Raw genomic sequence first — 56363 nt, 5'->3', positions numbered from 1 at the left:
TCCGAGGTGCCGCACGGAGTGCGGCGGCGCCGGCCGGACGCCGCCGCGCTTGCCCCTCCATGTCTACGCCAGCGGGGCCGCACGTCGTCGCCCGCCCGCGCCCACAAGGGGCGAAAAGACCAGGCCGGGGGTGGGGACGGTCGGCTCCACGGCTTTACCCACCTCCCCGATTCGGGTCCCGCGTCGAGCAAGACCAGGGGGCCACTCGGACACATTGCGGGCAGGGGTGAAACCTGCCCGAGTTGCCAGCAAGCGTACGGCCCCCTGATCATGCACGACCCCAAACCGGGCAGGACACCGGCCAAAGCCGCTCCACCGACCTGGGTGATTTCGCTTCAGGGGCGATGAGGCTGGTGAAGGGATGCCAGCCGCAGCCCTAGCCGTCTGCCAAGCAATCCTGGGGCGGCGTGTGGCCCTGACCCCTGGTTGGGATCAGGGCGATGGTCGTGCGTAGGGGGCGACGTGTTGTGGTGGGGAGTCGCTCGTGCGGTGTGCCTGTGGAGTGGCTCAGCCGCCGGTGCGTGGGAGGCGGCGTGAAGTCGCCGGGGCTCGGTCGGGCAGGCTCACGCTCATGGCATGGTCGGCAGCAGTGCCTGGATGCGGACGTCGCTCTGGTCGAGCAGTGCTGACCAGGGGTCGGGCTTGTCGTCGTCGTGCCTCTTGCAGACCCTGGCGGTGGAGGGCTCGTAGGTGTCGTCGCCGGCGAAGGCAGCGGTGTAGCAGGTGTCCTTGCCCTGCTTGCCCGGGACCTTGCAGGTGGCCTTGCCTTGGACGTTGGTCGTTTCGGTGCACAGCTGGACGGCGTTGGTGAAGGTGATGGTCTTGCCTTCCAGGGGCTCGCCCTCGGCGGTCAGCTTGGCGGTCAGCGTGAGACCGTTCTCACCCTCGGGGTGCTCCTTGTCCTTGTCCTTCTTCTTCGCCTTCAGCGTCAGCTTGGTCGGGATCCGCTCTTCGATGGTGCCGATCGCCACACCAACGGGCGCGTCGCCGACGGTGATCGTGTCGATGACGGTGTTGGTGGCGGTGTCGATCACCGACACGGTGTCATCGGCGGAGTTGGTGACGTAGACGCGGGTGCCGTTCGGGGTCACCGCCACACCAACGGGGTTGTCGCCGACGGTGATCGTGTCGATGACGGTGTTGGTGGCGGTGTCGATCACCGACACGGTGTCATCGGCGGAGTTGGTGACGTAGACGCGGGAGCCGTTCGGGGTCACCGCCAGCAGTTGGGGCTCGTCGCCGACGGTGATCGTGTCGATGACGGTGTTGGTGGCGGTGTCGATCACCGACACGGTGTCATCGTTGGTGTTGGCGACGTAGACGCGGGTGCCGTTCGGGGTCACCGCCACACCAACGGGCGCGTCGCCGACGGTGATCGTGTCGATGACGGTGTTGGTGGCGGCATCGATCACCGACACGGTGTCATCGGCGAAGTTGGTGACGTAGACACGGGAGCCGTCCGGGGACACCGCCACACCGAGAGGGCCGTCGCCGACGGTGATCGTGTCGATGACGGTGTTGGTGGCGGTGTCGATCACCGACACGGTGTCATCGGCGAAGTTGGTGACGTAGACACGGGAGCCGTCCGGGGACACCGCCAGCAGTTGGGGCTGGTCGCCGACGGTGATGGTGTCGATGACGGTGTTGGTGGCGGTGTCGATCACCGACACGGTGCCATCGGCGCCGTTGGTGACGTAGACGCGGGTGCCGTTCGGGGTCACCGCCACACCGACGGGGTTGTCGCCGACGGTGATCGTGTCGATGACGGTGTTGGTGGCGGCATCGATCACCGACACCGTGTCATCTGCGTTGTTGGCGACGTAGGCGAAGGTTCCGGTTTGCGCGGCGGCGGGCGTGGCCAGGGTGACCGGAAGGGCCAGGCCGGCCAGGACCGCCACTCCCGCCATCCAGGCCCGCACTACCACCCACCACGAACCCCCACGCCCACGGCTTCGCCGCGGACTCCCCAGTTTCGATGGCCCCCGTACTGCGATACCCGACATGCAGACCTCCTGTAGTGCACCACACCGAAGTGCGCTCGAGTGCTCCGAATGGACTCGGCGCTTGATGCCCCGTCATGAACGTCTGGAGTCGAGTCGCCGCGGCGCTGATCAACGCCGCGTCCGACGCTAAGTGCCGCGATCAGCCCGTGACCGCTGGCGAGCCCGGATTAGGCCGTACGGGCGTCGCGAATCCCCCTTCCGGACCGCTCGTGCTCCGCCAGCCTCACCCGCGCCCTGCAAGACCAGCAGACCAAAGCACTAATCGCCCCATCAAGCGGGACACCGGCCCACCCACCTCGCTGTACCAGGCGAAGTGCACCAACCACGGCGGTCAGGAACCAAGTACTTGTCACCTCGTGCTCGGGGCTGCCGTACAGCAGCGAAGTACAGCAACCAGCGCGACCGCAGCCGTCCAGCAACGCCCCCAAGACCGCGGCTGACGACCCGGGCAGACCTGAACGACCGTCCTGCCGATAGTTCGCATCGAGGGGATCAGCCCGTGCCACAACCGCGCCAGATCGGGCGGGGAGTCATGGGACTTCCCAGAGCCTGACGGCTCATCAGACCGACACGGGCAAGTCGGCCTGCCGTCGCATCCGGACCTGTCGTCGCGTCAATCGAGAGGTTACATCTGTCAAGGTGCTGCGCCGTCATCCACGCGACCCCGAACACCTCGATCGCCACACCGCTGAGAAGCATCACCGCCGCGAGTCCCGCGACAGGCAGCGGTACGGCGAGCGCGGCCGACGGCGCGGCCATCGGGAACACGCACAGCGTCCCGGCGAGCAGCATCCGACGGGGCTTCCAGCGCATCATCAGCAGTGCCCCGCCGAGGGTGCCCACGCCGAACGCGGCGAGCGCAATGCCCCAGGGGCCCGCGCCGCCGAGCTCGTCCCGGGCGACCAGCGGCCCGTACACCGACTCGGCAGCCCCGACGACGGCGACGACCACCGAGAACTGGGCGACGATGCCCCACAGCCACGGCCGGCTGCTGAACTCCTTCCAGCCGTCCCGCAGATCGGCCAGCAGCCCGCCGCCGGGCAGGCGCGGGCGGATATGGCTGACGTCGAGAAAAGCACGCAGCGCGCCCGCGACCGCGAATGCCGCTGCGTCCACGGCCAGCACCCACCCCGGACCGACCGCCGCGATCAGCGCGCCGCCGAGCGCGGCACCGCCGATGGCCGCGCCGTGCATGGCCATACGGAACAACGCGAAGGCCCGGCCAGCCTGTTCGCCGCTGACGCTGGACATCAGCATGCCCTCGGCGGCCGGGTTGAAGAACGCCTGGCCGGTGCCGCAGAGCGCGGTCAGCAGCATCATCTGCCACAGCTGCGGATCGCCGGCCAGGACGAGCACGGCGAAGACCGCCTGCGAGACGCAGTTGAGCGCGTTGGCGGCGACCATCACGCGGTGCCGCGGCACCCGGTCGGCGATCGCGCCGCCGATCAGCAGAAAGAGCACGAGGGGGAGGGTGCGGGCCGCCGCGACCAGACCCACGTCGCCGCCGTCCCCGCCGGACTGCAGAACCGCGAACGCCGCCGCGATCAGCGCACCATGGGTGCCCAGGCTGGTGACGATCGCTGCGGCGGTCAGCAGGGTGTAGTTGCGTCCCGCCCACTCGGGGCGGCGTGCACGGCGGCGGAGTTCGGCGGCGGGAGTGGTCACCTCGGGACTATCCCCGCTGCCGTACCGCCATGCCGAACGGATTAGCCGGTGGGCGTGCCCGCCAGCCGGACCGTGCTCAGGATCTGCGCGATGGTGGCGTCCGGGACCTCGTCCTTGACGCCGGTGTTGGCGTACAGGACCCAGCTCTTGAAGTCACCCTTGCTGTCCTTGAAGGTGAAGGCGATCGACTTGCCGTCGGTCTCGCACTTGTTCTCCTTCTTGACACCGAGCGCGGTGGCAGTCGCGACGCTTCCGCTGAGGCCGGACTTGGTGGTGTACGGCTTGGCCTTGGTGATCTTGACCGTGCCCTTGGGCTCGGTCTGCGCGTAGCCCGCCCACACCCAGTTGCCGGCCTCGTTGTAGGCGGCCGTGGCACTGTCGGTGGCGCCCTTACCGCCCTTGGTGCCGACCGAGCTCTGCCCCCACGTCTCGAGCTTGCCGTCCTTGTCGGTGTCGAACGTGCACCACTTGGACTTGTAGTGGGCCGGAGCCGACATGACGACGACCGGCGAGCCGTCCCCCTTCTTCTCGTCCTCGAAGAAGGTGCTGATGCTCGAACCGGCCACCTCCCAGGAGGGCGGGACGTCGAACTGCGTGCCGTGCTTCGGGTTGCTGACGACCTTCCAGCCCGCGATGGTCGGCTTGCCCTCATCGCCGCCGCGGGGGTTCTCGGTCGGCGACGCGGGAGCCTGGCTGGGCTTGTCCGCCGCGGGCGTCTTCGAGGAGCTGACCTTGCTGCCCTCGTCCTCGGTGCCCTTGTCGTCGTCCTTCAGCACGATGACGCCCGTGACCACCGCAGCCGCTACGACCGCCGTGGCCGCGACGATCGCGACGATGGTCGTCTTCTTCTTGTTGTCCTGCGGCGGCTGGGGCCCACCGGGCGGCTGCCCGGGCACGCCGAACTGCGCCACAGTCGGCTGCTGGTACGGGTTGGGCTGCTGCTGGTAGCCCGGCTGCTGGTGCCCAGGCTGCTGGTAGCCGGGCTGCTGGTACGGATTCGGCTGTTGGTACCCCGGCTGCTGGTACGGGTTCTGGTCCTGCGGGTTCTGCTCGCCCCCGGGCGGCTGCTGTCCTGGCCACATGGCGAGTAACGATAGAGGTGTCGCGGCACGGGGGCTACGGCCGCCCCCGACCAGGGATGGCCAACAGCGCTACTCGTGGGTAACATCCCGTCCATGAGCGCTGATCAGATGTCCGTCGGCGAGATGCTCGCCGCCACCGTCCCCATGGCCCGGACCCTCAACCTGGAGTTCGTTGAGACCACCGCCGAGCGTGCTGTCGTCCGCCTGCCGGACCAGCCCGACTTCCACAACCACGTCGGCGGACCGCACGCCGGGGCGATGTTCACGCTCGCCGAGTCCGCGAGCGGCGCGATCGTCATCGCCGCCTTCGGCGACCAGATGACGCGGGCCGTGCCGCTCGCTGTCAAGGCGGAAATCGGCTACAAGAAGCTGGCGATGGGCGTCGTCACGGCGACCGCCACCCTGGGCCGTCCCATCGCGGACGTCGTCGCGGAGCTGGACGCGGGCGAGCGCCCGGAGTTCCCGGTGGAGATCGCCATTCAGCGCGCGGACGGCGCGGTGACCGGCGAGATGACCATCGTGTGGACGCTGCGCCCGGGCGCCTGAGGCCCTTGGGGCTGGTGCATCGCTGACCAGGTAGGCTGCTCGGCGTGCGCCGACGGGGGCGTACGCCGGGCAGCACACGCCCAGCAAACTCGGGAGGAGCCGGCGTTGCACGTCCAGGAGTGGCTTGAGACCGTCCCTGCGGTCAGCATCTACCTCCTGGTGGGGGTGGTCATCGGGCTCGAGAGCCTCGGCATCCCGCTGCCGGGCGAGATCGTCCTTGTCAGCTCGGCGCTGCTGGCCTCACAGCACGGGGACATCAATCCGTACATCCTCGGCGCCTGCGCGACCGCCGGTGCGATCATCGGCGATTCGATCGGGTACGCCATCGGCCGCAAGGGCGGACGCCCACTGTTGACCTGGCTCGGTGGGAAGTTCCCCAAGCACTTCGGCGACGCGCAGATCGCCATGGCGGAGCGGTCGTTCGAGAAGTGGGGCATGTGGGCCGTCTTCTTCGGCCGTTTCGTCGCCCTGCTGCGTATCTTCGCCGGGCCGCTCGCGGGCGTGCTGCGGATGCCGTACTGGAAGTTCCTCATCGCCAATGTCTTCGGCGGGATCCTCTGGGCCGGCGGCACGACCGCCGTCATCTACTCCGTCGGCGTGGTCGCCGAGGCCTGGCTCAAGCGGTTCTCCTGGCTGGGCCTGGTCCTCGCCGTGCTGATCGGACTCACCTCGATGCTGGTGCTCAAGAGTCGCGCCAAGAAGGCGGCCGCACAGGCGGAGGCCCGTCCGGCGGTGGCCGAACCGGAGCCCGTGCCCGCCGGCGACTGAGCGGCCCGAGATGAACCGGCCCCTGAACGAGTCCATGAACGAGGAGAAGGCGATGGCAGGACAGGCGCTGATCGCGGGGGTGGGCGGCAAGGAGCCGAGCATCGCGCCGGACGCCTTCACCGCTCCCACGTCCGTCGTGCTCGGTGAGGTCACCATGGCCGCGGGCTCCAGCGTCTGGTATCACACCGTGCTGCGCGCGGACTGCGGTCCCATTGTCCTCGGCGCCGAGACCAACATCCAGGACAACTGCACGGTGCATGTCGACCCGGGCTTCCCGGTCACTGTGGGCGAGCGTGTATCGGTCGGCCACAACGCCGTGCTGCACGGCTGCACCGTCGAGGACGACGTACTTGTCGGCATGGGGGCGACCGTCCTCAACGGCGCGCACATCGGCGCCGGTTCGCTGATCGCGGCGCAGGCGCTCGTACCCCAGGGGATGCGGGTCCCGCCCGGCTCCCTGGTCGCGGGCGTGCCCGCCAAGGTCAAGCGCGAGCTGACCGAGGAGGAGCGCGAGGGGATCAAGCTCAACGCCGCGATGTACCTGGTGCTGGCCAAGGGCCACCGCCAGGCGTCCGAGACGGACTGAGCGCCGGGGGCCCGACCCCGGCCCCATCGCGACTAGACGGAAGGCCCGCCGTACTGGGCGGGCATGACGATCTCCGCCACCACCACGCTGCCGGCGTCCAGGCTGCGTGTGGTGATCCGTGTCGCGAAGGACTCCACCAGCCCCAGCCCATGACCGCAGTCGGCATGCGCGTCAAGTGGCTCCTGACGCCGCACCGGGCGGTGCTTCCACCGCCCGCCGTCCCTGACCTGGGTCGTCAGGGTGTTGCCGCGGACCTTGATGGCCACCGCGACCCACGGGCTGCCGCTGTGCAGCACCACATTGCTGACCAGCTCGGTGACGATCACCGACAGCGCCTCGTGGAAGTCGTCGGCCAGCCGCCAGCGGTGCGCCGCGGCGCGGGCGAAATGTCTCAGCATGCGCACCGCTTCTGGTGTCGCCGACATCGCACACTGGGCCAGACCCGAGATTCCGCCATGAGGCACAAGGCCGGAAGACGGAGGGTGGGAGGACTCCTCTGATGCGATCACGTCGGCTCCTTTTTTGCCCAGGGGATGCCCGAGCGGCAGCTCTAGGCTCATGGTCGCCGCGTACTCGCGCAATTGGGGAGACTGAAGTACGGATACCTAAAGAAATGAAATGACCGGAAATGTCGAGGAGAGTGAGCCGGTGAGCACGCTCAGTGACGAGGCCTGGGAACGGTGGCTGAAACAGACGCTCGCCCATCCCACCCGGCAACCGGCATTGCTTCTGATCGAGGGGTCGGCCGGAGTCGGCAAGAGCCGACTGGTCGACCGGCTGCTCGAGGCCGCGGAGACCGGCCCGCGACCACGCGTGGTCCTGACCTTCACCGCGTCCGGCGTCGCACTCGCCCACCACGCTGTCCGCTCGGCGCGCTCGGATGCGGGCAGCGGCCGGGCCGCCGGGCGGGCGCGCCACGAGCCGCTTCCCCTGCCGCCGCGCCTCTACCCGGACGCCGCCGCGCTCGCCGAGGACCTGGTGCCGCTGCTGGAATCCGACGGTCCGGTCCTGCTGATCGCCGAAGACGTGCACCGCGCCGACCGGGGCGGCCAGGAACTGCTGCGACGAGTGCTGGAGCGGCCGCCCGCCGGGCTCGCAGCCGTACTGGCCTACCGGCCCGAGGAACTGGCCGAGCCCGGACTGGTCCTCGGCCGGGCCGTGACCTATCCCGCCCGGCTGTCGCTGCTGCGGATACGCCTCATGCCACTCGACGCCGAACAGGTGCGTCTGATGGTCGAGGAGCGGCTCGGCGCCGAGAGCTGTCCACCGGAACTGGTCGCCCGCATCCATGAGCGCTCGGCCGGCGTGCCCCAGGTAGTCGTCGACCTGGTGTGCCAGCTGGAGGACGTGTGCGGGCCGAAGGAGCGGTACACCGCCAAGGACGTGGACGCCACGGGGACGCCCGTACGGCTGGCCGAGCTGGTCCTCGGCCGCCTCGCCGCGCTGCGGGAGGAGCACCGGGCCGTCGTCCGGGCCGCGGCGGTGCTGGATGAGCCGAGCAGCGCCGAGGATCTGTACGCGGTGGGCGCGCTGCCCGCCGAAACCGGCCGGCAGGCGCTCGTCGCGGCCCTGCGCAGAGCCGTACTCCAGGAGACCGGCCGGGACGTGTACGGCTTCCCCTCGCCGCTGGCGGGCGCGGCCGTCTACGAGGAAATGCCGGGGCCGCTGCGGCAGGAGATGCATCGCCGGGCGGCCGACGTGCTGGCGCAGCGGCAACCGGTGCCGTGGACCCGGCTCGCGGAACACCGGCACCGCGGCGGGCGGCTGCGCGGCTGGCTGAGGGCGGTCGAGCGGGCCGCGCGGCAGTGCGCCGAGGCCGGTGAGCACCAGACGGCGATCGACGTGCTGGAGCACGCGCTCTCCCACCACGCGGTCCCCCGGGAGATGCGGGCCCGGCTCGCGCCGCTGCTGGCCCACAGTGCCGTGCTGGGGCTGCACACCGACCAGACGGTGCAGGTGCTGCGGCAGATCCTCGACGACCAGTCCCTGCCTCCTGCCGTACGCGGCCAGATCCGGCTCGACCTGGGGCTGGTCCTTTACAACCAGGCGGGAATGGGCCTGCAGGGCTGGGTGGAACTGGAGCAGGCGGTCGGCGAGCTGGCGGAACGGCCGGCGCTCGCCGCGCGTGCGATGTCGGCACTCGCCATGCCCGTCATGTCCGCGGTCCCGCTGGAACGCAACCTGCACTGGCTCGAGAAGGTCCAGAAGCTGGCTGCCCACAGCGACGACGCCGAAGTGCGAACGGCGGTCGCGGCCAACACCATCGCCGTGCTGCTGGAGACCGGGGACCCCACGGCATGGGACGTGCTGGAACGGCTGCGCACCGACACGGACACCGATACCGATCACACCGAGCGGCTGCCGCATGTGGCCCGGGGTCTGGTGAACGGCGCGGACGCCGCCCTGTGGCTGGGGCATCCGCAGCGCGTCGGCGATCTCCTGGAGGAAGGGCTGGATCTGGCGGCCCGCAGCGGAGCCTCCTACGTCGAGCAGGACGGGCGTGGCAGCGGCCTGTTGCTGGACTGGTTCACCGGCCGGTGGACGGGACTGTCCGGGCGGGCCCGGGCCTTCGTCGCCGAGACCGGCGTCATGCCGGGACCCGCCGCCGACGCCCGGTTCGTCCTCGGCATGCTCGCCCTGGCCCAGGGCGAATGGCAGCAGATGGCGGCCTGGCTGTCGGGCGACGGGCATCCGCTGCCCGTCGGCTCGCCGCTGCCTCATGTGGCGGCGGCCGCCGGTGCGTTGATCCGGACCGCCCTGGCCCGCGGCGACGTCGACACGGCGGCGTCCGAGGCGGCCGCGGCCTGGGACAGGGTGCGCGACAAAGGCGTCTGGGTGTGGGCGGCGGAGCTCGCTCCCTGGGCCGTCGAGGCGACAGCCCGGGCAGGCCGCCAGGAAGCGGCCGAGGACATGGTCGCCGAGTTCGAGGCCGGGCTGAAGGGAAACGTCGTCCCGTCGGCCGCCGCCGCACTCCACTGGTGCCGCGGTGTCCTGGCGCAGACGGCGGGCGAACAGGCCCTGGCGATACCCCACTTCCGCCAGGCGGCGGCCGTGTACGCCGAGATGCCCCGGCCGTACGCCGTGATCCTCACCACCGAGGCGGCCGCCCAGTGCACGCTGGAGTCGGGTGCGGACGCCGAGGCGGCGGCCGGCGCCGTGGAAGACCTGGCCTCCTGTGTGCAGCAACTGACGGATGTGGGCGCGGGTTGGGACGCCGCGCGGGTGCGGGCCACACTCCGTGCCCACCAGCCCGCGGCCGAACAGCGCCGTCGCGGCCGCCCGAGCTACGGGGACCAGCTCTCCCCCCGCGAACAAGAGGTCATCGACCTGGCCAACGCGGGGCTCACAAACAGGGAGATCGCCGCCACCCTGCACCTGTCGCCGCGTACGGTTGAACAGCACGTGTCCCGGGCCAGGCGGAAGCTCGAAGCGCAGTCCCGGCAGCAGCTGAGCCGGACCTGGAACACACGCCCCGGCTGATTTATTTACGTATCCGTAGATCGCCTGCACGGATAGGCGCGTGTCTGCGCCCGGGCTTAGCTTCCAGTCACCGAAAAGCGGAATGCACCGTTGCCGTGTCTGATCGCGGCAGCCGGAGTGCCCGCGTTCGGTGCTGTGCCCGGGTTGCCGGAATGCCGGGCGAGTGTGCGCCACGACCCCACCTAGGTGGCTGCCCTCGTTGCGGCAAGGGGAGGCCCGGCCCCGGGCACGGTCCCCCGTCGGTCAATACCCGTGAGGGCTGTGCCCGTTACTGCTCGAGGGGGCCGGGACCTCGACCTGGGACGGCAGCCGAGGCTCGGCGCGCAGATGTTCGCCCATCTGCTCGACCAATTCGGTCATCCGGTGGCCGACCACGCCCGGATCGGCGCCGTCCTCGGCCACGACGGCCAGATGCGCGCCGTCTCCCGCCTCCACGACGAACAGCAGTCCGCCGTAGAACTCGGTCATGGAATGCCGTACGCCGCCGTTGCCGTTGCCGAACTCGACCGAGGCGCCCTGGGCGAGCGCCTGGATGCCCGAGCAGATCGCGGCGAGCTGATCGGCCTGGTCGAGCGTCAGATGCCGGCTCCAGCAGAGCTTCAGCCCGTCGCGCGAGACCACCAGGGCGTGCTGGGTCCCCGGGGTGCGTTCCAACAGGCTTTCCAGGAGCCGGGTGAGGCTGTTGTCTGTGGTCTGCATCGTGTGCGTGGGGCGGGTGCTGCCCGGCAATCCGGTCACCGGCCCGTGCCTCCTGTCCTACGTTCTCGTACGGGGGGATGGGCGCCGATGCCTCCGGGCGCCGGACGGGGTGGGTCGCGTTACTGCTCCGCGGGCGTGGCGGACGGATCCGCCGGGGCCTTGAGCGAGCGGTGGAAGGCGCCGAACTGCGCACCGGCGTCGCGTCCGGGCGAGTCGTGGCCCTCGTCCGGCGCGGCGGGCCCGGTGCGGCCGCGGTCGGCGGCGGCCATGGTGCGCCCCGGCGGCCGGACCGGCAGCCCGCCCGGCGTGGCCGCCTGGGGCCCGTCCTGCGACGGGATCGCAGTGCCGGAGCCGGAGGGGATCGTCGCCTGCCGGTCCAGATCGTCGGCCGCCTGAGCCAACTGGTTCTGCAGCGAACGCAGTTCACCGTGCACCACGGCCAATGCGCCACGCAGCCGCCGGGCGGAGAGTGCGGTGGCCCCGACAGCGACGGCCAGACAGAGCCAGGCGGCCGTGCGTATCCGGTGCGGTTTCGGGGCGACTGGCACTGACATTCCGCGATCCCTCGCTGCTCGAGTGCGGGAAACAGACGGGCCGACGGGCGCCCATCGGCCGCACATACGGCCGTAGGGCACCAAGTTGACGGTGATCTTCCGCATGTATGTGGCGCATATGCTAGCCACGCGGTGATGCTGGTGAGACCGGAGTGCTTCGACTGCCCACAGAACGGAGGACTTGGGTTCGAACGCGCAGTCCCCGCCGGCCCGACGTGGTAAGCGGCGTCGGCTTGGTGGGGCGAACGTCACAGCGCACCGCTGTGATCGGGCCAGGTCCGGCGACTACCGTGTGCGGGTGCCGAAGAACAGAAACACGTTCTCATCACTCGCCGCCTGGCGGCGCCGCGTCCTCGCACGCGCCGTCCATCGCGGCTGGCGCTGGGTGCAGGAGGCGGGTGCTGTCACCGCCGAGCACCCGGGACGGCTGGGTTTCCGCCGGCTCGGCTCCGGCACCCGGCTCGCCTTCCCCCAGGGCACCGTCTTCGGCGAGGCGTGGATCGAGCTCGGCGACCACTGCATCATCGGCGAGCAGGTCACGCTCACCGCGGGAATGATGCCGGGACTGGACCTGGGACCCGACCCGATCCTGACGCTGGGCGACGGCGTCGTCCTCGGCCGCGGCAGCCATGTCATCGCCGACACCAGGGTGACCATCGGCTCGGACACGTACTGCGGTCCGTACGTCTACATCACCTCGACCAACCACAGCTACGACGACCCCCACCAGCCGGTCGGCAAGCAGTGGCCGCGCACCGAACCGGTGGAGATCGGCCCCGGATGCTGGCTTGGCACCGGCGCGGTGGTCCTGCCCGGCGCGCGGCTCGGCCGCAATGTGGTGGTCGCCGCGGGCGCGGTCGTACGGGGAGAGGTCCCCGACCACTCGGTGGTGGCCGGGGCCCCGGCCCGGGTCGTACGGAGCTGGGATCCGGTCCGCGGCTGGCAGCCCCCGCTGCGTACGCCCGCTCCCGTGCCGATTCCGGACGGCATCACGCCCGAACAGCTGCTGGCGCTCGCGGAGTTGGAGGAGAGCTGAACCGGGCCGCTCAGCCGCCCGCCAGCAGTACGGTGCCCACCAGCGCGAGCCCCGCGCCGGTCGCCTGGACCACGCGCAGCCGCTCCTTGAGGAGCACCAGCGCCGCGAGCACTGTCATCACCGGGTAGAGGTTCGCGAGTACGGCGGCGACGGTGACGGGCCCGTTCTGCGCGGCGATGGAGTAGGTGCCGTTGGCCGCGACATCGGCGAGGCCGACAAAGGCGAGGGCCGGGAGCGAGGACCAGATGACCCGCATTCCGCCATCCTGCGGCAGCGCCCGCGCGCCGCGCTTCACCGACGCGTACAGCGCCGTGCCGCCGACCGCGACATTGGTGACGCGCTGTACGAAGAGTGCGAGGAAAAGCCCGGTGATGGTGGTCGAGGCCTCGGCGATCAGGGTCATCACCGCGCCGAACCCGAAGGCGGCGACCAGGGTCAGCCCGATCGCCTGCCGCTGCACCGGCGCACCGCGCAGCTCGGGCCCGCCCGCCAGGACGATGCCGGCCACGGCCACCGCGATACCGGCGAACTGGAGCAGCCCGGGCCGCTCGCCGATCATCAGGCCGACGCCGACGGGCACGGCCACACCCAGCGATCCGAGCGGAGAGACCACGCCCATCGGTCCGAGGGCGAGCGCCTTGTAGAAGGAGAGCATGGCCACGGGGCCGACGGCGCCCGCCGCGACGGCGTACCAGAGCTGCGGTCCCGCCTCGTGCCAGCCGCCGGTGGCCACGACGGTCGCCCCGAGGACGACCACCGCGATCGACTGTGAGGCGACGACCACCGTGAGGGCCGGCGCACGCCGTGTGAGCAGCCCGCCGCCGAAGTCGGCCAGGCCCCACAGGAAGCTCGTGGCCAGGGCGAACAGTGCGGTCATGGCAGGCCTCGCAGTACAGTGCAGTGAACGTTTGGGTGCACCACACCGTAGTGCAGTTTATTGGACCCTGTCATCCAGAATATTGGACGGAATGTGTCGGACCTCGACCAGCTCACGCAGTCGCTCGCCCGCAATCTCAAGCGCTGGCGCGGCGAGCGGGGGTTCACGCTCGACGCCCTCGCAGCGCGCGCGGGGGTCAGCCGCGGCATGATCATCCAGATCGAGCAGGCGCGTACGAATCCGAGTGTGGGGACCACGGTGAAGCTCGCCGACGCACTTGGCGTCAGCATCACCACGCTCCTCGACTACGAGCAGGGCCCACAGGTCCGCCTCGTACCCCCGGAGCAGGCCGTACGCATGTGGTCCACCTCGACGGGCAGTTCCACCACCCTGCTCGTCGGCACCGAGCGCCGCGGGCCACTCGAACTGTGGGCCTGGCGGCTGATGCCCGGTGACCGCAGCGAGTCCGACCCGCACCCCGACGGCACGATCGAACTGCTCCATGTCACCGCGGGCGAACTGACCCTCGTCGTCGACGGCGAACCGCACGCCGTACCGGCCGGGACCTCCGCCACCTTCGAGGCGAATGTCTCGCACGCCTACCGCAACGACGGTGACGAGACGGTCGAGATGACGATGGCCGTCTCCATCCCGCCCGTGCGCTGAGACGGCCGATCGCGCACGGGACAGCCGCTGTTAGCGTGATGCGTATGCGCGCTCCCATCGGAATCTTCGACGACGCCAGACCCGCCCCCGACTGCCTCGACCTGTTCACCCCGCCGGTCGCCGACGCCGTGCGCGCCTGGCGCGGCGACGTACCCGCCGAGCAGCTGATCTACGTCGACACCGACCCGGACATCGCCGACACCGCCGTTTTCGCGGAGCACTACGGGCAGGAACTGCTCGAAGAGTCGGCGAACTGCGTGGTCGTGGCGGGCAAGCGTGGCGGCGAGTCTTCGCTCGCTGCCTGCGTCGTCCTGTCCAGTACGCGCGTCGACGTCAACGGCGTCGTCCGCAAGCAACTGGGCGCCCGCAAGGCGTCGTTCGCGTCCATGGACACCGCGACCGGCGAAACCGGCATGGAGTACGGCGGCATCACGCCGATCGGACTGCCCGCCGATTGGCCGCTGCTGGTGGACTCCGCGGTCGTCGACACGGAGTGGGTACTCATCGGCAGCGGCCGCCGGCGCGGAAAGCTGATCGTGCCCGGGAAGGCCTTCGCCGGGCTGCCGGGCGCGATGGTCATCGACGGCCTCGGGATCTGAGGCCGGCGCCGGGGGGCCTGCCGAGCCGCGCTGCCCGGTTCAGCCGAGGCGCGGGATCTCGATCGCCGGGCAGCGGTCCATCACCATGTCGAGCCCGGCCGCGCGAGTGCGCTCGTACGCCTCCTCGTCGACCACCCCCAGCTGGAACCAGACCGCTTTCGCGCCGATCGCGGCGGCCTCGTCCGCGACCGGTCCGGCCAGCGAGGAGTTCACGAACACATCGACCACGTCGACCTTGAAGGGGATGTCCGCGAGCGTCGCGTAGCCCTGCTCGCCGTGGACCGTCTCGGCCTTGGGGTGCACCGGGACGATGCGCTTGCCGAAGCGCTGGAGGACGTCGGCGACGCCGTGCGCCGCCCGCGCCTCGTTGTTGGACAGGCCGACCACCGCCCAGGTCTCGCCCGTCGAGGTCAGAATCCTGCGGATCGTCTCTGCGTCTGCGTACATGCTCCGGACAACCGGGGGCCTGCGCGGAGCATTCCTGTCCGGGCGGCACATAGGGTGGCCGGATGCAGGAGCAGTACCGGACGGTCGCCCGCGAGGGCGTGCACGAGACCGAGATCAACAGATCGCGCTTCATCTGCGCGCTCGCGCCCGCCGCGACCGAGGAGGAGGCGCAGGCCTTCGTCGCACGCATCCGCAAGGAGCACCCGACCGCCACGCACAACTGCTTCGCGTACGTCATCGGAGCCGACGCCGCCGTACAGAAGGCGAGCGACGACGGCGAACCGGGCGGCACGGCGGGTGTGCCCATGCTGCAGATGCTGATGCGGCGCGAAGTCCGTTATGTCGTAGCCGTCGTCACCCGGTACTACGGCGGTGTGAAACTCGGCGCGGGCGGCCTGATCAGGGCATACGGCGGAGTCGTCGGCGAGGCCCTGGACGCGCTCGGCACCCTCACCCGGCAGCGCTTCCGGCTCGCCACCGTCACCGTCGACCACCAGCGGGCGGGAAAGCTGGAGAACGATCTGCGGGCGACCGGACGGGATGTGCGCGAAGTGCGGTACGCGGAGGCGGTCACCATCGAGATCGGACTGCCGGACGCCGAGGTCGAAGCCTTCCGTGGCTGGCTCGCCGATGCCACAGCGGGGACCGCGGGACTCGAACTCGGCGGTGAGGCTTATGGAGACGCCTGAAGCCGCCCGTGATGTCCGACCCCACCGATACTCTCGGGGATCATGAGATTCCTGCATACGTCGGACTGGCACCTGGGTCGGTCGTTCCACCGGGTGAGCATGCTCGACGCCCAGGCGGCGTTCCTCGACCACCTGGTGGCGACGGTGCGCGAGCGCGACGTGGACGCGGTGCTGGTCGCAGGGGATGTGTACGACAGGGCAGTGCCGCCGCTCGCCGCCGTGCAGCTGTTCGACGAGGCGCTGCACCGGCTCGCCGCCGCCGGCGTGCCGACCGTGATGATCTCCGGGAACCACGACTCGGCGCGTCGGCTCGGGGTCGGGGCCGGGCTGATCGAGCGCGCCGGGATACATCTGCGCACCGATCCGGCCGGGTGCGACACACCCGTGCTGCTGAGCGACGCACACGGCGATGTGGCTTGCTACGGACTGCCGTATCTCGAACCCGCCCTGGTGAAGGACGAGTTCAAGACGGACAAGGCACGGCACGAGGCCGTTATCGGCGCCGCTATGGAGCGCGTACGAGCCGACCTGGCGACGCGTGCGGCCGGCACCCGGTCCGTCGTCCTGGCCCATGCCTTCGTCGCGGGCGGCGAAGAGAGCGACAGCGAACGGGACATCACCGTCGGAGGCGTGTCCGCCGTGCCCGCCGGGGTCTTCCGCGGCGTGGACTATGTCGCGCTCGGACATCTGCACGGCTGCCAGACCATCGCCGACCGCGTGCGCTACTCCGGATCGCCGCTCGCCTACTCCTTCTCCGAGGCGCGGCACCGCAAGACCATGTGGCTCATCGACCTCGGCGCGCGGGGCGAGATCGAGGCCGAGCGCATCGAATGTCCCGTGCCGCGGCCGCTCGCCCGGCTGCGCGGCGCGCTGGAGGAACTGCTCGACGACCCGGCGCTGGCCCCGCACGAGCAGTCGTTCGTCGAGGCGACCCTGACCGACCCGGTGCGCCCGGCCGAGCCGATGGCGCGGCTCGCCGAGCGGTTCCCGCACACCCTCAGCCTCGTCTTCGAGCCCGAGCGGACCGGCGATGACGCTGTCGCCTCGTACGCACAGCGGCTGAAGGGGCGCGACGACCACCAGATCGCGGAGGACTTCGTGGCCCATGTGCGCGGCGGCAGCGGTCCCGACGATCTGGAGCGCACCGTGCTGCGCGGTGCCTTCGACGACGTACGAGTTGACGCGGGCGTGCGCGAGGTGGCCGGGTGAGGCTGCACAGACTGAGCGTCACCGCCTTCGGCCCGTTCGGAGCCGGCCAGGACGTCGACTTCGACGCGCTGTCCGCCGCCGGGATCTTTCTGCTCCACGGCCCGACCGGCGCGGGCAAGACGTCCGTCCTCGATGCGGTCTGCTTCGCGCTGTACGGAGCGGTGCCGGGCGCGCGTCAGAGCGCCGGGGCGTCCCTGCGCAGCGACCATGCCCCAGTCGGCACCTCCACCGAGGTCTGCCTGGAACTGACCGTGGGAGGGCGGCGGTTGGAGATCCGGCGGCGGCCCGCCCAGCCGCGCCCCAAGAAGAACGGCAAGGGCTTCACCACCGAGCGGGCCCAGAGCTGGCTGCGCGAGTACGACTTCGAGGCCGGCCAGTGGCAGGCGCTGAGCCGCTCCCACCAGGAGATCGGCGAGGAGATCAGCCAGCTCGTCGGGATGAGCCGCGACCAGTTCTGCCAGGTGGTGCTGTTGCCGCAGGGCGACTTCGCACGCTTCCTGCGCGCCGACGCGGAGGCGCGCGGCAAACTGCTCGGGCGGCTGTTCGACACCCGCCGATTCGCCGCCGTCGAGGAGCGCCTCGCCGAACAGCGCCGCGCCGCCGAACAGCAGGTGCGTGCCGGTGACGAGCGGCTGCTCGCGGTCGCCCACCGGATGGAACAGGCCGCGGGCACAGCGGCGGGGGACTGGCCGCTGCCGCCGCAGCAGCCGGGCGATCCGGGACTCACCGCGGCCGTACTGCAGTGGGCGGCCGTCGCCCGCGCGGGCGCCCGGGAGAGGCTGGACATCGCCGAATGCGCGCTGGCCGCGGCGGAAAGCCGGCAGGCCGCCGCACGGCGTGAGCTGGAAGCCGAGCGTGAACTCGCCCGGCTCCAGGAGAGATACGCGGACGCCCGGCGGCGCAGCGAGGCGCTTCAGGCGCGGCGGCCCGAGTGGGAGGAACTGCAGGCCAGGCTGGAACGGGCCCGCAAGGCGGAGCTCGTCGAGCCCGCGCTGCGGCTGCGCGACGACGCCGAGCGCGAGCACCGGCGCGCGAGCGCGGACCGCGAGCGGGCGCGGGCCGGACTCCCGCCGGAGCTCGCGGAGGCCGGTGCGGAACAACTGGCTGCGCTCGAACGCAAGCTGAGCCAGGACCTGGGCGGACTCGAAGCCGCCCGGCGGGCGGAGCGACGCAGCGCGGAGATCACCCGCGAGCGCGCGGAGCTCGACCGCCAGGCCAGGGCCGACGACGACATCCTCGCCGACGCGGCGGGCTGGCTGGCCGGCTGGGAGACGGTCCGGCGCACCCACCAGGACCGCATCGCGGCCGCCCAGGACGCCGCAACCCGCGCCGAACACCTCGCGGGCCGCCTCGACCCGGCCCGCCGCCGACTCCGCGCGGCCCGCGAACGCGACCGGCTCGCGGCCCGCACCGAGCAGCTGGAGGGCCGGCTGCACACGGCCCGCGAACGCGCCAACACGGCCCGCGAGAGCTGGCTCGACCTCAAGGAACGCCGCCTGCGCGGCATTGCGGCGGAACTGGCGGCGGGCCTGGTCCGGGGCGAACCCTGCGCGGTCTGCGGCTCGGCGGACCACCCCGCGCCCGCCCGCGCGGGGGACGGCCATGTGGACCGCAGGGCGGAGGAGTCTGCGTACGAGAGTTACACGCGGGAGGACGCGGCCAGGGCAGAGGCGGAACGTGAACTGGCGGTGGTGCGGGAGTCGTTGACCACGGCGAGGGACCAGGCGCGGGCGGCGGAGCGGGGCGGTGACGCCCCGGTGGCGGGTGGTGTGCCCGGCACCGCCGATGCCCACGGGCGGCCGCAGGCCGCGGGTTGCGGGATCGGGGACGAGCCCGACGTGTCCGAACTGCTCCGTCGCGTCGAGCAGTTGGAGCGCGACCACCAGCACGCGCACAGCCTCGCCTCCGGCATGCACGCCGCTCGCGAGGCGCTCGATCAGGCCGAGCGTGAGCACGAGGAGCGGCTTGCCGCGCAGCAGCAGGCCGAGCGGCGGGTCGCCGCGCGGACCTCGCGGCGGGAAGGCCTCGATCGGGAACAGGCCGTGCTGGAAAGCGAATTGGCCCAGGCCCGGGGCGGCGCGGGCAGCGTCGCCGAGCATGCCGCGCTGCTGGAGCGCCGGGTGCGGCTGCTTGCCGATGCCGCCGAGGCCGTACGAGCCGTCGACCTCACCGCGCAGCGCCTGAAGGAGGCCGACGACCGGCTGGCCGACGCCGCGTTCCGGGCGGGGTTCGACACGCCCCGCGCTGCTGCCGCCGTGCTGCTCGGCGAGGCGGAGCAGCGGGATCTGCAGCACCGTATCGACGCCTGGCAGACCGAGGCCGCGGCCGTCGCCGACCGGCTCGCGGAGGCGGACGCCGGCAGCGCCGCCGGGCATCCGCGCGCCGACCCCGAAGCGGCCCGGGCCGCGCATGACGAGGCCGAGCGTGCCCTGCGCGCCGCCGCGTCCGTGCTTGCCGCCGCCCGCGACCGGTGCGCCGAACTCGCGCGGCTGTCGCGGCAGGCCGTCGCGGAAGTGCTCCGCCTCGGCCCGCTGCGCGAGGAGTACGACCGGGTCGCCCGCCTCGCCTCGCTCACCGCCGGCACCTCCGCCGACAACGAACGCAAGATGCGCCTGGAGTCGTACGTCCTGGCGGCCCGCCTCGAACAGGTCGCGGCGGCAGCCACCGTACGACTGCAGCGCATGTCGTCCGGCCGCTACACCCTCGTGCACTCCGACGCCCGCACCGGCGGCAAGCGCTCCGGACTCGGCCTGCATGTCGTGGACGCCTGGACCGGAAGTGCACGCGACACCGCCACCCTCTCCGGCGGCGAGACCTTCTTCGCCTCGCTCGCACTCGCGCTCGGCCTCGCCGACGTCGTCACCGACGAGGCCGGCGGTGTACAGCTCGACACCCTCTTCATCGACGAGGGCTTCGGCAGCCTCGACGACCAGACCCTGGACGAGGTGCTGGACGTGCTGGACTCCCTGCGCGAACGGGACCGCAGCGTCGGCATCGTCAGCCATGTCGCAGATCTGCGCCGCCGTATCCCGGCCCAGCTGGAGGTCGTCAAGGGCCGCCACGGCTCCACGGTGCGGCTGGGCGGGGTGCCGCTCAGCGGCTGATCGCGCGGCGCGGCAGCGGGGAGGAGTAGACGACGCTCGTGGTGACCGAGCCGAGCGCGCCGATCTTGCCCGAGATCTCCTCGAGATGGCTCATGGACCGGGTGGCGACCTTCAGTACGAAGCAGTCGTCGCCCGTGACATGGTGCGCCTCGAGGATCTCGGGCGTCGTCTCCAGCAGATCGTGGAACGGCTTGTAGTTGCCGTTCGGATACCGCAGCCGTACGAACGCGAGGATCGGCAGCCCGAGCCGGTCCTGGTCGACCACCGCGGTGTAGCCGGCGATCACCCCGGCCTCCTCCAGCCGCCGCACCCGCTCGGTCACGGCGCTCGGGGACATCGAGACGGCCCTGGCCAGCTCGGCGAAACTGGCCCTGCCCTGACTCTGCAGGGCCGCGAGGATGCGCCAATCCGTGGCGTCCGGTGAATATCCGGTCATCCCCGAGAGATAGCAGGGGAATCCCCGGCCGATCAAGACCAGTGCCGGGGATTGTCACTTCATGGAGCCGATCACCGACCGTAGATTCTGAGTCATGACCACGACGCAGCTCACCTCGAACCCCGTCCTCCGTGTCCCGCCGGCCTCGCCCGCCGCGGCCGCCGCGTACTTCGGCGCCGCCCTGGCCTTTCACGCCGACGTCTCCGATGTCGCCGCGGCCCTGGCGGCCGGCGGCGACCCCGGATTCGTCGTTCTCGACTCCCGTTCCACCGAGTCCTGGGACCAGGGGCACATTCCCGGCGCCGTCCACCTGCCGACCGCGCTGATCGTCGAGCAGGCCGAGCAACTGCTGGACAAGTCGGTGCCGGTGGTCACGTACTGCTGGGGCCCCGGCTGCAACGGCGCGACGCGCGCCGCCCTCGCTCTGGCCGAACTCGGCTACCAGGTCAAGGAGATGCTCGGCGGTTTCGAGTACTGGGCCCGTGAGGGCTTCGAGTTCGAGACCCGGGAGGGCGGGCAGAGGCGCGCCGCCGACCCCCTGACCGCGCCCGCCGACGCGGACGACTGCGGCTGCTGAACCGCCGTCGCGACGGCGGGGGAGGGGCGTCGGGAACGGCGCGTCCGCGCGGCCGGTTTCAGCCACCGGACGCGCCGCCCGCAGGTCGCCCCTCAGGTCGCCGCCTGCGGCGCGCCACCCGCAGACCGCCGGCCGCAGACCGCCGCCCGCAGGTCGCCGCCCCCCAGGCCGCCGGCTGCAGCGCGCCAGCCGCAGGTCGCCCCCCAGGTTGTCGCCTGCGGTGCGCCACCCGCAGACCGTCGGCCGCAGCGCGCCGCCCCCAGGCCGTCGGCCCGGGCCCGCTCCGGCCGCCGTCCCGCGCGTCGGAGCGGGTCCGGTCGTCAGAGCTTCGACAGCTCGTCGACCAGGTCGTCCAGTCCCAGCGAGCCCTGCGACAGCGCCGCCATGTGCCACGCCTTCGCGTCGAAGGCGTCGCCGTGCGCCTTGCGGGCGTTCTCCCGCCCGAGCAGCCAGGCCCGCTCACCGAGCTTGTAGCCGATTGCCTGCGCCGGCATCGACAGATACCTGGTCAGCTCGCTCTCCACGAAGTCCGCGGGCCGCCCGCTGTGGCTGCCGAAGAACTCCTGCGCCAGCTCCGGAGTCCACCGCTCGCCCGGGTGGAACTCCGAGTCCGCCGGAATCTCCAGCTCCAGATGCATTCCGATGTCCACGATCACCCGACACGCCCGCATCATCTGCGCGTCCAGATAGCCGAGCCTGCGCTCCGGGTCGGGCAGAAAGCCCAGTTCGTCCATCAGCCGCTCCGCGTACAGCGCCCAGCCCTCCGCATTGGCGCTGACGCCGCCGATCGTCGCCTGGTAGCGGGAGAGCTGGTCCGCGACATGCACCCACTGCGCGATCTGAAGGTGATGGCCGGGCACACCTTCGTGGTACCAGGTCGACACCAGGTCGTACACGGGGAAGCGTTTGGCGCCCATGGTCGGCAGCCAGGTGCGGCCCGGCCGGGTGAAGTCCTCCGACGGAGCGGTGTAGTACGGCGCGGCCGCGCCGCCGGGCGGGGCGATCCGGGACTCCACCTTCCGTACCCGGTCGGCGAGTTCGAAGTGCGTGCCGTCCAGCGCCTCGATCGCCTCGTCCATCAGCTTCTGCAGCCAGACCCGCACCTCCTCGACACCCTCGATGTGCTCGCCGTGTACATCGAGATGCGCGAGCGCCTCCCACGGCCCGGCGCCCGGAAGGATCTTGTCGGCCTCGGTCTTCATCTCGGCCAGCAGGCGGTGGTACTCGGACCAGCCGTACGCGTACGCCTCGTCGAGGTCCAGATCGGTGCCGTTGAAAAAGCGCGACCAGCGGGCGTAGCGCTCCCGGCCGACCGTGTCGGGCGCGTCCACGACGGCCGGTGCGTACACATCGCGCATCCAGTCGCGCAGCTGGCCCAGCGCAGTCGTCGCCGTGCGGGCCGCGGCGTCGAGCTCGCCGCGGAGCGTGCTGGGGCCGTCCGCCACAAGGTCCTCGAACCAGCTGCGGCCCGTGCCGAGCCACTCCGTCATCTGGCCGATATTCGTCTGAGTGGCACGGGGGCCGCCCAGGAGCTTGCGCTCGAGCCCCAGCTCCAGCGAGGCCCGGTAACCCCCCAGCGCGTGCGGCACGGCACGAAGCCGCTGTGCGATGGCCGCCCAGTCCTCGTCGGTCTCCATCGGCGTCACGGTGAACACCTCGCGGACCGTATGCACCGGCGAGCGCATATTGCTCACCGTACGCAGCCCCTCATCGGCCTCGTGCACGGCGAGTTCGGCCGTCAGACGCTCTCGCAACAACCGGCCGCAGCGCCGCTCCGCATCGTTCTCGGCGCCCGGCAGCTTCTCGGCATCGTCGAGCCGGGCGAGCGTCTCGCGGGCGAGTTCGGCGATTCCTTCCTGACCAGCGGGTGAGTAGTCGGGAAGGAAACCCGAACTCTCCTTGATTCCGAGGTATGTGCCGATGGTCGGGTCGAGTTCGATGAGTGCGTCGACGTATGCGTCGGCGACCTGGCGGGGCAGCTCGCTGCTGAGGGTGACTGGCATGCGCATATCCTCATACGAGTGGGGGCTCCGCGTCACCATCATCGATGCCCAGTGGCCTGTCAGGTATGCGTCAGATCCCCCGACGGCGGGAGCAGCGGGCCACAGTCCCACTGCTGGAATATCAACCGCGTCTCGACGCGGGCGACTTCGGGCCGCGAGGTGAATTCGTCCACCACCAGGCGCTGCAGATCCGCCGTGTCCGCCACGGCCACATGCACCAGGTAGTCGTCGGGGCCCGTCAGATGGAACAGCGCCCGGGACTCGGGCAGCGCGCGGATCCGCTCCACGAACGGGCCGATCAGTTCGCGCCGGTGCGGACGCACCTGGACCGAGAGCAGCGCCTGCAGTCCCCGCCCCAGCCGGGCAGGGTCCAGGGCGAGGCGGTGCCCGAGAATCACACCCGAGCGACGCAGCCTCGCCACCCGGTCGAGACAGGTGGAGGGCGCCACTCCGACCTCCGCCGCCAGCTCGCGATAGGTGGTCCGGGCGTCGTTCTGCAGCAGGCGGAGTATGTGGAGATCCACCGGGTCGAGAGCGACAGTTTCAGCCATTCATCGAACGTAACACGGGCCATGGTCGATACCCTCCGGTAGGTGTTCAGAGTGCGGGCATGGAGAACGAAGCCTTCGCCGCCCCCGCACCCCGGGCGCTGGCCACCGATGCAGTCCACGCCGGACGCGAGGACCTCGCGCAGCTCGGTCTGCACGCCCCGCCGCTGGACATGTCCACCACCTACCCGTCGCACGACGCTGCCGGGGAGGCCAAGCGGATCGACGAGTTCGCCGCCACCGGCGCGCGCCTGGAGGGGCCGCCCGTCTACGCGCGGCTGGACAACCCGACGACGGCTCGCTTCGAGACGGCGCTGGCCAGGCTCGAGGGGACGGAGAGCGCGGTGGCCTTCGCCAGCGGGATGGCGGCGCTCACCGCCGTACTGCTGGCACGGGCGAGCCTGGGCCTGCGCCATGTGGTCGCCGTGCGGCCGCTGTACGGATGCAGCGACCATCTCCTCAGCGCCGGGCTGCTGGGGACCGAGGTGACCTGGACGGACCCGGCCGGCATCGCGGCGGCGATCCGGCCCGACACCGGTCTGGTGATGGTGGAGACGCCCGCCAATCCGACGCTCGCGGAGGTCGATCTGCGTGCGGTGCGGCACGCCTGCGGCTCCGTGCCGCTGCTCGTCGACAACACCTTCGCCACCCCGGTGCTTCAGCGGCCGGTGGAGCACGGTGCGCGGATCGTGCTGCACAGCGCCACCAAGTATCTGGGCGGGCACGGCGATGTGATGGGCGGCGTGGTGGCCTGTGACGAGGAGTTCGCGCGCGTGCTGCGCCAGGTGCGCTTCGCCACCGGCGGCATATTGCACCCGATGGCCGGATATCTGCTGCTGCGCGGGCTGTCCACGCTGCCGGTGCGGGTCCGGGCCGCGTCCACCACGGCCGCCGACCTGGCCCGCAGGCTGTCCGCCGACCCGCGTGTCGCCCGCGTCCACTATCCGCAGGTGGGCGGGGCGATGGTCTCTTTCGAGGTGTACGGCGACCCGCACCAAGTGATCGCGGGCGTACGGCTGATCACGCCGGCGGTCAGCCTCGGCAGCGTCGACACACTGATCCAGCACCCGGCCTCCATCAGCCATCGCATCGTGGCTGAGGGAGACCGGCGCTCGGCGGGCGTCAGCGACCGGCTGCTGCGGCTGTCGGTCGGGCTCGAGGACGTCGACGATCTTTGGCGCGATCTGGCCGAGGCGCTCAGCGCTCAGCCTGTTCGAACCAGGAACGGGGGCGCACGGCGGTCGAGTCCAGTCGGGCGGTGATCACCAGCGTGCCCTCCTCGATCTGGTAGTCGAGCGGCAGGCCGAGGCCGCGCATGGCAGCGACCATGGCGGTGTTCGAGGACTGGGTCACCGCGTACACGCTCTCGCAGCCGGCCTCGACGGCGAGCGCGACCAGTCGGCCGAGCAGCTCCGAGCCGATGCCGCGGCGCTGCCAGGCGTCCTCGACGAGCAGGGCGACCTCGGTCTCGTCGCCGTCCCAGAGGAGATGACCGAGGGCGACGATGCGGCCGGAGGCCGTCTGCACGGTGAGGGTGCGGCCGAAACGCGGGCTGAGCAGGTGGTTGAGGTAGCGGCCGGCGTCGCCGACCGGGCCGTGGTAGCGCAGGCTCAGGGTGCGGTCGGAGCAGCGCTCGTGCATGGCCGTGGCCGCCTCGACGTCGCTCTGGTCGGCACGTCGCACGGTGATCTCGTTGCCCTCGGGGAGGGTGAGGACGTCCTCGCTGCGCGGGATGCGCGGGCCGAGGCGGGCATCCAGCTCGACCAGGGCGCGGGCCCGGGCGAACTCCGTGGGCGTGAAGGGGAGATAGGGCCGCTCGATGGTGATCGCGCCGCCGTTCGGGTCGCGCAGCCGCATCACCGTGTCCTCCAGCACGCCCTCCACCGGCGGGGTGTCGCCCAAGGGGCGGCCGGTGAGCGTGACGGCGGGCAGCGAGTGGATGGTGCAGCGGCCGAGCAACTGCCGCAGCGCGAGTGGCAGTTCGGCCGCGTCCAGCGCCGTACGGGTGGCGAGGCCGAGCACCCGGGTCGGGGTGTCGACGAGATCGTGGGCGTCGGCGCGCTCGATCCAGGTGCTGCTGCCGCCCGCCGTCGAGATCTCCCGGGTGAGCTGCTGGGCCTGGAGGGACGCGGGGGCGCGCAGCAGGAACTCGTCCACGGTGCCGTCGGCGAGCGGGTGCGTCTGGAGGGTGAGGATGTCGACGCCGTACCGGGCGAGGGCGATGCACAGCGCCGCCAGGCTCCCCGGCGTGTCCTTCACGGTGGTCCGCATCCGCCACAGCACGGTCTCGTGCACGTCGTCCTGCCCGGCGGGCTCGGTTGCGGCCTGCGTGTACGCCGCGGCGGCCGGTCCCGCGCCGCGGGCGGTATGGGTGTTGACGGCCGGAGGCGCATGGCTGTGGTGTCGTGCCCACCATGTGTGGAAGGTGGCTGTGGCAACGAGGATCACGGCCGAGGTGATGAGCAGGAACGGCCCGTCCGGCCCGTGCCCGATCATGTTCGCCACGGCGTCGGCGACCGCCACCGCCGTGAACAAGGCCGCCAGCTCGATGAGATCCCGCCGCCAGTGGTGCGGGCGGCGGGCTGTCTTCGCAGAAGTCACATCAGTCATGACCCCACTGTGACCGAACGGTGTTGCGTGATCACGAACGCTTTGTGACTGATGGGTTAAGCATGGATCTAGACCACTATCGGCTGCTTTTCGCCGTTCCTGGCGCGGAGTGTTCGGTTCCACGATTCAAGGCGGTCACCAGCCGGGACGCCTGGCAACACCCGTGATCCCGCAGCGGGCCGGCCCACAGCGCTCGGCGCGGTCGGCGGCCACGGCCAGTATCTCCCCGAGTCCGCGGAGGGGAGCCTGAGAGGCAGGCAGTCCGGGCAGCGCCCCCACGAGCACGGAGCACGTTGTCTCATACGCAGCGGTCGAGGCGGCCGTACGGGCAGACTCGGCCAGCCGGTTGGGCTTCACCGTCCCGCTCCCGACAGGCCCGGCGACGGCCTGGGCGGGTCGGTGCGAGTCCGCCCGATGTCTCCAGGCAGAGGAGCCGTCCGCCCCCTGCGGACTCGAGGGCGGACGGTCGGGCGTAGGCCAGTGCCTGCACTGATCGCGTCATGGAAATGACGTTGGATCGCACCACTGACGATCGGGCGGGAGCCCGGGGCGGATCAGCTACTGGCCCACTCGCCCGGGCTGAAGCACCTTGCTGAACAGGACAGTTCCGCCCTCCGCCCGCAGCCGCACCGTCAACTCACCGCTTCCGCCGTCGATGTCGACCTCCCCGAAATACTGCGGGGACTCCATCGGCGAGACATTCGCCCGCTGCGGCGCCCGGACGAAGACGCGCTCCGGACCGAAGGTGGCGTCCAGCGCGTTGGCCGGGAAGCCGCCGGCGGCCAGCGGGCCCGAGACGAACTCCCAGAACGGCGCGAAGTCCTTGAAGGCCGCACGCTCCGGTGCGTAGTGCTGCGCCGAGGTGTAGTGCACATCCGCGGTGAGCCAGAGCGTTCCCGTGATCCGCCGGTGCTTGATGAACCGCAGCAGCTCGGCGATCTGCAGCTCACGACCCAGCGGCGCACCCGGATCGCCCTGCGCCACCGCCTCGAAGTTCGCCGCGCCGTCCGGGACGACAAGGCCGAGCGGCATGTCGGAGGCGATCACCTTCCACACCGCGCGCGAGCGCGACAGCTCACGCTTCAGCCAGGCGAGCTGCTCCGCGCCGAGGATGCCCTGCGTGTCGTCGGCCTGCCGGCCGGGGGAGTTGGCGTTGCGGTACGAGCGCATGTCGAGGACGAAGACGTCGAGCAGCGGACCGTAGCGCACCACCCGGTGGACGCGGCCCTCGCGCCCGCCCGCGGGGAGCGTCGAGATCGGGAAGTACTCACTGAAGGCGCGCATCGAGCGCTCCGCCAGCAGATCCACGTTCTTCTCGGTGTAGCGCGGGTCGTCCAGGATCTGGCCGGGATACCAGTTGTTGCGCACCTCGTGGTCGTCCCACTGCACGACCGTCGGCACCTGGGCGTTGAAGCGCCTGACGTTCTCGTCGAGCAGGTTGTAGCGGAAGTTCCCGCGGAAGTCGGCCAGCGTCTGCGCCACCTTGGACTTCTCCTCGGTGGTGATGTTGCGCCAGATACGGCCGTCCGGCAGCGTCACGGTCGGCTGGATCACACCGTCCGCGTAGACCGTGTCGCCGCTGCACAGGAAGAAGTCCGGGTCGAGACGGCGCATTTCCTCGTACGCCCGGTAGCCGCCGATGTCCGGGTTGATCCCCCACCCCTGGCCCGCGATATCGCCCGACCACAGGAAACGCACGCCCTCGCGGCGCTTCGCGGGAGCCGTGCGGAACGTCCCGTACACCGGCTCACCGGTGCGCCGCGGGTCGTCGGGGTCCGCCAGCGTGACCCGGTAGTGCACCTGCTCGCCCGCGGGCAGGCCGCGCAGCGACGTCGTCCCGGTGAAGTCCGTGCCGGACCCTATGAGCGGGCCGTGGTGGCGGTGCGCGCGCCGGAAGGAGTCCGTCGCGGACGTCTCCACGATCATCCGGGCGGGCCGGTCCGAGCGCACCCACACCAGGCCGGACGAGGCCGTTACATCGCCGGTCTGCACGCCCCACGAGGCGCGCGGGCGGCCGGACAGCGCCAGCGCGGGCGCCGCGCCGAGTGCGGGCAGTGCCAGCGCCGCCGATGCGGCGACTGTGCCGCGCAGCAGGGAACGGCGGTCGGGGGACGAAATCCGCGGGTGGTGCGACATCGCTGCGCCTCCAGGGCAGGTCGGGCGGGTGTGCCGTGCCATGCCTAGCGCCCGGCCGCGGCCGTCGCACGAACCCCAAGTGAACAACTTCTCCCGTGGTGTTCGACCACGACCGGCGGCCCGTCGACCCCGTCAGCGTGCCGTTCCGGCCGCCTGCGCCATCAGCCGTACCCCGCGCGCGATCTCGGACGGCGTCAGATGCGCGTATCCGAGGACCAGCCGCACCCCGGCGTCCTGGGTGAGCACCGCCGCGTAGTCGGCCAGCGGGTGTACCGCCACCCCGGCGCCGGCCGCGCTCTGAAGGAACCGCGGCTCGGGACCGTACCGCTCGGGCAGCCGGGCGATGATGTGCAGACCGGCCGCGATGCCGCTGACCTCGGCGCCCGGGAAGTGCTCCGTCAGCGCGCCGACGAGGGCGTCGCGCCGTTCCCGGTAGGCGCGCTGGCAGCGGCGCAGCTGCCGGTCGTAACCGCCGCGGTCGATGAAGTCGGCAAGGAGCGCCTGGTCGAGGGTGGGGTTGCCGAGATCCAGGGTGCGTTTGCGCTCCACGACCTCGTCCATGAGGTGTGCCGGTACGAGCAGCCAGCCGAGCCGCAGCCCTGGTGCGAGGGACTTGCTGACCGAGCCGGTGTACGCGACGTGCTCGGGGTCGAGTCCCTGGAGAGCGCCGACGGGCGCCCGGTCGTAGCGGAAGTCGCCGTCGTAGTCGTCCTCGAGGATCAGGCCGTCCACGGCCCGCGCCCAGTCGAGGAGTTCGACGCGGCGCCGCGCCGAGTAGGCGATTCCGGTCGGGAACTGGTGGGCCGGGGTGGTCACCACGGCACGTACGCCGGACCGTTCCAGCGGCCCGGTCGCGAGCCCTTCGTCGTCCAGCGGCAGCTGCGTCATGTCCAGCCCGGCCGCCGCGAACAGCGGCCCGTGCCCGGGGCTCCCCGGATCCTCGACGCCCAAGGTCCGCAGGCCGTGTTCGTGCAGTACGAACCCGAGCACCGTCATCGCCTGGGCGACGCCCGAACACACCACGACGCATTCCGGATCGGCCACCACACCCCGCCGCCGGGCCAGCAGCGAGGCCACCGCTGTACGCAGCTCCGGGAGACCGCGCGGATCGGGATAGCCGAGCGCCCGGTGCGGCAGCCGCGCGAGGACGGACTTCTGCGCCGCTGCCCAGGCGGCGCGCGGGAAGAGCGAGAGATCGGGCGTCCCTGGGCGGAAGTCCACCAGCGCGCCGGGAGCGGCGCGCGGCGCGAGGTCGCGCGCCCCGGGCACGGCCGCGCGCGCCGCGTCCCCGACCCAGGTGCCCGCGCCCCTGTCGCTGCGCAGATAGCCCTCCGCCGTCAGCTGCTCGTAGGCCTCAGTGACGAGTCCGCGTGAAACGCGCAGGTCGGCGGCGAGTTCGCGGCTCGAAGGCAGCCGCGTTCCCGCAGCCAGCCGCCCCGATCTGACCGCCTCGCGCAGCGCCGACTGCAACGCGCGCCCGCGCTGCCGGGCGGGGGCGGCGGCCGCGGGCAGCAGCAGTTCCCAGGCGGCGTTCCAGGAGTCACCCCGGGAAGGCCCGCCGGGCGGCCCGGGCTCGCTGGGCTCGCCGGTCGCGGAAGTGGTCCCCGATGACGTCATGGAAGTGGACCTTAAACCGGACCGCACCGATCCATAGCGTCGGCATCATGCCGCATTCCCGGGGGACAGCCCCCGGACCCCCGGCCGACAAAAGGCCGATGGGCTCATGACCGCACAAGCGTGAGACGGAAGCAGATGCACCTGAACTCCCTGCGTGGCGCGCTCCTCGTCACCTTCGCCTACACCCTCGTCGGCGCCTCCTTCACCGCCAACAGCGTCCTGGGCGACTATCCGTACGCGGGTGGCCAGGCGCTGCGTTACGCCCTCGCCTGTCTGCTCCTTCTGCCCCTGCTCGGCGGCCGGGCGGCGCTGGCTTCGCTGCGTGCCCTCAGCCGGCGGCAGTGGGGGCGCCTCGCCCTGCTCGCCGCCGTCGGCATGGTCGGCTTCAATCTGGCGATCCTGGCCGCGGAACGTACCTCGGAGCCCGCCGTTCCGGGCGTGTTCGTCGGCTGCGCGCCCGTCATCGTCGCCGTGCTCGTACCGCTCCTGAACGGCCGTCGGCCCGCCCGGCCCGTGCTGTACGGGGCCCTGCTCGTCGCCGCCGGAGCCTTCACCGTGCAGGGCTGGGGCCGTACCGACCCGGCGGGCATCCTCTGGTCGGTGGGCGCCCTGGTCGGCGAGGTGGGCTTCGCCGTACTGGCCACCCCCGTGCTGCGACCGCTCGGCCCCAAGCTGCTGACCGCCACCGTCTGCGGCATCGCGGCCGTCGAGTCCACCGTCGTCGGCCTGGTCCTCGACGGCGCGGGCTTCGTGCGGACGCCCGACCAGGGCGAGACCCTGGCGCTGCTGTGGCAGGCGGCTGTCGTCACCGTCGTCGGCTTCGTCACCTGGTACATGGGCTTGCAGCGCATCGGGGCCGAGCGCGCAACGCTCTTCACCGGGCTGATCCCCGTCGCCGCCGCCCTCACCGCGCCCCTGGTTGGCACAGGGACGTTCGGTCCGGCCCAGGCGGCGGGCGGTGTGCTGGTCGGAGCGGGCGCGGTCCTCGGCTCGGGGGTGTTCGAGAGGCGGTCAGCGGCTGCCGTCCAGGATGACGCGCGAGACAAGCGCGGGGTCGTCGTTCATGGGCACATGACCGCAGCCGGGCAGCCGCACCAGCCGGGCCCCGGGGATGACGTGCTTGGCCCTGATGCCCTGGCGGCGCAGCAGCAGCCGGTCCCGCGTCCCCCAGCCGATGGTGACCGGCACATCGGGGACGTCGTCGCGGAACAGGACGGAGCGCCCGGCGGCAAGGGTCTCGTGGAAACCGGTGGCCCGGCGCAGCGCGAGGGTCTCGGCGACAGCCGCCTCGGGTGAACGTCGTCCGGGCCGGGCGTAGATACTGCTGGTCAGCGCCGCCCGTCCGGCCGCCGTGCGGGACAGGCTCTCGATCAGTGGCAGCGGCATCGACTGCGCCCCGAACCGCATCGCGCGCAGTGTCCCGAAGGCGTAGAGCCGCTCGCGCTCCGTCCAGAAACCGGCGGGCGAGAGCGCCGTCACCGACCGTACGAGCTTCTCCCGGCCCAGCTCCAGGGCGAGCAGCCCGCCGAGGGAGTTCCCCGCCACATGAGGACGCTCGATCTCCAGCGCCTCGCAGAGCGAGCCGAGGAGTGAGCCCACGGTGGTGAGGTCGTACGACACGCCGTCGGGCAGCGCCGGAGAGGTGCCGAAGCCGGGCAGGTCGACGGCGATGACATCACGCTCGGCGGCCAGGATCCCCAGGACCGGCTCCCAGGCCTGCCAGTGGTGCCCGATGCCGTGGAGCAGCAGCAGCGGCTCACCCTCGCCGGCGCGCTCGTAGGTGACGGACAGCGTGTGCCTGCCCATGGGGGACTCGACGGAGAACGAGATCTTCGCGGCCATGCTTGCTGCTCCCTGGTGTCGCCCACACGGTGGTGCGCGCATTGGCGCCCACGTGAAGGCGTTTTAGACGGCTCGTCAGTAACAATTACCGCTCAGTAGCTTCCAGTTCAAGGGGGCATGCGGGTTGAGGCTGCCTGGACATGCGGTGCGCGGTCGGTTGGGATGGAGGGGTGGCAACAGACACCGTGACTGACGTCTTCGAAGAGCACCGGCCCGTGCTGACCGGGGTGGCCTACCGCATGCTCGGCCGGGTGGCCGACGCCGAGGACGTGGTACAGGACGCCTGGCTGCGCTGGTCGGCCGACGACCGCAGCGACGTCCGGGAGCCACGCGGCTTTCTCGTACGGATCACCACCCGCCTCGCCATCGACCGGCTGCGGCACGTCCAGTCGCGGCGCGAAGCGTACGTCGGCCCCTGGCTGCCCGAGCCGATCGCCACGGACTTCGGGCCCACCCTCCCCGACACGGCCGAGCGCGCCGTCCTCGCCGAATCCGTCTCTCTCGCGGTCCTCGTGGTACTGGAGTCGCTGTCGCCCCTGGAGCGCGCGGTGTTCGTGCTGCGCGAGGCCTTCGGATTCCCCTACGGAGAAATCGCCACCACGCTCGACCGGTCCGAGGCGGCCGTGCGCCAGCTCGCGGGCCGGGCGCGCCGGCATGTGGAGGAGCGCAAGCCCCGCTACGACGTCGACCCCGGCGAATGCCGCGACCTCACCGAGCGCTTCCTGGCCGCCGCGTCCGGCGGCGACCTGGATGCGCTGCTGACCCTGCTGGCGCCCGATGTGCGCCTGGTCGGCGACAGCGGCGGCAAGGCCAAGGCCCCGCTGCGGGTCATCGAGAGCGCGGACAAGGTCGGCCGCTTCCTGTTCGCCGTGACCAAGGAGCCGGTCCAGGAGCTGGACGTCCGCTTCGTGGAGCTCAATGGCGCGTCCGCGCTTCTCGTGCTCTCCGCCGGAAAGCCGGACAGCGTCATGCAGTTGGAGGTTCTGGACGGACGCATCCAATGCGTCTACATCATTCGCAACCCCGACAAGCTCGTCTCCCTGGCTGCTGCCTAGCCGCTCCCGTCGCCGCACGTCGGACCCCGTGCCCCAAAGGGGCGCGGGGTCTTGTGCTGCCTGCGTTTCACGGGGGCACGAACGTCCTGTGAACGCTCTGCGAAGCCGGTTGGTTTCGCTGCGTAACCGGCGGAGGATTGGTCTTGACCAAGGGGGAGTGCCGTCCTATGGTCGGCAGAGTTAGTGCAAGAACCTTTAATAAACAAGGGCGCGGAATAGCCGCCGCTGACACGGCGATTGCGGAGGATCAGGGTGGGGACCACGCAGCTGGAATCGGTGCCGGAACCTAAGTACTGGCACCTCAAGACTGTGCTCGGCGAAGCGCTCGACTCGGATTTCGCGGTGGGGGAGATCCTGCCCAACGAGCGAGATCTCGCCGCTCGCTTCGGAGTCGCCCGCGCCACGCTCCGACAGGCGCTCGAACAACTTGAGCTGGAAGGCCGGTTGCAGCGGCGTCGCGGCGTCGGCACAACCGTCGCCCCGCCGCGCATGGGCGTGGACGTCTCCACCACCGAGCACACCTGGCCGGGCGCCGGAGAGGAACCCTGGCAGTCCGTCGACTGCACAACGGTGGTGCCGCCACTGGCGGTGGCCCGGCTGCTCGACACCGACACGGGCGAAGAGACCCACACCGTACGCAGGCTACGCGTGACGCACGGCCAGTCGGTCGCCGCCGAGCTGCTGTACGTCCCGGCCTCGTCCGTGCCCGACCTCTCCGCCATCGACGCGCCGTCCGGGCCCGCCCGCGCCCGCGCCGTACTGCGTGAGCTCCAGCGCCTCGACCTCGAGGGCCAGGACCGGGCGGTGGAGCTGGGCTCTGCCCGTGTGGACGACGCCAAGGAGCTCGACCGGCTGCCGGGCGCGCCCGTGCTGGTCGTCACCACGCGGTACGTCTCCAAGGGCAGGACCGCGGCCGTCTCGGTGGCCACCTACCGGGCCGACACCTGCAGGCTCACCTTCGGTGACTCGGGTGACCTGGAGATCAGCCACCCCGACGAGGAGCGCCGCGCTTCCTGAATCCGGCTCTGTCCCGTACGGCCCGTCGCACCGAGCACGCGCTCAGCGGCGGGCCGTCACCGTTGCCTCGACAGCGAAGAGCTGTTCCTCGACATGGTCGAGCGCGAGGCGCAGCGCACCGGTCGCCACGGCCGCCTCGCCGAGCAGCGACAGGGTCACCCGCGGCGGCCGCAGACAGTACCGCGACAGCTCGTCGCGCAGCGGATCGAGTACGCCGTCGAGCCCCGCGGCCCAGCCGCCGACCACCACCAGCTCCGGGTCGAGCGCCAGCACCAGTGCCGCCACATCGTGCACCAGGCGCTGGATGAAACGCTCGACCGCCTCCTGCGCCTGAGGATCGCCCTGCCTGGCGAGGGCGAACACATTGGCCACCGCCTGCTCGTCCAGCGGGTGCAGCGGCTCGTCCGTCGTTGACAGCAGCTTCTCCGGGGTCACCTCGCGGCCCAGCAGATGCAGCGCTCCGATCTCGCCCGCCGCTCCGCCGTAGCCGCGGTGCAGCCGCCCGCCGATAAGCGAGCCCGCACCCGGGCTGAGCCCGGCCAGTACGAACACGATGTCGTCGGACTCGGTCGCAGCGCCCTTCCAGTGCTCGGCGACCGCGGCCGCATTCGCGTCGTTCTCCACCAGCACCGGGCAGCGAAACGACCTGCGCAGCCTCTCGCCCAGCGCGAGCCCGGTCCAGCCGGGCAGCGCGGTCCCGAGCCGTACGGTTCCGTCGGCCTCCACGATCCCCGGGGAACCGACCCCGACGGCGCGCAGACTGCTGCGCGCGACCCCGGCCCGCCGCAGCACATCGGCGACGAGCACGCGCACCCGCTCCAGCCGTTCGTCCGCACAGGCCGTCTCCGACACATCCCGGGACCCCGCGCCGATGATGCGCCCGTCCAGGCCCGACAGCAGCGCGGCGATACGGTGCGAGCCGATCTCGACACCCAGCAGATGACCGGCCTCGGCCCGGAACCTGAACCGCCGGGCCGGGCGTCCCTGACGGCGCGCACCGCCCTCCTCGGGGAGGGTCTCGACGACCAGGCCGGCCGCGATGAGCCCCTCGGTCACGCCCTCTACGGTCGGCCGGGAGAGTCCGGTGATCCGGGTGAGGTCTGTGAGCGTGGGGGAGTCAGCGCCCCGCAGTGCATGGAGTACCACCGCGGAGTTGATCCGCCGCAGCAGCGACGGGTCTCCGCCGGTCAGCCGCCCCACCGTGTGTCCTCCCAGCTCGAGCGCGTGTTTGCCGGATCGTACTCGCTGGCCGCGACGGCGGCGAGCGTCTGCGGGACGGAGCCGGAGTCAGGCAGGGGCCACGAATCCGGACTCGTACGCGGCGATGACCGCCTGGGTGCGGTCGCGGGCGCCCAACTTGGCCAGCACCGCGCTGACATGGGACTTCACCGTCTCCGCGCCGACGATCAGCTCGGCGGCGATCTCCGCGTTGGACAGCCCCCGGGCCATCAGCCGCAGCACCGCCGCCTCGCGTTCGGTGAGCGCGGCCCGCTCCATCGCGGCGCGGGCGGTGCGATTCCCGTACTCGGCGGCCAGGGAGCGGACCGCCGCGGGGAACAGCAGCGACTCGCCCTCGGCGACCAGCCGCACCGCGTGCACGATCTCGGCCGGCCGGGCGCGCTTGAGCAGCAAGCCGTCCGCCCCTGCGCGCAGGGCCTCGTACACGTACTCATCGTTCTCGAAGGTCGTCACGACCAGGATCTTCGGCGGCTGAGGGATCGTACGGAGCACGATCCGGGTGGCTTCGATGCCGTCGAGCAGCGGCATCCGCACGTCCATCGCGACCACGTCGGGCCGCAGTTGCCGGACGAGGGGGACCACGGCCGCGCCGTCGGCCGCCTCGCCCACCACCTCGATGTCGGGCTGCGCCTCCAGCACGGCGCGCAGACCCGCACGGACCAGGGGTTCGTCGTCAACGAGCAGAACGGTAACCGGCATCCGGTCAGCGTAGGCCGTCCAGCGGCAGCCTTACGCGCACCCTCCATTCTCCCTCGTACGGTCCGGTCCGGGTCTCTCCGCCGAGCAGCGCCGCCCGCTCCCGTATGCCGCGCAGCCCGCTGCCGCCCTGACTCCTCGGTGCTGTGCCGCCGGTGAGCGGATTGGTCACGTCCATCTCCAGTCGCTGCCCGATGACGGCGATCCGCACCTGCACCGGGACGGGACCGGAGTGGCGCAGCACATTGGTGAGTGCTTCCTGGAGGATGCGGTACCCCTCCCGGGAGACGGGCCCGGGCACCAGCTCCAGCGGGCCCGTCATCTCGGCATCGACCTTCGCCCCGGAGGCCCGTGCGGACTCCAGCAGCCGGTCCGACTCTTCGAGAGACGGCCGCTGGCTCACCGGCTGTCCGGTCTCGCGGAGGACGAGCAGAACGCGCTCCAGATCGTCGAGCGCGGCCCGGCCCGTCTCCTCGATTGCAGCCAGGGCCCGTTCGGTGAACTCCGGGTCCCCGGCGGCCCGCGCGGCACCCGCCTGCACCACGGCGACAGTCAGCGCGTGCCCGATGGAGTCGTGGATCTCCCGGGCGATGCGGTTGCGTTCCAGCAGCTGCTCGGTGCGCTGCTCAAGGGCACTGAGACGCTCGGTCGGGGACGGCCCGAGCAGTCGGCGGGCGAGGAAGGTGACGAATTCACCGAGCACGACGAAGCAGACGAGCAGCACCACGATCGGTACCACCGCGAGCAGCGCATACCACCAGTGCGGCTCCCAAGTGCCCACCACCATGGCGTTGGTGGGTGCGCCGCCTGACGCGCGCGAGATCAGATCGATCGCGATCACGGGCAGCCACACGCTCGCCGCGGTGGCCACGGCGGACAGGAGCAGCCGCGCCTCGAGCCACAGCACCGTCCGCCAACGGTCCCGCCAAGTGGCCGCCGTCGCGGTCGCGATGGAGGCGTCCGGCTTGCCCCGTTCGTGCGGCGTCAGCAGCAACTGGGCCTGCATCCCCTCTTCGAGCCGCACCGCGGGAACGAGACCGACCGGAACAGCCAGCACAGCCACGACGTAGATCCGCTCCATGTCGATGAACATCCAAATGGCCACGAAGGCTATGGGGATGCACAGATGCAGCCAGCGTGTGTAGGTGACAGGCAGGGCCAGCGGGCGGAGGAAACGGAACATCCGTCTATCGTGCCAGCGCCATGATCGCCGTCGCTCCCCCCGCACGGGGGAGACGAACTCCCCGGGTGGGGGAGGCCCCGGACCTGGTGCGACGGCGAAGGTTGAGACATGACCAGCATCGACGTCCAAGAACTCACCAAGGAATACGGCACGACCCGCGCCGTGGACCACCTCACGTTCAGCGTGCGGCCCGGCCAGGTCACCGGATTCCTCGGCCCCAACGGCGCCGGAAAGTCCACCACCATGCGCATCGTTCTCGGTCTGGACCGGCCGACGTACGGTACCGCCACCCTCGGCGGACGTCGGCACACCGAGTTCGACGAGCCGCTGCGCCAGGTCGGTGCGCTGCTCGACGCCCAGGCCGCGCACGGTTCGCGTACCGCGCGAAACCATCTGCTGGCCCTCGCCGTGAGCAACCGCATCCCGGCGCGGCGCGTGGACGACGTCCTTGAGGAAGCGGGCATCGCGAGCGTCGCGCACCGGCGGATCAAGACCTTCTCGCTCGGTATGCGCCAGCGGCTCGGGATAGCCGCCGCCCTGCTCGGCGACCCGGCGGTGCTGATTCTCGACGAACCGTCCAACGGGCTCGACCCCGAAGGCATCATCTGGATCCGCGAGCTGATGCGAGGGCTCGCACGGGAAGGCCGTACCGTCATGGTCTCCAGCCATCTGATGAACGAGACCGCGACCTTCGCCGACCACCTCGTCGTCCTCGGCCGGGGCAGGCTGCTGGCCGACACCCCGATGCAGGACTTCATCGACTTGCGCATCCAGCCGAGCGTCCGGCTGCGGACCACGGAAGGGAGCCGGCTGCGCACTGTCCTGCTCGGGAAGGGCTTCGCACCTGTCCAGAGCGAGGACGGGCTCTGGACGGTCGCAGGCGCGCGGGTGGAGGAGATCGGGCGGATCGCCGCGCACGAGGGCATTCCGATCCTCGAACTGACCAATGAGGCAGCCACGCTGGAGCAGGCCTATCTCAACCTGACCGCAGACCACGCGGAGTACACGTCCGTATCTACGACCGTGACCCAGGAGGCATGAGCCGTGTCGTTCCCCGCAGTTGTCCACGCCGAGTGGATCAAGATCCGCTCGCTGCGCTCCCTTGCCGGTTCGCTGATGTCCGTCTTCCTGGCGACAGCGGGCTTCTCCGTCCTCGTCTGCGCCGCGCTCGGCCGTCCGGAGCCTGGCGTCACCGACTTCGATCCGGTGCTGTTCTCCTACTACGGCCTGAACTTCGGCCAGATGGCGGCTCTCACCTTCGGTGCCATAGCCATGGCCGCCGAGTACAAGAACGCCGGTATCCGGGTCTCCCTGGCGGCTGTTCCGAACAGGGGACTGTTCTACGCGGCCAAGCTGGCGGTAGTGGGCGGGCTGGGGTTCGTCGTCGGCCTGGTCACGAGTCTGACCTGCTTCCTGTCCGGGCAGGCACTCATCGACAAGGGATTCGGCATAGGCATCGGCGACCCGGGAGCGCTGCGCGCGGTCGTCGGCTGCGCCCTCTACTTCGCGCTGATCAGCCTGCTGTCGGCCGGGCTCGCAGCCCTGCTGCGCAGTGTGACCGGCGCGCTGAGCCTGCTCGTTCCGCTGTTCCTGATACTGCCTTTCGTGATCGGGGACGTATCGCGCGACAGCAGCGCCGTCGAGTTCCTCCCGGACCGGGCGGGGCAGCAGATCCTGCTGCAGGATCCGGCTGGGACGCTGGGACCCTGGAGCGGCATGGCGGTCCTGGCCGCCTGGAGCGCACTTGCGACAGCTGCGGGCTGGTGGGCCCTGCGGCGGCGGGACGCCTGACAGGCAGCCAAATGTCAGTGCCGGCAGGTTTACTGAGTGCATGACCACCGCACGGCATCTCGAAATCATCGACCTGCTGAGCACCCGTGCCTTCCCCGCGGAGCGCGGCCCGTCGGACGTCGGCTCGGTAGGTCCGGGATTTCACATCGCGGAGCTGAAAGGGCACTTCGGCGACGACGCGGATCCGGGCGCGGACCGAGAGGCGGAGGCGGAACAGCGTCTGGCCGAGCAGGAGGGCTTGTTGCGGGGGCTCACACAACGCTGGGGCGAGCCGGACCTCTTCAGCCTGGCCAGTACGCGGCTGCGCGTAGAGAGGGACGAAGAGGTGCCGGACCCGTGGCGGCGGCTCAGCGAGCAGATGGGGTGGCTGTACCTGTGGCGCATCGAGGACCGGTGGATAGCGGTCGGGCTGTCCGAGTTCCAGCTGCTGGCCGTGGTGACCGAGATAGACCCGCCCTAGCGATCCTGGAGCGAGCCGTCCTCTTCCGTCGCGGCGCGCAGCCGCGCGAATTCCTCGGCCATCGTTTGCGCGGTCCAGTGGGCGTTGAGCCCGCTCGGATTGGGCAGCGCCCAGATCCTCGTCTCCCCGATCGTGCGCTCCTGTGGCCCGATCTTCGCCTTCCGCTCGCCGAAGGTCGTGCGGTACGCCGTCACGCCGACGACCGCCAGCCACCGCGGCCGCAGCCGCTCCACCTTCGCGGTCAGCAGCCGCCCGCCTTCACGGAACTCCTCGTCGCTCAGCTCATCGGCGCGCGCCGTCGCCCGGGCCACTACATTGGTGATGCCGAGACCGTGGCCGAGGAGCTCGTCCTGCTCCGCAGGCTTGAACTGACGCGGCGTGAAGCCCGACAGATGCAGCACCGGCCAGAACCGGTTGCCGGGGCGGGCGAAGTGATGGCCCGTCGCCGCCGTCATCAGGCCGGGGTTGATGCCACAGAACAGCACGGAAAGACCGCCCGCCACCACATCCGGAACGATGCGGTCGCGGGCGGCCTCGAGCTCGGCGGGGTTCAGAGGATCGACCCCGGGGTGTAGCCGGCGGCCTCCGGGTGCTGCTTGACGATCTCCTCGATCCGGGAGACCACCGCCGCCACCTGGTCGCTCGCCGCGCCCGTGAACGACAGCTTGTCGGCCATCAGTGCGTCCAGCTCCGCCCGGTCCAGCGGGATCCGCTCGTCCGCGGCGAGCTTGTCGAGCAGCTCATTGCGCTCGGCGCCCTGCTCACGCATCGCCAGCGCCGAAGCGACGGCGTTCTCCTTGATGGCCTCGTGTGCGAGTTCGCGGCCCACCCCGGCCCGAACAGCGGCCATCAGCACCTTGGTCGTGGCGAGGAAGGGGAGGTACCGGTCCAGCTCACGGGCGACGACGGCGGGGAATGCGCCGAACTCGTCGAGCACCGTCAGGAAGGTCTCCAGCAGGCCGTCGAAGGCGAAGAACGCGTCCGGCAGCGCCACCCGGCGCACCACGGAGCAGGACACATCGCCCTCGTTCCACTGGTCGCCCGCCAGCTCGCCGGTCATCGAGGCGTAGCCGCGCAGGATGACCATCAGGCCGTTGACGCGCTCGCAGGAGCGGGTGTTCATCTTGTGCGGCATCGCGGAGGAGCCGACCTGGCCGGGCTTGAAGCCCTCGGTGACCAGCTCGTGGCCGGCCATCAGCCGGATCGTCTTGGCGACGGAGGACGGCGCGGCGGCCAGCTGCACCAGGGCGGACACCACGTCGTAGTCGAGGGACCGGGGGTAGACCTGGCCGACCGAGGTGAAGGCGTGCGCGAAACCGAGGTGCCGGGCGATGCGCTGCTCGAGCTCGGCGAGCTTCGCGGCGTCGCCGCCCAGCAGGTCGAGCATGTCCTGCGCGGTGCCGACCGGGCCCTTGATGCCGCGCAGGGGATAGCGGCCCAGCAGGTCCTCGAGCCGTCCGTACGCCACAAGCAGCTCGTCGGCCGCGGTCGCGAACCGCTTGCCCAGCGTCGTGGCCTGCGCGGCGACATTGTGCGACCGTCCGGCCATCACCAGCTCGGCGTACTCACCGGAGAGCTTGCCCAGCCGGGCGAGCACGGCGACCGTGCGGTCGCGCATCAGCTCCAGCGAGAGCCGGATCTGCAGCTGCTCGACGTTCTCGGTCAGGTCGCGGGAGGTCATGCCCTTGTGGACCTGCTCATGGCCCGCGAGCGCGTTGAACTCCTCGATCCGCGCCTTAACGTCGTGGCGGGTGACCTTCTCGCGCTCGGCGATCGACGCCAGGTCGACCTGGTCGAGCACCCGCTCGTAATCGGCGATCGCGGCCTCGGGCACCTCGATGCCGAGGTCCTTCTGGGCGCGCAGCACCGCGAGCCAGAGCTGACGCTCCAGCTTCACCTTCTGCTCGGGGGACCACAGGACGGCCAGCTCCGCGGAGGCGTAGCGGCCGGCCAGGACATTGGGGATGCGAGGCTTCGCAGACACAGCAGTCACGTGTCCAGATTCTACTGGCGGTTTCTGCAGGCCAGCGCCGCGGTCCCAGTTGTACCTTGCTACGAAAGGCTCCGAGGGACTCTGAGGAACTCCGAAGGACCCCGAAGGGCCTCCGAAGGACTGCGCGAGACGACGAGGAACTGCGACGGGCTACGAGAGCGGCGGCTCGTAGGGCAGCAGCTCGGGCCGCTTCGCCGGCCGGCCGTCCCCGGAAGACCTATCGCTGTTGTGAGTCGCCGGTGCAGACTGTAAGCATGCAGACACGACGTGTCAGAGAGTACCGGCGGCTCAGTAAAGATCGCGGCGGAACGAGCATCGAAAGACAGACCGCCGAGAACGTAGAAGCGCAAATAGAAAACAATTGGGAAGCGGGTGAACCGTATTCCGATGGCGACCGTTCGGCATCGCGTTGGGGCACCAGGGCACGCGACGCTTTCGAGTGCCTCATTCTGGACCTGGAGAACGACCAGTTTGATGCCGACATCCTTCAAATGTGGGAGTCGTCACGGCTTTCGCGAAAGGTGAGCGAGGTTGTATCGCTTATCGAGCTGTGCGAGGAAAAAGGCGTACTGCTGTACATCACCAATCGCGGACGCATGTACGACCCTGCAAACGGCCACGACCGTAAAGACCTCATCGCTCAGGCGAACGATGATGAATATGAGTCGTACAAAACCCATACGCGCACCAAAGCAACCGGGCGCGGGGAAGCCGCCAAAGGGCGACCGCACGGGATTGTCCCATGGGGATTCAAGCCAGTCTATAGCGCTGTCAATGGCAGGCTCGAAACGTGGATTGAGGATGAGCGACTCTCCATCGTTCCGAAAGAACTGTTCCGCCTGCTAGAGCAAGGCTGGTCGCTGCGGGCCATCGAGCGACTGTTTGCGAAGCGCGGATACACGAACGTCCCGCGCTCGTATATCAAGTACGCAAAGGGTGTTCCGGCGGAAAAGCCATTCAACCGCATGAGCCTGCGACACATGGCAACTCGCTACGCGTACGCGGGCATCCGTATTCATCATGACCGGATCACAGGCAAGGCAGTCGAGACACCAGGGATATGGGATTGGATCGTTCCGCCTGAGCGGTTCTATAACGTCCAGCGGATCATTAATGATCCGTCGCGCAGGAACACCGCCAACGGTGAACCTAAGTACGAACTCACCATGACGCTTAAGTGCAATGTGTGCGGCGAACCGCTCACCATCACGCGCGCTCACCTCAAGTCAAAGCGGGAGTCGTATATCTGCCGGAAGAGTCACGTATTCATGGCGCGCGATGAAGTGGACGGGGTTGTCATCCCTGCAATGCTGTCCTACCTATCGCGACCCGATGTGTACGAAAAGCTCACCGCGCGCTCAGCGGACGACGCGTCAGTAAGGAAGATCAGGGCCGAACTCTCAGCGAAGCGCGCTGAACGCGACTTGATGGCGAACGTCGTGCCCAAGACGGCGCAAGGATTGCTCGCGCAGGATGAAGCAATCCTGACACTGAACAACGAAATCGATGGGCTAGAGCGGCGAGAGTTGGACATGACGCTGCCGCCATCCCTCGCATCAATCCTGGGCGCTGCGGAGTCAGTTGAGAAAGCATGGAAAGCAGCGCCGATCTCAGCAAGGCGTGAAATCGCTCGCACCGTTCTCGTTCCCGAACTACTGGGCGAGGTAAGCCTGATGCGCGCACCATTGGACGTACCGCTAGGCAAGGCACCCGCGGAACAACGCATCGCGTGGCACACCGTGTAGTAACGGCACAAAGGGCCCGTAGCCAATTGAGGTGGCTGCGGGCCCTCTGCTGTGCCCGAGCCTACCGGGCGCGACCTCCTGCGCCTGCCTGCGGGCGCGCCAGCGAGGCACCTGGGCAGGGGCGACCGCGAGGCGGTGGGAGGCCCTGTGGCACGCCCCTGGCCACGCGTCGGCAGGGCTCCGGCCGGACCACCGGCGAGGCAAGGGGCAGGCTGACCAGGGCCAACCCTGATCGGATCTATTACGTTTCGTAAAAAACCATTACGCGTCGTAAAACAAAAAACCCATTATTGATTTACGCAATGAAATTCGGAATGACTCACTGAACTACCGTGACCTGCGCAGGGCTTGACGGATCGTTGAGACCGTGCGCATGCTCAATGCGGATGCTACCCGCATCCGGGATCGATCAAAGGGAGAGGGATGGATACAGGCAATCAACGATGGCGACTGCGACGGAGCTTCGCTCACGGATAGCGGTAAATGAACGATGGAACCGACCAGCTGAAGCGGATGAAGCGAGGAGAGAACTCCACAACCTAACTACTGCTCAATCTATTGTTGACTATGTGAATTCTCGTCCTGCACCTAATGCTGAAGACATTGCAAAGCTGCGCAACCTTTTGAGACTGAGTTGAACCAAAGCGTCCCGATCGCCATACGGTCGGGACGCTTTTTGCTTCGCTATGTCACGTAATTCAAAGGCTAATTCATAAGTCGCTGACCTGCGGGAATGCACTCGCCATGGGGGGCGCTTGCCTTTCTGCTCACAGTGTGTCTACATTCGTAGCATAGGCCCCCGGGATAGAGCGGGGGGAGGGCGACCCGTCCTTGTCAATGGGGAACATCGTGCAAATGCAGGTCCACGGCATCGGAGGCAAAAGAATGCCCCCGGATGACGGGTCCGGGGGCGAGCAAGGATGCACATGAGTCAAGCTAATGGAAACGCGCCGGATTGGCAAACACAGTTCGTGAGCGCCGGCCCCGCGCCGGACGTGCCGACCGGTGAGGAAGCGCATCCCGTTAGGGACGCTGTAGATCAATGGATTCGACACGAAAAGCTAGACGCACTAACAGAAGTGCGCACGCTCACCAGACTCGCCGACCAAAATGCCAAAGAACGTATTGAGCAGATAGAGGCAGAGAAGCCTCTAACACTCACTCGGGCAACCGATGGTGCCGACTTCATATTTGGCGCATCGGAAACTGTGCGCCCAGTGTGGGGGAGGGGCGAGGAAATCATTTGGTCTGAGGGTGAATCGCTAATCATCTGCGGAACGGATGGCACCGGTAAAACGACACTGGCCGGACAATTGCTCAAAGCGAGACTAGGACTGTCAGACTACGTGTTGGCATACCCTGTACGTGCTGGGGAAAGGCGATGCCTCTATCTGGCTTGCGACCGTCCCAAGCAAGCGGCTCGATCACTCGGAAGGCAATTCAGTGAACAAGACGCGGGTACTTTGCGTGAGCGTCTCACTGTGTGGAAAGGGCCGCCGCCGTACGATTTCGCTAAGCGTACGGATACGCTATTGCGCATGTGCGAGGCGTACGACGCAGACACGGTAATCATCGACAGCCTTAAAGATGTCGCTCTCGGAATCTCCGATGATGAAACTGGCACGGCGTACAACAGGGCTCGCCAACTGGCTATCGCAAACGGCATCGAGATTATTGAGCTGCATCACCCTAAAAAGCAGAACGCGAATGGCGGTAAGCCCAACAGTCTTGAGGCTCTTTACGGGTCGCGTTGGATTGCAGCCGGTTCCGGCTCAGTCATCATGTTGGATGGCGAGCCTGGAGACCCGATTGTTAAGTTGCGTCACCTTAAACAGCCAATGAATGAAGTTGGGCCGTTCGATGTTGAGCATGACGCAAAGACTGGTACGTCCAGTGTTCATCAAAACGGCAAGAGTCTAGAGGAAATGTTGCACACACCCGGTGGCCTCACAGCATTGATGGCAGCGGAGCGCATATTTCAAACGAGAAAGCCCACAAATGCCGAGAGAGAAAAGATGCGGCGCAAGCTTGAAGCGCTTGTATCGAAAGGCATTGCAACAAAGGTGGAGCCGGTAGGGCATGGGAACCCCGCTGTCTACTGGCCGACCAGTGTCCGCCCAGGGGGCTGAGACCCTCACGAAAACCCTCACGGTGCCATTCGTGAGGGTTTGCTCACGGACCCTCACGGTTTGAGGAAACGTCCAGGTCCTGGCCTCACGGTCCACTCTCACGCCCCCTCACGCCCTACCCTCACGCTTTCCACCCCCTCTTAATAGGGGTGGAACGTGAGGGGTACGACGCGGCGCACAGCGAAGCAAGATCGCTACGCATAGCAGAGCAAAGGAAATACAAAACCAAATGCATCCCGTTTCATGGAGCGGGAAGCCCATTCATGAATGGACGCAAGCAATGGCTAAGAAGTCGGCACACTTCAGGCTCTCGCCTGAAACGCAAAGGAATATTGACACGGCGTCCGAAGCACTGGACGTCACAAAGACTGATGTGGTGGAGAACGCAGTGTCCGAGTATGTCGAAATCGTTGACAGTCCTTTCATCCAAGAGGCACTGAAACTCGATCCTGAGACTGTAAAACAACATCTGGTCGATATGGGTGAGTTCTACGAGTGGTGCCAACTCCACCGTAAAGACAGTCTTGGCATCTATTTGGCAATCAAAATCGAAGCGATGGAACGCAAGCTTCGCAATGACCCCTCGTACCGACTCTGGTCGGAACAAGGTGAGTTGCTGAATGAGGCTCGCGTGATTCGGGAAATGGAAGACGAAAATGCCGAACGAAGTTGATTTTCCTGCCCTCAAGGCCAAGAGGGATGAAGTGCAGCGGATCTTCAAAGAGGCCGGCCCCGATGCCAACAACATCGACAATGTAAAAGTGTTTGACGCAAAGGGTGTTGAGCTTAAGACGATGAGCGACAAGGCCGCTCGTATCCGCGAGCTCAATGATGAGATTGCGGCATTGCAGAATGTGAAGGACATTGCGACCGGTAGCGGCGCTGGTCATTTCGAGGGCGGAAGCTTCAACGGTAGCGGTGGCGGCAGTGGCCTCAAGTCCATTGCGATGCGTCAGATTGACCAGCACGTCAAGTCTGGCATCCTGGGCGATTACGCGGCCGAACGCGTCGAAAACCTGATGCGTCAGGGCAGCGCTGAAGAGCAAACCGTTTCACAGAAATGGGCCGCTTCAACCGGGAGTCCTGAATATCTTTCTGCCTTTATGAAGCGTTTGCAGGATCCGACCATGGGTCACATGCTCTGGACGGCAAAGGAAGCCGACGCGTACCGGCGCGTCCATGAGGTCAAGGCCGCTATGGCCATTACGGCAACGCATGGCCTTGAAATGGTGCCGCTTGTTCTCGATCCTTCTATTAACCTGACGTCGGCCGGTTCGAATAATCCTCTCCGCCAGATTTCCCGTGTCGTCCAGACCAGCGCCGATAAGTGGCGCGGCGTGACAAGTGCTGGAGCCACTGCCGAATGGAAGGCTGAAGCGGCTGAAGCTGCGGACGGTTCACCGCTCACCGCGAATGCTGACATCCCCGTTTACATGGCCGACTGTGACGTGATCTATTCCTATGAAGTGGGAATGGATGCGATTGATTTCGTGAATCAGGTTCGTATGGTGGCAATGGATGCCGTTGACAATCTGCATGCAACGGCATTCACGACTGGTACCGGAGTTGGTCAGCCTACCGGTGTTGTTACCGCTCTTGCCGGAACTGCCAGTGAAATCAACTCGGGCGGCACGGAAGCTCTCATTGCGGCTGACGCTTTCACGCTTCAGAACGCTCTGCCTGCTAGGTTCAGCGCCAACGCTCGATGGAATGCCAACATCGCCACTATCAACACGTTCCGTCAATTTGAGTCCGGTGCGGGCGCTATCAAGTTCCCGGAGCTTGCGGGTAATCCGCCGTTCCTGCTCGGCAAGCCGATGCATGAGAACAGCAACATGGATGGCGTTATTAACGCTGCCGCTACTCAGAATAACTATGTGATGCTCTATGGTGACTTCCGCAATTACGTCATTGTTGACCGCATCGGTGCCACCGTTGAAATCATCCCCGATGTTGGCGCTAACCGTCGCCCGACTGGACAGCGGCATTTCTTCCTGACAATGCGCACTGGTGCAGACGTTGTAGTGGATGGCGCGTTCCGGATGCTTGACGTTCCGACCACTGCCTAACCAATAGACTCCCGGTTATGCATGAACCGGGGGGCGTTGCCGCGGTAGGGGTGCCTTGGATTGGGCATCGGGGGCATTCCTATTGCGGGCGCGTGTACGCGTCGGGTGCGGACTGAATCACCGCACCGACGCGTACCCATATGCAGTAGCCGTAAGGCTACCTCGCGCCCGCCTAACGTGTGCGGCACAGCGTGCACAACCCATCACACCCTTACCCATTGCGTACGCGTGATGAGAAAGGAATAGCGAACGGAGTAACACCCCATGAGGCTTACTGTGTCAGCGTCGTACATTCATCGCGGTCGCCGCTTCAATGCATCGTGGCGTAAGAGTTTCGAGATACCAACGGCAGCACTGGCCGACGACGATACGCCATTGTTGTCCGATGTGTTGCAACGCATGATGGCGAACCAATGCATCTCACTCAAGCTATTGGATGCTTTGCACGAATGGCTGCTGCATAACTACCGCGAGGATATGGCGCACTGCATCTGCGTGCGCTGCCGGCCAGCACCGCCGCAGCAATGGCACGGAAACGCATCGCGTCAAGGCAGCGGCTAGGGGAGATCGAGTGGAGACATCATCTCCACTTACAGGTATCCGATTTGGAATGGGTAGGGGGGAGGGGGGTCGACTGGTCAAGATCGATGGTTGACCCCGCCCCCAGCAGTTCCGCTTTTCTCCCTACATCTAGCCGCCCTTCGAGGGGAGCGACCATGCCAAACCACACTCCTAATGCAATGGCAATACGTGCTAAGTACCATGGCCGCGGGGACCACTCCCTTTGCACGACCAATTGCGAAGTCATCAAGGCAGAGCGCGAGCGCGACGCTATGCAGTCCCAACGGGCGAGCGGGCAATCGTGGGAGGATTACATCCTGGCACGCTGCGCCAATTGGCAATTCGAGCCGGACGGCGCGGTGGCCGACCTGATACATACCGCCTTTTGTGTCGCCCGAATACTTGATGGTGGCGTTGAGATATCCGGAGCGATCCACGGAACGATCCTGAATCCGGGACACCTAATCGGCTGGGCGAGTTGGGGTGAATCGCGTATCGCAGAGGTTAGGGCAAACGCAGCGCGCGGCCTACTCGACTCTATGTAAAGCAATGCCGACGCTCGGCCCTATGCTGCGCTTTCCAATACCTCGCGTACCTCTGGCACGTCGCTGTATTCCTGTAGCCGCTCAATGATTACCTTGACACGCTCCGCTGTGCGCTCCGAAGCAATGTCGGCAGACAACGCTATGACACGCTTAGCGACCGCTGCCGATTCCTCAGGTTCGTTGGCGTCCGCATATGCGATGGCGAGCCATGAGGAATACAGGGCAAGCTCACGCGTTCGCGTAGCATCGTATTCGCCTAGCACGCGTTGCAGTATCGGCACGGCGCGCAGCGGTCGCCGCAGCTCTGTGTAGACGCGCGATTCCATGACTTGAAGTTCTCCGCGATCCACCCAATAGAGGTACGGGGTTTCGTCGCCTTGATCCTGGGCGAGCGCATCGGATGCTTCCGCCAACGCGCGCATCGCAGGCTGTGCGTCGTTGGCTTTCGTGTGTGCCCATGCGACGCGATCCAAATACAGGGCGCGCGCTTTGGGTGGCGCGTCGGCTCCCGCATCGTCCAGCGCTGCTTTGGCGAGCAACACACCTTGTTCAGTCTGGCCGTTGTTGCTCCACATGTACGCGAGGGATCCGGCAAGATTGCCGACTAGCGTTGAGTCATTGGCCTGTTTGGCTGCGCTCATTCCGATGCGGTAAATACGCTCCGCTTCATCGTGGCGACCAGCATCCGACGCGACCCAACCAACGATCTGACTTAGCTCACCAATCTGTGAAAGTAGTGCGCGGCCAATGTCGTCTGTGTGGCTTCCCTCGCGGTACAGCTTTATAGCTGACTTGAGTTCCCGCAATGCTGGGCGGATCAGGTCGCCGCCCGCTAACACATCGTCAGCTAGGCGTAGCCCGTGCACCCGCCCCGCCAAATCGGTTACGTCACCCATGCCGACGCGTTTCCCCTGCCTCGCTCTCAGCGGTGCCAACGGGTCGCCTGCGGGCAGGAAATCGGCAACGGTCACCGGTGCAGCGGATTGCGGGGCAGAGGCTTGCTCAAGCTCTTCCCGTGACACGTCCAGTGCTATGGCGAGCGCGGGCAGCCAATCGCGGGGGGTGCGTTTCCCCGCCTCGTACCGGTAGATGTCTTGGCGCGTCAGTGAGTCGAGCGGCAGGCCGGCGGCACGGCACGTTTCCGTTGCAAGGCGTTGTTGGCTCCAACGCTTTGCCTGCCGCAATCGCCGGATCATGTGGGCCACGTTCTCTCCGCGCATGCCCTCAGTGTGGCCCACATCGGGACTACACGGGGCCGCTGTGCAGCAACTGCGTGCCGCGGAAGCGTGGTCAGACGCAAGTGCCCCAACACCGCCTGAACGATGTTGGGGCTTGCCGACTCGATCGAGGCGAGACGACATGGTCAAGAATACGGAAGTGTGGCGGGACAGTGGTAGCGGCCCCGGATACCTGCAGAGCGTTCACATGAGCGATGCGGAAGCGCGGGTGCAGAAGTCTTATCGAGCATTCATCGCCCACGCTGCGCAGTGTGCGACGTGCCGAGCAGAGGGCATCGACTGCCTGACAGCGGTAACCCTGCGCATCGCGTGGCGCGAGGCTCACGCGAACGCGAGGGGCGACTCATGACCATGACCCTGGCCGTTTACCGTCGCGCTGCGGACGGAACGCGAACCGTGGTGATCGAGCCGCACACAGTGGAGACCATCAAGGTCATTCCGTCTGGCTGCGCATGGCCACCGTGCCAGTGCCCGCGTTGCGCCAACTCCCCTCAGATGCAACGGAGTTGAGCCCCTAGAGCCGCTGTCCGACGCACCCCCCGTGCAAGCGTCGGACAGCTCCCCGCGCCCCTGGTGTCTGCCTACCCACGGCACCAGGGGCGCACTGCTGTGCTGCCGCGTACAGGGTTGGCAGCGTGCCCCTGGTGCGGGGCGACCGGTGCAGCCTCGCAGGGGCGCAGCCGCCGCTACGTGCCTGCGTCCGCACAGAGGGCGCATGGCTTGTCGGCCCCAACTGCCCTATGTGTGTGGGGAGTTGCTCCCAGCGGCGCGTCTGGCCACAGGGCCGACCATGCCCCGTAACAATCGATATTGGCGCAATGCGTATTACAAACCGCAATGTCCCAATGTGGGGTTGACAATGGCTTCAACCCGTCCCCGGATGAGCGCCCCGTCAGCCGCCGCGCGATCCACGGCCCCAGATGCTGCCGCGCGAACCGCAGATCGCCGGCCCGTCGCGCCGCCCAACCGGTCCGTGCCGCCGACGGCAGAAGTGTCTGCCAGTCGTGCTCCGAGTCCAGTCCCAGCGTCTGCCAGACGGCCTCGGCGACCCGCCGGTGCCCCTCGGCCGTCAGATGCAGCCGGTCGACGTCCCACATGCGCTGGTCGCCGAGGACTTGGGACCCGTACAGATCCACCACCAGGGCACCGTGCCGGGCCGCCAGTTCGTCGATGTAACTGAGCAGCTCCTCCATGCGGGGGCGGAAGCGTTCCATCACCGGACCGTTGCGGCCCGGGCTGCGCATCAGCACCAGCTGACCGCAGGACGGCGTCAGCTTCTCCACGGCCTCCTCCAGGAGCCCGCGCACCCGCCCCATGTCGCACTTGGGCCGCAGCGTGTCATTGAGCCCGCCCACCAGCGTGACCACGTCCGCCTGCATGGCGGCCGCCACGTCCACCTGCTCGTCGACGATCTGCCCGATGAGCTTTCCGCGCACGGCGAGATTCGCGTACCGGAAGCCCGGCGTGCGAGCGGCCAGCCGGCCCGCGAGCAGATCCGCCCAGCCGCGGTACGAACCGTCGGGCAACAGGTCGGACATTCCTTCGGTAAAGGAATCGCCGACCGCGACAAAACTGGTGTAAGGGGCATTCATCTCCATGGCGGAGTGATCCTACCGCGCGGTAAGGTCCGTCGGTTCCGTACCGGGAGGGAGCCCTGTGAGTGACGCGCTGCTGAACGCGCTGGCCGAGGCGCTGGCCGATCTAGTGACCTCGATCGACACCTGTGACGACGACGTGCTCGACCCCGACACCGCGGTGAAATGGCTGGAGACGACCGGCTATCTGCTCGATCGGCTGTCGCCCGCCGACCGCCGGGCTCTGTCTCTACTGCTGCGCCGGGCCGCCGCGAGCCGGCCCGACGGAGCCTGGCGGGACGATCTGCTCCGGATCCCCGAGGAGTTCGGCCTCGACGACGACCAGCACGAGCTGTACTGCGACGCCATCGAGCAGCTGGAGCGCCGGTTTGTCGAGACCGTACGGGACGTGGACCCCGCCACGCCCGTGCCGAGCTGCCCCGGCTGGACCTTCGCCGACCTCGTCAAGCACCACGGCACGACGCATCGCTGGATGGAACATCTCGTACGGACCCGGGCCGCCGAGCGCGTCTGGTCACGGGACGTCCCTCTCGACCTGCCCGAGGACCCGGCGGCGTATCCGCAGTGGCTGGCCGGCAGCGCCGAGGTCACGCTGCGCACGCTGCGCGGCGTCGACCCGGAGACGCCGATATGGACCCACGGCGCCGACCAGCGGGTGCGCTTCTTCCCGCGCAGGCTGCTGTTCGAGGCCGTCGTTCATCTCGCCGACGCGGAACTCGCCCTGGGCATCGAACCGCGAATAGCGGCGGGCACGGCGGCCGACGGCATCGAGGAGTTCCTGGAGCACCTGCCGCACTACTCCTGGATCGCCGAGCCGGTCGCCGCGCTCGCGAACGGCTCGGTCAGGCTGACCGCCACGGACACCGGCGCAGCCTGGACGATCGGTTTCGGCGGTGGTGGCTTCGCCTGGACGAAGAGCGATGGGGCGGCCGCCGCGGGCGTCAAGGCCACGGCGGGCGATCTGCTGCTGCTTGTCTACGGACGCCTGAGGGCGGACGACGCGCGCTTCGGCATCTGCGGCGACCGCGCGATTCTCGACGCCTGGCTGGCGGCGACCGCGCTGTAATCGGGCAGGCGGGTCTGCCGCGAGGGCTGTCGGCACGGCGCGTTCCGCAGTATGTCCAGAGCATGTTCACCACAGACTTCTGGAAAGCCACCGCGGAGCGCGCCGTGCGCACCTTTGCGCAGTCGCTCGTCGCCGTCCTGACGGCCGGTGCGACAAACCTCTTCGACGTCGACTGGCAGGCCGCGCTCGCCACCGCCGGCCTGGCCACCCTCCTCGCCGTCCTCACCGCGATAGGCGCGGCCAAGGCCGGACGGCCAGGACCGGGTATCACCGAGACCACGGAACGGGCCGTCACCAGTGAGGTGAGTTAGCCGGGCATGCCCACCAGCTCGCGCAGCACGTCCTCCATCGTCACGAGTCCCACCGGCGTGCCGTCCTCGTCGACCACCGCCGCCAGATGCGTACGGCTGCGCCGCATCGCGGTCAGCACATCGTCGAGCGGCGTGGTCGCCCGCACCCGGGCGATCGGGCGCATCGCCGAGACCGGGAACGGCACATCGCGCGGAGTCGCGTCCAGCGCGTCCTTCACATGGAGATAGCCGAGGATCCGGCGGCCCGCGTCGAGAACCGGGAAGCGGGAGAACCCTGACTCGGCTGCCAGCTGCTCCAGCTGCTCGGGCGTGGTCCCCGCCCGTGCGTACACCACCCGCTCGATCGGCATCACCACATCCTGCACCGGCCGGCGCCCCAGCTCCAGCGCGTCGCGCAACCGCTCGGCAGACCGGCCGTCGAGCAGCCCGGCATCGTCCGCGTCCCGCACCAGCCGCGCCAGTTCGTCGTCCGAGAAGGTCGCCGACACCTCGTCCTTCGTCTCCACCCGCAGCAGCTTCAGCAGCCCGTTGGCGAAGGCGTTCACGGTGAAGATCACCGGGCGCAGCGCCCGGGCCAGCGTGACCAGCGGCGGTCCGAGCAGCAGCGCGGTCCGCGTGGGCTCGGCCAGCGCGATGTTCTTCGGCACCATCTCGCCGAGCAGCATGTGCAGATATGTCGCCGCCGCCAGCGCGATCACGAAGGAGATCGGGTGCACCAGGCCGTGCGGCACGCCCACCGCGTCGAAAACGGGCTCCAGCAGATGCGCGATGGCGGGCTCGGCGACGATGCCGAGCACCAGGGTGCACAGCGTGATGCCGAGCTGGGCCGCGGCCAGCAGCGCCGAGACATGTTCAAGGCCCCACAGGACGCTGCGCGCCCGCCGGTTCCCGGCCTCCGCCTCCGGCTCGATCTGGCTGCGGCGTACGGAGATCAGGGCGAACTCCGCGCCGACGAAGAAGGCGTTGACCACCAGGGTCAGAAAACCGATGAGGAGCTGAATCACGATCATCGTCGGGCCTCCTCGGCGTCGTCGGCCGAGGGGAGCGGGGCATGCATCAGCACCCGCGCCGCACGCCGTCCGGAGGCGTCCACTACATCGAGCTGCCAGTCCGCCAGCTCGATCCGGTCGCCCTCTGTGGGGATGCGCCCCAGCTCGGTGGCGATGAGTCCGGCGAGTGTTTCGTACGGGCCTTCCGGCACCCGCAGCCCGACCCGCTCAAGTTGGTCGGTGCGGGCGGCGCCGTCCGCCGACCACAGGGTGCGTCCGTCCGCGTCCTCGCCGGCCGGCGCCAGGTCCGGCGTCTCGTGCGGATCGTGCTCGTCGCGCACCTCGCCGACGACCTCCTCCACGATGTCCTCCAGCGTGACCACGCCGGCCGTGCCGCCGTACTCGTCGATGACGACGGCCATCGTGTTCTTGCCGGACAGTCGGTCCAGGAGCCGGTCCACGGTCAGTGTCTCGGGCACGAGCAGCGGCTCGCGCAGCAGCTCGGAGACCGGGTGCCGGGGCCGTCGCTCGGCCGGGACGGCCAGCACGTCCTTGATGTGCGCGATCCCGACGACGGTGTCGAGGCTGCCCCGGTAGACGGGGAAGCGGGACAGGCCGGTCGCGCGCGTGGCGTTGGCTACGTCCTCGGCGGTGGCCTGCACCTCCAGGGCGGTGACCTGGACCCTCGGGGTCATCACATTCTCCGCGGTCAGCTCGGCCAGATTGAGGGTGCGTACGAACAGCTCGGCGGTGTCCGCCTCCAACGCGCCCTCCTTCGCGGAGTGGCGGGCCAGCGCGACCAGTTCCTTCGGGCTGCGCGCGGAGGCCAGCTCCTCGGTCGGCTCCATGCCGAGCCGGCGCAGGATGCGGTTGGCCGTGTTGTTGAGGTGGCTGATGAAGGGCTTGAAGGCGGCGGTGAAGATCCGCTGCGGTGGCGCCACCACCTTCGCCACGGCCAGCGGGGAGGAGATCGCCCAGTTCTTCGGGACCAGCTCGCCGACGACCATCAGCACGATGGTGGACAGCCCGGTGCCGATGACCAGGGCAGTGGATGAGGCCACCGAGGGGGAAACGCCGAGGGCCTCGAGCGGGCCGCGGATCAGCTTGGCGATGGACGGCTCGGCGAGCATGCCGACGATCAGGTTGGTGACGGTGATGCCGAGCTGGGCGCCGGAGAGCTGGAAGGTGAGGCTCCGTGCGGCCTTGAGGGCGCCGGCCGCACCGCGCTCGCCGCGCTCGGCGGCACGCTCGAGGTCGCCGCGCTCGACCGTGGTGAGGGAGAACTCCGCGGCGACGAAGGCGCCGCACGCGACCGAGAGCAGCACCGCCACGATGAGCAAGAGCACTTCGGTCATCGGTTCACCTCCGTCCCATGATCGGGCAGGGACTGGAGGAATGCTCTATGTCGGCTACTGGGAGGCTCGCCCATGGGCGGACGCTCACACCTTTCGTACGGAGAGGATGGTCTGCCCATGGTAAAGGACCTGCAAAGTGTCCGATGCGACGGCGGCACCTAGACGAACGGCTTCACCCAGCGGCGCCAGTGGTCCTCGCGCTGGTACCCGGCGGCGGCCCACGCCCGCCGGGCCCGCTCATTGGCCTCCAGGACCATGGCGTCGCCGCGCCTGCCGCCCACAGTCAGGAAGCGCCTCTGGGCCGCCGCCAGCAGCGCCGAAGCGATCCCCTGCCGACGGTGGGACGGCAGCACGGCAAGCCGGTACAGCGAGCAGCGCCACCCGTCGTACCCGGCGATCACCGAGCCCACCACCCGGCCCTCGGACTCGGCGAGGATCAGCGCCTCGGGATCGCGCGCGATAAGACGGGTGACCCCGTCCACGTCGTCCGTGATGCTCGTGCCCTCCGCCGCTTCCTTCCAGAAGCTGAGGACGGTCTCGGCCTCGTCGGCCCCGGCGGCGCGTATTTGCAGGTCGATCACGGACGGCAGCCAAGCACGCGGGGGAACGGCCGCGCCACCGACTTTCTGGGTTCGACACGGGCCGCGGGCGTGCGGCTTCCGGCCGGACGCGCAGCTCCTGGATCACTGGCCGACTCTCCCCGATCACCGGGCCGACTACTCGTGCGCGATGGCGGCCAGCACATTCATCCGCGAGGCTCGCAGCGCCGGAAGCACCGCCGCCGCGAGCCCCACGACCACCGAGCCCACCACGACCGCGACGACCGTGCCCCACGGCACGGCGAACGCCGTCAGTCCCTCCAGCGCCAGCACCTGCTGCACCGCCACCCCCCACACCATGCCCAACGCGAGCCCCAGCAGCGCCCCGAAGACCGCGATCACGACCGATTCCAGCCGGATCATGCGCCGCAGCTGGACGCGGGAGAGACCGATCGCGCGCAGCAGCCCGATCTCCCGGGTCCGCTCCACCACCGACAGCGCAAGGGTGTTGACCACGCCCAGCACGGCGATGACGATCGCCAGCCCCAGCAGCGCGTACACCAGGTAGAGCATCACGGCGATCTGCTGGCGGATCAGCTCCTTGTAGTCGGCCTGATCCCTGACCTGCACCTGCGGATACGGATCGAGGGCCGTCTCCAGGCCCTTGCGCAGCTCCTGGGCGTCGCTGCCGCTCTTGGCGTTGACGTAGAGCGCGGCCTCCTGCCCGCCCGGCAGATACTTCTCGGCGGTGGCGAGCCCCATGAACAGGCCGCCCTCCATCCCGGGTCCGCCGCTCTGGTCCATGTCCGTGAGCGCCCCCACCGTCAGTCTCGCGCGCTGTCCGCCCGCGAACTCGGCCGGCAGGACCGACCCGATGCGCACCTTGTGTTCGGTGGCGTACTTACGGTCCATGGCGATGCTGTCCGGCGCGAGGGCGGCCGCGGTGTCCCCGCTCGCATAGGTGATGTGGGCGGCCTCGTCGAGCTGCGGGTCGTAGCCGGAAGCCGT

At 69.1% G+C, this 56363-nt stretch carries 50 protein-coding genes and 1 pseudogene (1 of these 51 only partly in view); 25 read left to right on the top strand and 26 right to left on the bottom strand.

Annotation, left to right across the window (positions count from 1 at the left end):
* Window positions 1-569: 569 nt before the first annotated feature.
* From ACZ3H8_RS18760 to ACZ3H8_RS18750, 3 genes are all read right to left on the bottom strand, one after another.
* The gene (locus tag ACZ3H8_RS18760; protein WP_467403081.1) at window positions 570-1919 is read right to left on the bottom strand and encodes a YVTN family beta-propeller repeat protein; all 1350 of its coding nucleotides are present in this window, start codon (window positions 1917-1919) and stop codon (window positions 570-572) included.
* Between the two features lie 576 nt (window positions 1920-2495).
* Window positions 2496-3668, bottom strand: coding sequence for an MFS transporter (locus tag ACZ3H8_RS18755; protein ID WP_467403079.1), 1173 nt, complete (start codon window positions 3666-3668; stop codon window positions 2496-2498).
* A gap of 41 nt (window positions 3669-3709) precedes the next feature.
* Window positions 3710-4750: a DUF8017 domain-containing protein gene (locus tag ACZ3H8_RS18750; protein WP_467403077.1), complete on the bottom strand. Its 1041-nt coding sequence runs from the start codon at window positions 4748-4750 to the stop codon at window positions 3710-3712.
* A 108-nt stretch (window positions 4751-4858) separates the two neighbouring features.
* On the opposite strand from ACZ3H8_RS18750, the gene ACZ3H8_RS18745 reads away from it, so the two are divergent.
* The 3 genes from ACZ3H8_RS18745 to ACZ3H8_RS18735 all read left to right on the top strand — a co-directional run bounded on the left by ACZ3H8_RS18745 (window position 4859) and on the right by ACZ3H8_RS18735 (window position 6650).
* Window positions 4859-5296: a DUF4442 domain-containing protein gene (locus tag ACZ3H8_RS18745; RefSeq protein WP_398992810.1), complete on the top strand. Its 438-nt coding sequence runs from the start codon at window positions 4859-4861 to the stop codon at window positions 5294-5296.
* 105 nt (window positions 5297-5401) lie between these two features.
* Window positions 5402-6064 carry a DedA family protein gene (locus ACZ3H8_RS18740; protein ID WP_467403075.1) on the top strand — a complete coding sequence of 221 codons (663 nt, stop codon included), beginning with the start codon at window positions 5402-5404 and terminating at the stop codon, window positions 6062-6064.
* 52 nt (window positions 6065-6116) lie between these two features.
* Window positions 6117-6650, top strand: a complete 534-nt coding sequence (locus ACZ3H8_RS18735; RefSeq protein ID WP_467403257.1) for a gamma carbonic anhydrase family protein — start codon at window positions 6117-6119, stop codon at window positions 6648-6650.
* Between the two features lie 32 nt (window positions 6651-6682).
* Here the strand turns inward: ACZ3H8_RS18735 and ACZ3H8_RS18730 are convergent, their stop codons facing one another.
* Window positions 6683-7075 carry an ATP-binding protein gene (locus ACZ3H8_RS18730; RefSeq protein WP_467403256.1) on the bottom strand — a complete coding sequence of 131 codons (393 nt, stop codon included), beginning with the start codon at window positions 7073-7075 and terminating at the stop codon, window positions 6683-6685.
* A 223-nt stretch (window positions 7076-7298) separates the two neighbouring features.
* Here ACZ3H8_RS18730 and ACZ3H8_RS18725 point away from each other — a divergent pair, with 223 nt between their 5' ends.
* Window positions 7299-10130, top strand: coding sequence for a LuxR C-terminal-related transcriptional regulator (locus tag ACZ3H8_RS18725; RefSeq protein WP_467403073.1), 2832 nt, complete (start codon window positions 7299-7301; stop codon window positions 10128-10130).
* A gap of 243 nt (window positions 10131-10373) precedes the next feature.
* Here ACZ3H8_RS18725 and ACZ3H8_RS18720 read toward each other — a convergent pair whose 3' ends face one another.
* On the bottom strand, window positions 10374-10829 hold the full coding sequence (locus ACZ3H8_RS18720) for a roadblock/LC7 domain-containing protein (RefSeq protein ID WP_467403253.1): 456 nt from the start codon (window positions 10827-10829) through the stop codon (window positions 10374-10376).
* A 119-nt stretch (window positions 10830-10948) separates the two neighbouring features.
* Complete coding sequence (locus ACZ3H8_RS18715; RefSeq protein WP_467403072.1) at window positions 10949-11383, bottom strand: hypothetical protein; 435 nt, start codon at window positions 11381-11383, stop codon at window positions 10949-10951.
* 298 nt (window positions 11384-11681) lie between these two features.
* Here ACZ3H8_RS18715 and ACZ3H8_RS18710 point away from each other — a divergent pair, with 298 nt between their 5' ends.
* Window positions 11682-12419: an acyltransferase gene (locus ACZ3H8_RS18710; protein WP_467403070.1), complete on the top strand. Its 738-nt coding sequence runs from the start codon at window positions 11682-11684 to the stop codon at window positions 12417-12419.
* Window positions 12420-12429: 10 nt separating this feature from the next.
* On the opposite strand, the gene ACZ3H8_RS18705 is transcribed toward ACZ3H8_RS18710, so the two are convergent.
* The gene (locus ACZ3H8_RS18705) at window positions 12430-13296 is read right to left on the bottom strand and encodes an EamA family transporter (protein WP_467403069.1); all 867 of its coding nucleotides are present in this window, start codon (window positions 13294-13296) and stop codon (window positions 12430-12432) included.
* Between the two features lie 93 nt (window positions 13297-13389).
* Here ACZ3H8_RS18705 and ACZ3H8_RS18700 point away from each other — a divergent pair, with 93 nt between their 5' ends.
* Together ACZ3H8_RS18700 and ACZ3H8_RS18695 are read left to right on the top strand one after the other, a co-directional pair.
* The gene (locus ACZ3H8_RS18700) at window positions 13390-13962 is read left to right on the top strand and encodes a helix-turn-helix domain-containing protein (RefSeq protein WP_467403067.1); all 573 of its coding nucleotides are present in this window, start codon (window positions 13390-13392) and stop codon (window positions 13960-13962) included.
* 44 nt (window positions 13963-14006) lie between these two features.
* Window positions 14007-14561 (top strand): YbaK/EbsC family protein, encoded by a 555-nt coding sequence (locus ACZ3H8_RS18695; RefSeq protein WP_467403066.1) that lies wholly within the window; start codon window positions 14007-14009, stop codon window positions 14559-14561.
* 39 nt (window positions 14562-14600) lie between these two features.
* Here the strand turns inward: ACZ3H8_RS18695 and ACZ3H8_RS18690 are convergent, their stop codons facing one another.
* Window positions 14601-15008: a CoA-binding protein gene (locus tag ACZ3H8_RS18690; protein ID WP_467403064.1), complete on the bottom strand. Its 408-nt coding sequence runs from the start codon at window positions 15006-15008 to the stop codon at window positions 14601-14603.
* A 62-nt stretch (window positions 15009-15070) separates the two neighbouring features.
* On the opposite strand from ACZ3H8_RS18690, the gene ACZ3H8_RS18685 reads away from it, so the two are divergent.
* From ACZ3H8_RS18685 to ACZ3H8_RS18675, 3 genes are read left to right on the top strand one after another with little or no spacing between them, the layout of a single operon-like run.
* Window positions 15071-15697, top strand: a complete 627-nt coding sequence (locus ACZ3H8_RS18685) for a YigZ family protein (RefSeq protein WP_467403063.1) — start codon at window positions 15071-15073, stop codon at window positions 15695-15697.
* 42 nt (window positions 15698-15739) lie between these two features.
* On the top strand, window positions 15740-16906 hold the full coding sequence (locus ACZ3H8_RS18680; RefSeq protein ID WP_467403061.1) for an exonuclease SbcCD subunit D: 1167 nt from the start codon (window positions 15740-15742) through the stop codon (window positions 16904-16906).
* On the top strand, window positions 16903-20010 hold the full coding sequence (locus ACZ3H8_RS18675) for an AAA family ATPase (RefSeq protein ID WP_467403059.1): 3108 nt from the start codon (window positions 16903-16905) through the stop codon (window positions 20008-20010). Before ACZ3H8_RS18680 ends, ACZ3H8_RS18675 begins: the two co-directional genes overlap by 4 nt.
* On the opposite strand, the gene ACZ3H8_RS18670 is transcribed toward ACZ3H8_RS18675, so the two are convergent.
* Window positions 20000-20446: an Lrp/AsnC family transcriptional regulator gene (locus ACZ3H8_RS18670; RefSeq protein ID WP_467403057.1), complete on the bottom strand. Its 447-nt coding sequence runs from the start codon at window positions 20444-20446 to the stop codon at window positions 20000-20002. The genes ACZ3H8_RS18675 and ACZ3H8_RS18670 overlap by 11 nt on opposite strands.
* A 94-nt stretch (window positions 20447-20540) precedes the next feature.
* Between ACZ3H8_RS18670 and ACZ3H8_RS18665 the strand changes: the two genes are divergently transcribed.
* Entirely contained in the window at window positions 20541-21023 is a 483-nt protein-coding gene (locus ACZ3H8_RS18665) for a rhodanese-like domain-containing protein (protein WP_467403056.1), read from the top strand.
* 320 nt (window positions 21024-21343) lie between these two features.
* Here the strand turns inward: ACZ3H8_RS18665 and ACZ3H8_RS18660 are convergent, their stop codons facing one another.
* Together ACZ3H8_RS18660 and ACZ3H8_RS18655 are read right to left on the bottom strand one after the other, a co-directional pair.
* Window positions 21344-23026, bottom strand: a complete 1683-nt coding sequence (locus ACZ3H8_RS18660) for a DUF885 domain-containing protein (protein ID WP_467403054.1) — start codon at window positions 23024-23026, stop codon at window positions 21344-21346.
* A gap of 59 nt (window positions 23027-23085) precedes the next feature.
* Window positions 23086-23577 carry an Lrp/AsnC family transcriptional regulator gene (locus ACZ3H8_RS18655; RefSeq protein ID WP_467403052.1) on the bottom strand — a complete coding sequence of 164 codons (492 nt, stop codon included), beginning with the start codon at window positions 23575-23577 and terminating at the stop codon, window positions 23086-23088.
* Window positions 23578-23636: 59 nt separating this feature from the next.
* Between ACZ3H8_RS18655 and ACZ3H8_RS18650 the strand changes: the two genes are divergently transcribed.
* Window positions 23637-24836, top strand: a complete 1200-nt coding sequence (locus ACZ3H8_RS18650) for a trans-sulfuration enzyme family protein (protein WP_467403051.1) — start codon at window positions 23637-23639, stop codon at window positions 24834-24836.
* On the opposite strand, the gene ACZ3H8_RS18645 is transcribed toward ACZ3H8_RS18650, so the two are convergent.
* The 3 genes from ACZ3H8_RS18645 to pdxR all read right to left on the bottom strand — a co-directional run bounded on the left by ACZ3H8_RS18645 (window position 24772) and on the right by pdxR (window position 29937).
* A complete protein-coding gene (locus ACZ3H8_RS18645; RefSeq protein ID WP_467403049.1) occupies window positions 24772-26184 on the bottom strand; it encodes a GNAT family N-acetyltransferase in 1413 nt (470 codons plus the stop codon). The two genes, ACZ3H8_RS18650 and ACZ3H8_RS18645, sit on opposite strands and share 65 nt — an antisense overlap.
* Window positions 26185-26742: 558 nt before the next feature.
* Complete coding sequence (locus tag ACZ3H8_RS18640) at window positions 26743-28320, bottom strand: alkaline phosphatase D family protein (protein ID WP_467403047.1); 1578 nt, start codon at window positions 28318-28320, stop codon at window positions 26743-26745.
* Between the two features lie 132 nt (window positions 28321-28452).
* Window positions 28453-29937 carry a MocR-like pyridoxine biosynthesis transcription factor PdxR gene (pdxR, locus tag ACZ3H8_RS18635; protein WP_467403045.1) on the bottom strand — a complete coding sequence of 495 codons (1485 nt, stop codon included), beginning with the start codon at window positions 29935-29937 and terminating at the stop codon, window positions 28453-28455.
* A 135-nt stretch (window positions 29938-30072) separates the two neighbouring features.
* On the opposite strand from pdxR, the pseudogene ACZ3H8_RS18630 reads away from it, so the two are divergent.
* Window positions 30073-30864 (top strand): annotated as a pseudogene (locus ACZ3H8_RS18630) (DMT family transporter); the annotation flags it as partial.
* Window positions 30865-30948: 84 nt separating this feature from the next.
* On the opposite strand, the gene ACZ3H8_RS18625 reads toward ACZ3H8_RS18630, so the two are convergent.
* Window positions 30949-31779: an alpha/beta fold hydrolase gene (locus tag ACZ3H8_RS18625; RefSeq protein ID WP_467403043.1), complete on the bottom strand. Its 831-nt coding sequence runs from the start codon at window positions 31777-31779 to the stop codon at window positions 30949-30951.
* A gap of 170 nt (window positions 31780-31949) precedes the next feature.
* On the opposite strand from ACZ3H8_RS18625, the gene ACZ3H8_RS18620 reads away from it, so the two are divergent.
* On the top strand, window positions 31950-32834 hold the full coding sequence (locus ACZ3H8_RS18620; protein ID WP_467403041.1) for an RNA polymerase sigma-70 factor: 885 nt from the start codon (window positions 31950-31952) through the stop codon (window positions 32832-32834).
* 252 nt (window positions 32835-33086) lie between these two features.
* Entirely contained in the window at window positions 33087-33851 is a 765-nt protein-coding gene (locus ACZ3H8_RS18615; protein ID WP_467403039.1) for a GntR family transcriptional regulator, read from the top strand.
* Between the two features lie 42 nt (window positions 33852-33893).
* Here the strand turns inward: ACZ3H8_RS18615 and ACZ3H8_RS18610 are convergent, their stop codons facing one another.
* The 3 genes from ACZ3H8_RS18610 to ACZ3H8_RS18600 all read right to left on the bottom strand — a co-directional run bounded on the left by ACZ3H8_RS18610 (window position 33894) and on the right by ACZ3H8_RS18600 (window position 36969).
* Window positions 33894-35051: an ROK family transcriptional regulator gene (locus ACZ3H8_RS18610; RefSeq protein WP_467403037.1), complete on the bottom strand. Its 1158-nt coding sequence runs from the start codon at window positions 35049-35051 to the stop codon at window positions 33894-33896.
* An 87-nt stretch (window positions 35052-35138) separates the two neighbouring features.
* Entirely contained in the window at window positions 35139-35789 is a 651-nt protein-coding gene (locus ACZ3H8_RS18605) for a response regulator (RefSeq protein WP_467403035.1), read from the bottom strand.
* A 4-nt stretch (window positions 35790-35793) separates the two neighbouring features.
* A complete protein-coding gene (locus ACZ3H8_RS18600; RefSeq protein ID WP_467403034.1) occupies window positions 35794-36969 on the bottom strand; it encodes a sensor histidine kinase in 1176 nt (391 codons plus the stop codon).
* 108 nt (window positions 36970-37077) lie between these two features.
* Here ACZ3H8_RS18600 and ACZ3H8_RS18595 point away from each other — a divergent pair, with 108 nt between their 5' ends.
* The 3 genes from ACZ3H8_RS18595 to ACZ3H8_RS18585 are packed head-to-tail and all read left to right on the top strand — an operon-like array spanning window position 37078 to window position 39220.
* Entirely contained in the window at window positions 37078-38010 is a 933-nt protein-coding gene (locus ACZ3H8_RS18595) for an ATP-binding cassette domain-containing protein (protein ID WP_467403032.1), read from the top strand.
* A 3-nt stretch (window positions 38011-38013) separates the two neighbouring features.
* The gene (locus ACZ3H8_RS18590) at window positions 38014-38760 is read left to right on the top strand and encodes an ABC transporter permease (RefSeq protein ID WP_467403030.1); all 747 of its coding nucleotides are present in this window, start codon (window positions 38014-38016) and stop codon (window positions 38758-38760) included.
* A gap of 40 nt (window positions 38761-38800) precedes the next feature.
* Window positions 38801-39220: a hypothetical protein gene (locus ACZ3H8_RS18585; protein WP_467403029.1), complete on the top strand. Its 420-nt coding sequence runs from the start codon at window positions 38801-38803 to the stop codon at window positions 39218-39220.
* On the opposite strand, the gene mug is transcribed toward ACZ3H8_RS18585, so the two are convergent.
* Both mug and purB read right to left on the bottom strand, forming a co-directional pair.
* Window positions 39217-39774, bottom strand: coding sequence for a G/U mismatch-specific DNA glycosylase (gene mug, locus ACZ3H8_RS18580; RefSeq protein ID WP_467403251.1), 558 nt, complete (start codon window positions 39772-39774; stop codon window positions 39217-39219). The genes ACZ3H8_RS18585 and mug overlap by 4 nt on opposite strands.
* Window positions 39771-41213, bottom strand: a complete 1443-nt coding sequence (gene purB, locus ACZ3H8_RS18575) for an adenylosuccinate lyase (RefSeq protein ID WP_467403027.1) — start codon at window positions 41211-41213, stop codon at window positions 39771-39773. Before purB ends, mug begins: the two co-directional genes overlap by 4 nt.
* Window positions 41214-41467: 254 nt before the next feature.
* On the opposite strand from purB, the gene ACZ3H8_RS18570 reads away from it, so the two are divergent.
* From ACZ3H8_RS18570 to ACZ3H8_RS18550, 5 genes are all read left to right on the top strand, one after another.
* Entirely contained in the window at window positions 41468-42958 is a 1491-nt protein-coding gene (locus ACZ3H8_RS18570; RefSeq protein WP_467403025.1) for a recombinase family protein, read from the top strand.
* A 926-nt stretch (window positions 42959-43884) separates the two neighbouring features.
* Entirely contained in the window at window positions 43885-45087 is a 1203-nt protein-coding gene (locus tag ACZ3H8_RS18565; RefSeq protein WP_467403024.1) for an AAA family ATPase, read from the top strand.
* 280 nt (window positions 45088-45367) lie between these two features.
* On the top strand, window positions 45368-45760 hold the full coding sequence (locus tag ACZ3H8_RS18560; protein ID WP_467403022.1) for a hypothetical protein: 393 nt from the start codon (window positions 45368-45370) through the stop codon (window positions 45758-45760).
* Window positions 45744-47156 carry a phage major capsid protein gene (locus ACZ3H8_RS18555; RefSeq protein WP_467403020.1) on the top strand — a complete coding sequence of 471 codons (1413 nt, stop codon included), beginning with the start codon at window positions 45744-45746 and terminating at the stop codon, window positions 47154-47156. Before ACZ3H8_RS18560 ends, ACZ3H8_RS18555 begins: the two co-directional genes overlap by 17 nt.
* Before the next feature lie 264 nt (window positions 47157-47420).
* Window positions 47421-47717, top strand: coding sequence for a hypothetical protein (locus ACZ3H8_RS18550; protein WP_467403018.1), 297 nt, complete (start codon window positions 47421-47423; stop codon window positions 47715-47717).
* Between the two features lie 565 nt (window positions 47718-48282).
* On the opposite strand, the gene ACZ3H8_RS18545 is transcribed toward ACZ3H8_RS18550, so the two are convergent.
* Window positions 48283-49482, bottom strand: coding sequence for a helix-turn-helix domain-containing protein (locus ACZ3H8_RS18545; RefSeq protein WP_467403016.1), 1200 nt, complete (start codon window positions 49480-49482; stop codon window positions 48283-48285).
* Window positions 49483-50186: 704 nt separating this feature from the next.
* Complete coding sequence (locus ACZ3H8_RS18540; RefSeq protein WP_467403013.1) at window positions 50187-51098, bottom strand: SGNH/GDSL hydrolase family protein; 912 nt, start codon at window positions 51096-51098, stop codon at window positions 50187-50189.
* 58 nt (window positions 51099-51156) lie between these two features.
* Here ACZ3H8_RS18540 and ACZ3H8_RS18535 point away from each other — a divergent pair, with 58 nt between their 5' ends.
* Both ACZ3H8_RS18535 and ACZ3H8_RS18530 read left to right on the top strand, forming a co-directional pair.
* A complete protein-coding gene (locus ACZ3H8_RS18535) occupies window positions 51157-52161 on the top strand; it encodes a maleylpyruvate isomerase family mycothiol-dependent enzyme (RefSeq protein WP_467403012.1) in 1005 nt (334 codons plus the stop codon).
* Window positions 52162-52223: 62 nt separating this feature from the next.
* Complete coding sequence (locus ACZ3H8_RS18530; protein WP_467403010.1) at window positions 52224-52472, top strand: holin; 249 nt, start codon at window positions 52224-52226, stop codon at window positions 52470-52472.
* Here ACZ3H8_RS18530 and ACZ3H8_RS18525 read toward each other — a convergent pair.
* From ACZ3H8_RS18525 to ACZ3H8_RS18510, 4 genes are all read right to left on the bottom strand, one after another.
* Window positions 52469-53482: a hemolysin family protein gene (locus ACZ3H8_RS18525; protein ID WP_467403008.1), complete on the bottom strand. Its 1014-nt coding sequence runs from the start codon at window positions 53480-53482 to the stop codon at window positions 52469-52471. The two genes, ACZ3H8_RS18530 and ACZ3H8_RS18525, sit on opposite strands and share 4 nt — an antisense overlap.
* Window positions 53479-54816 (bottom strand): hemolysin family protein, encoded by a 1338-nt coding sequence (locus ACZ3H8_RS18520; RefSeq protein WP_467403006.1) that lies wholly within the window; start codon window positions 54814-54816, stop codon window positions 53479-53481. The genes ACZ3H8_RS18525 and ACZ3H8_RS18520 overlap by 4 nt, the downstream gene beginning before the upstream one ends.
* A gap of 158 nt (window positions 54817-54974) precedes the next feature.
* Window positions 54975-55397: a GNAT family N-acetyltransferase gene (locus ACZ3H8_RS18515; RefSeq protein WP_467403003.1), complete on the bottom strand. Its 423-nt coding sequence runs from the start codon at window positions 55395-55397 to the stop codon at window positions 54975-54977.
* A 135-nt stretch (window positions 55398-55532) separates the two neighbouring features.
* Window positions 55533-56363, bottom strand: partial view of an FtsX-like permease family protein gene (locus ACZ3H8_RS18510; protein ID WP_467403001.1) — the final stretch only. The gene runs 1734 nt beyond the window's last position; the window shows 831 of its 2565 coding nt (coding positions 1735-2565); its start codon lies off the right edge, out of view — the gene reads right to left on this strand; it ends in the stop codon at window positions 55533-55535.

Source organism: Streptomyces sp. NPDC002868 (assembly GCF_055563295.1).
The sequence above is the reverse complement of the archived record's forward strand: the minus strand, read 5'-3'. Positions and strand labels throughout refer to the sequence as shown.

Coding starts and splice junctions, on each gene's coding strand:
- ACZ3H8_RS18680 (WP_467403061.1), top strand. CDS start 15,740: ATGAGATTCCTGCATACGTCGGACTGGCACCTGGGTCGGTCGTTCCAC.
- ACZ3H8_RS18530 (WP_467403010.1), top strand. CDS start 52,224: ATGTTCACCACAGACTTCTGGAAAGCCACCGCGGAGCGCGCCGTGCGC.
- ACZ3H8_RS18715 (WP_467403072.1), bottom strand. CDS start 11,383: ATGTCAGTGCCAGTCGCCCCGAAACCGCACCGGATACGCACGGCCGCC.
- ACZ3H8_RS18640 (WP_467403047.1), bottom strand. CDS start 28,320: ATGTCGCACCACCCGCGGATTTCGTCCCCCGACCGCCGTTCCCTGCTG.
- ACZ3H8_RS18550 (WP_467403018.1), top strand. CDS start 47,421: ATGAGGCTTACTGTGTCAGCGTCGTACATTCATCGCGGTCGCCGCTTC.
- ACZ3H8_RS18685 (WP_467403063.1), top strand. CDS start 15,071: ATGCAGGAGCAGTACCGGACGGTCGCCCGCGAGGGCGTGCACGAGACC.
- ACZ3H8_RS18600 (WP_467403034.1), bottom strand. CDS start 36,969: ATGTTCCGTTTCCTCCGCCCGCTGGCCCTGCCTGTCACCTACACACGC.
- ACZ3H8_RS18750 (WP_467403077.1), bottom strand. CDS start 4,750: ATGTGGCCAGGACAGCAGCCGCCCGGGGGCGAGCAGAACCCGCAGGAC.
- ACZ3H8_RS18735 (WP_467403257.1), top strand. CDS start 6,117: ATGGCAGGACAGGCGCTGATCGCGGGGGTGGGCGGCAAGGAGCCGAGC.
- ACZ3H8_RS18545 (WP_467403016.1), bottom strand. CDS start 49,482: ATGCGCGGAGAGAACGTGGCCCACATGATCCGGCGATTGCGGCAGGCA.
- ACZ3H8_RS18720 (WP_467403253.1), bottom strand. CDS start 10,829: ATGCAGACCACAGACAACAGCCTCACCCGGCTCCTGGAAAGCCTGTTG.
- ACZ3H8_RS18570 (WP_467403025.1), top strand. CDS start 41,468: ATGCAGACACGACGTGTCAGAGAGTACCGGCGGCTCAGTAAAGATCGC.
- ACZ3H8_RS18625 (WP_467403043.1), bottom strand. CDS start 31,779: ATGGCCGCGAAGATCTCGTTCTCCGTCGAGTCCCCCATGGGCAGGCAC.
- ACZ3H8_RS18525 (WP_467403008.1), bottom strand. CDS start 53,482: ATGATCGTGATTCAGCTCCTCATCGGTTTTCTGACCCTGGTGGTCAAC.
- ACZ3H8_RS18540 (WP_467403013.1), bottom strand. CDS start 51,098: ATGGAGATGAATGCCCCTTACACCAGTTTTGTCGCGGTCGGCGATTCC.
- ACZ3H8_RS18605 (WP_467403035.1), bottom strand. CDS start 35,789: ATGCCGGTTACCGTTCTGCTCGTTGACGACGAACCCCTGGTCCGTGCG.
- ACZ3H8_RS18745 (WP_398992810.1), top strand. CDS start 4,859: ATGTCCGTCGGCGAGATGCTCGCCGCCACCGTCCCCATGGCCCGGACC.
- ACZ3H8_RS18655 (WP_467403052.1), bottom strand. CDS start 23,577: ATGGCTGAAACTGTCGCTCTCGACCCGGTGGATCTCCACATACTCCGC.
- ACZ3H8_RS18645 (WP_467403049.1), bottom strand. CDS start 26,184: ATGACTGATGTGACTTCTGCGAAGACAGCCCGCCGCCCGCACCACTGG.
- ACZ3H8_RS18520 (WP_467403006.1), bottom strand. CDS start 54,816: ATGACCGAAGTGCTCTTGCTCATCGTGGCGGTGCTGCTCTCGGTCGCG.
- ACZ3H8_RS18665 (WP_467403056.1), top strand. CDS start 20,541: ATGACCACGACGCAGCTCACCTCGAACCCCGTCCTCCGTGTCCCGCCG.
- ACZ3H8_RS18560 (WP_467403022.1), top strand. CDS start 45,368: ATGGCTAAGAAGTCGGCACACTTCAGGCTCTCGCCTGAAACGCAAAGG.
- ACZ3H8_RS18650 (WP_467403051.1), top strand. CDS start 23,637: ATGGAGAACGAAGCCTTCGCCGCCCCCGCACCCCGGGCGCTGGCCACC.
- ACZ3H8_RS18730 (WP_467403256.1), bottom strand. CDS start 7,075: ATGTCGGCGACACCAGAAGCGGTGCGCATGCTGAGACATTTCGCCCGC.
- ACZ3H8_RS18595 (WP_467403032.1), top strand. CDS start 37,078: ATGACCAGCATCGACGTCCAAGAACTCACCAAGGAATACGGCACGACC.
- ACZ3H8_RS18670 (WP_467403057.1), bottom strand. CDS start 20,446: ATGACCGGATATTCACCGGACGCCACGGATTGGCGCATCCTCGCGGCC.
- pdxR (WP_467403045.1), bottom strand. CDS start 29,937: ATGACGTCATCGGGGACCACTTCCGCGACCGGCGAGCCCAGCGAGCCC.
- ACZ3H8_RS18695 (WP_467403066.1), top strand. CDS start 14,007: ATGCGCGCTCCCATCGGAATCTTCGACGACGCCAGACCCGCCCCCGAC.
- ACZ3H8_RS18705 (WP_467403069.1), bottom strand. CDS start 13,296: ATGACCGCACTGTTCGCCCTGGCCACGAGCTTCCTGTGGGGCCTGGCC.
- ACZ3H8_RS18660 (WP_467403054.1), bottom strand. CDS start 23,026: ATGCCAGTCACCCTCAGCAGCGAGCTGCCCCGCCAGGTCGCCGACGCA.
- ACZ3H8_RS18555 (WP_467403020.1), top strand. CDS start 45,744: ATGCCGAACGAAGTTGATTTTCCTGCCCTCAAGGCCAAGAGGGATGAA.
- ACZ3H8_RS18585 (WP_467403029.1), top strand. CDS start 38,801: ATGACCACCGCACGGCATCTCGAAATCATCGACCTGCTGAGCACCCGT.
- ACZ3H8_RS18690 (WP_467403064.1), bottom strand. CDS start 15,008: ATGTACGCAGACGCAGAGACGATCCGCAGGATTCTGACCTCGACGGGC.
- ACZ3H8_RS18565 (WP_467403024.1), top strand. CDS start 43,885: ATGAGTCAAGCTAATGGAAACGCGCCGGATTGGCAAACACAGTTCGTG.